This is a genomic window from Pseudomonas sp. IT-P4, assembly GCF_949767755.1.
GTDB lineage: Bacteria > Pseudomonadota > Gammaproteobacteria > Pseudomonadales > Pseudomonadaceae > Aquipseudomonas > Aquipseudomonas monachiensis.
Genome location: NZ_CATKPX010000016.1, coordinates 1 through 57,094 on the forward strand (window position 1 = coordinate 1; position 57,094 = coordinate 57,094).

The 57,094-nt window shown below is 60.4% G+C and carries 51 protein-coding genes and 1 pseudogene (1 of these 52 cut by a window edge); 13 read left to right on the plus strand and 39 right to left on the minus strand.

Annotated features, from left to right (window positions below; genetic code table 11):
- Positions 1-166 precede the first annotated feature (166 nt).
- Positions 167-1,429 carry a DUF6396 domain-containing protein gene (locus ACM6IT_RS02390; RefSeq protein ID WP_414917413.1) on the plus strand — a complete coding sequence of 421 codons (1,263 nt, stop codon included), beginning with the start codon at positions 167-169 and terminating at the stop codon, positions 1,427-1,429.
- Between the two features lie 101 nt (positions 1,430-1,530).
- A complete protein-coding gene (locus ACM6IT_RS02395) occupies positions 1,531-1,998 on the plus strand; it encodes a hypothetical protein (RefSeq protein ID WP_414913275.1) in 468 nt (155 codons plus the stop codon).
- Positions 1,999-2,177: 179 nt separating this feature from the next.
- Here the strand turns inward: ACM6IT_RS02395 and ACM6IT_RS02400 are convergent, their stop codons facing one another.
- On the minus strand, positions 2,178-3,761 hold the full coding sequence (locus tag ACM6IT_RS02400; RefSeq protein WP_056728283.1) for a peptide chain release factor 3: 1,584 nt from the start codon (positions 3,759-3,761) through the stop codon (positions 2,178-2,180).
- A 327-nt stretch (positions 3,762-4,088) separates the two neighbouring features.
- Here ACM6IT_RS02400 and ACM6IT_RS02405 point away from each other — a divergent pair, with 327 nt between their 5' ends.
- The 5 genes from ACM6IT_RS02405 (at position 4,089) to ACM6IT_RS02425 (ending at position 9,308) form a co-directional block, all read left to right on the plus strand.
- A complete protein-coding gene (locus ACM6IT_RS02405) occupies positions 4,089-4,805 on the plus strand; it encodes an ABC transporter permease (protein ID WP_056728281.1) in 717 nt (238 codons plus the stop codon).
- Positions 4,806-4,825: 20 nt separating this feature from the next.
- Entirely contained in the window at positions 4,826-5,719 is an 894-nt protein-coding gene (locus ACM6IT_RS02410) for a glycine betaine ABC transporter substrate-binding protein (RefSeq protein WP_056728278.1), read from the plus strand.
- Between the two features lie 12 nt (positions 5,720-5,731).
- Entirely contained in the window at positions 5,732-6,385 is a 654-nt protein-coding gene (locus ACM6IT_RS02415; RefSeq protein WP_056728273.1) for an ABC transporter permease, read from the plus strand.
- Positions 6,382-7,539 carry a betaine/proline/choline family ABC transporter ATP-binding protein gene (locus ACM6IT_RS02420; RefSeq protein WP_056728271.1) on the plus strand — a complete coding sequence of 386 codons (1,158 nt, stop codon included), beginning with the start codon at positions 6,382-6,384 and terminating at the stop codon, positions 7,537-7,539. Before ACM6IT_RS02415 ends, ACM6IT_RS02420 begins: the two co-directional genes overlap by 4 nt.
- A 605-nt stretch (positions 7,540-8,144) precedes the next feature.
- Positions 8,145-9,308, plus strand: coding sequence for a type III PLP-dependent enzyme (locus ACM6IT_RS02425; protein ID WP_056728269.1), 1,164 nt, complete (start codon positions 8,145-8,147; stop codon positions 9,306-9,308).
- A gap of 138 nt (positions 9,309-9,446) precedes the next feature.
- Here the strand turns inward: ACM6IT_RS02425 and ACM6IT_RS02430 are convergent, their stop codons facing one another.
- Both ACM6IT_RS02430 and ACM6IT_RS02435 read right to left on the minus strand, forming a co-directional pair.
- Positions 9,447-10,184: a tetratricopeptide repeat protein gene (locus ACM6IT_RS02430; RefSeq protein ID WP_414913298.1), complete on the minus strand. Its 738-nt coding sequence runs from the start codon at positions 10,182-10,184 to the stop codon at positions 9,447-9,449.
- 30 nt (positions 10,185-10,214) lie between these two features.
- Positions 10,215-10,895, minus strand: a complete 681-nt coding sequence (locus tag ACM6IT_RS02435; RefSeq protein ID WP_056728267.1) for a Fe2+-dependent dioxygenase — start codon at positions 10,893-10,895, stop codon at positions 10,215-10,217.
- 207 nt (positions 10,896-11,102) lie between these two features.
- On the opposite strand from ACM6IT_RS02435, the gene ACM6IT_RS02440 reads away from it, so the two are divergent.
- Both ACM6IT_RS02440 and ACM6IT_RS02445 read left to right on the plus strand, forming a co-directional pair.
- On the plus strand, positions 11,103-13,427 hold the full coding sequence (locus tag ACM6IT_RS02440) for a TonB-dependent receptor (protein WP_414913279.1): 2,325 nt from the start codon (positions 11,103-11,105) through the stop codon (positions 13,425-13,427).
- 169 nt (positions 13,428-13,596) lie between these two features.
- Positions 13,597-16,125: a PepSY domain-containing protein gene (locus ACM6IT_RS02445; protein ID WP_414917414.1), complete on the plus strand. Its 2,529-nt coding sequence runs from the start codon at positions 13,597-13,599 to the stop codon at positions 16,123-16,125.
- A gap of 59 nt (positions 16,126-16,184) precedes the next feature.
- Here the strand turns inward: ACM6IT_RS02445 and ACM6IT_RS02450 are convergent, their stop codons facing one another.
- The 4 genes from ACM6IT_RS02450 to ptsP all read right to left on the minus strand — a co-directional run bounded on the left by ACM6IT_RS02450 (position 16,185) and on the right by ptsP (position 23,367).
- The gene (locus ACM6IT_RS02450) at positions 16,185-17,726 is read right to left on the minus strand and encodes an alkaline phosphatase D family protein (protein WP_414917415.1); all 1,542 of its coding nucleotides are present in this window, start codon (positions 17,724-17,726) and stop codon (positions 16,185-16,187) included.
- Positions 17,727-17,813: 87 nt separating this feature from the next.
- The gene (locus tag ACM6IT_RS02455; RefSeq protein WP_056728262.1) at positions 17,814-19,553 is read right to left on the minus strand and encodes a PTS fructose-like transporter subunit IIB; all 1,740 of its coding nucleotides are present in this window, start codon (positions 19,551-19,553) and stop codon (positions 17,814-17,816) included.
- A gap of 11 nt (positions 19,554-19,564) precedes the next feature.
- Complete coding sequence (gene pfkB, locus ACM6IT_RS02460; RefSeq protein ID WP_056728261.1) at positions 19,565-20,506, minus strand: 1-phosphofructokinase; 942 nt, start codon at positions 20,504-20,506, stop codon at positions 19,565-19,567.
- Positions 20,506-23,367, minus strand: a complete 2,862-nt coding sequence (gene ptsP, locus ACM6IT_RS02465; RefSeq protein WP_414917416.1) for a phosphoenolpyruvate--protein phosphotransferase — start codon at positions 23,365-23,367, stop codon at positions 20,506-20,508. The genes pfkB and ptsP overlap by 1 nt, the downstream gene beginning before the upstream one ends.
- 290 nt (positions 23,368-23,657) lie before the next feature.
- Here ptsP and cra point away from each other — a divergent pair, with 290 nt between their 5' ends.
- A complete protein-coding gene (gene cra, locus ACM6IT_RS02470; protein WP_414917417.1) occupies positions 23,658-24,653 on the plus strand; it encodes a catabolite repressor/activator in 996 nt (331 codons plus the stop codon).
- 3 nt (positions 24,654-24,656) lie between these two features.
- Positions 24,657-25,436 (plus strand): TatD family hydrolase, encoded by a 780-nt coding sequence (locus ACM6IT_RS02475; protein WP_056728257.1) that lies wholly within the window; start codon positions 24,657-24,659, stop codon positions 25,434-25,436.
- A 32-nt stretch (positions 25,437-25,468) separates the two neighbouring features.
- On the opposite strand, the gene ACM6IT_RS02480 is transcribed toward ACM6IT_RS02475, so the two are convergent.
- The 4 genes and pseudogenes from ACM6IT_RS02480 to ACM6IT_RS02495 all read right to left on the minus strand — a co-directional run.
- Entirely contained in the window at positions 25,469-27,499 is a 2,031-nt protein-coding gene (locus ACM6IT_RS02480; RefSeq protein ID WP_414917418.1) for a methyl-accepting chemotaxis protein, read from the minus strand.
- A 279-nt stretch (positions 27,500-27,778) separates the two neighbouring features.
- The gene (gene ampE, locus ACM6IT_RS02485) at positions 27,779-28,615 is read right to left on the minus strand and encodes a regulatory signaling modulator protein AmpE (protein WP_414913284.1); all 837 of its coding nucleotides are present in this window, start codon (positions 28,613-28,615) and stop codon (positions 27,779-27,781) included.
- Positions 28,612-29,172 (minus strand): 1,6-anhydro-N-acetylmuramyl-L-alanine amidase AmpD, encoded by a 561-nt coding sequence (ampD, locus tag ACM6IT_RS02490; RefSeq protein ID WP_056728251.1) that lies wholly within the window; start codon positions 29,170-29,172, stop codon positions 28,612-28,614. Before ampD ends, ampE begins: the two co-directional genes overlap by 4 nt.
- A gap of 173 nt (positions 29,173-29,345) precedes the next feature.
- Positions 29,346-30,632, minus strand: a pseudogene (locus tag ACM6IT_RS02495) (DUF1631 family protein); the annotation flags it as partial.
- Between the two features lie 262 nt (positions 30,633-30,894).
- Here ACM6IT_RS02495 and nadC point away from each other — a divergent pair.
- Positions 30,895-31,743, plus strand: a complete 849-nt coding sequence (gene nadC, locus ACM6IT_RS02500) for a carboxylating nicotinate-nucleotide diphosphorylase (RefSeq protein ID WP_056728249.1) — start codon at positions 30,895-30,897, stop codon at positions 31,741-31,743.
- Positions 31,744-31,795: 52 nt separating this feature from the next.
- Here the strand turns inward: nadC and ACM6IT_RS02505 are convergent, their stop codons facing one another.
- Positions 31,796-32,101 carry a DUF6388 family protein gene (locus tag ACM6IT_RS02505; protein ID WP_056728247.1) on the minus strand — a complete coding sequence of 102 codons (306 nt, stop codon included), beginning with the start codon at positions 32,099-32,101 and terminating at the stop codon, positions 31,796-31,798.
- A 381-nt stretch (positions 32,102-32,482) separates the two neighbouring features.
- Between ACM6IT_RS02505 and ACM6IT_RS02510 the strand changes: the two genes are divergently transcribed.
- Positions 32,483-33,622 carry an acyltransferase family protein gene (locus ACM6IT_RS02510; RefSeq protein ID WP_414917419.1) on the plus strand — a complete coding sequence of 380 codons (1,140 nt, stop codon included), beginning with the start codon at positions 32,483-32,485 and terminating at the stop codon, positions 33,620-33,622.
- A 36-nt stretch (positions 33,623-33,658) separates the two neighbouring features.
- On the opposite strand, the gene ACM6IT_RS02515 is transcribed toward ACM6IT_RS02510, so the two are convergent.
- The 27 genes from ACM6IT_RS02515 to ACM6IT_RS02645 form a co-directional block, all read right to left on the minus strand.
- Complete coding sequence (locus ACM6IT_RS02515) at positions 33,659-35,704, minus strand: hypothetical protein (protein ID WP_414917420.1); 2,046 nt, start codon at positions 35,702-35,704, stop codon at positions 33,659-33,661.
- A gap of 23 nt (positions 35,705-35,727) precedes the next feature.
- The gene (gene terL, locus ACM6IT_RS02520; protein ID WP_414917421.1) at positions 35,728-37,362 is read right to left on the minus strand and encodes a phage terminase large subunit; all 1,635 of its coding nucleotides are present in this window, start codon (positions 37,360-37,362) and stop codon (positions 35,728-35,730) included.
- The gene (locus ACM6IT_RS02525; protein WP_414917422.1) at positions 37,352-37,690 is read right to left on the minus strand and encodes a hypothetical protein; all 339 of its coding nucleotides are present in this window, start codon (positions 37,688-37,690) and stop codon (positions 37,352-37,354) included. The genes terL and ACM6IT_RS02525 overlap by 11 nt, the downstream gene beginning before the upstream one ends.
- 1 nt (position 37,691) lies before the next feature.
- On the minus strand, positions 37,692-40,232 hold the full coding sequence (locus ACM6IT_RS02530; RefSeq protein WP_414917423.1) for a hypothetical protein: 2,541 nt from the start codon (positions 40,230-40,232) through the stop codon (positions 37,692-37,694).
- A 63-nt stretch (positions 40,233-40,295) separates the two neighbouring features.
- Complete coding sequence (locus ACM6IT_RS02535; protein WP_414917424.1) at positions 40,296-42,200, minus strand: hypothetical protein; 1,905 nt, start codon at positions 42,198-42,200, stop codon at positions 40,296-40,298.
- On the minus strand, positions 42,197-44,218 hold the full coding sequence (locus ACM6IT_RS02540) for a hypothetical protein (RefSeq protein ID WP_414917425.1): 2,022 nt from the start codon (positions 44,216-44,218) through the stop codon (positions 42,197-42,199). Before ACM6IT_RS02540 ends, ACM6IT_RS02535 begins: the two co-directional genes overlap by 4 nt.
- Positions 44,218-44,706: a hypothetical protein gene (locus ACM6IT_RS02545; RefSeq protein WP_414917426.1), complete on the minus strand. Its 489-nt coding sequence runs from the start codon at positions 44,704-44,706 to the stop codon at positions 44,218-44,220. The genes ACM6IT_RS02540 and ACM6IT_RS02545 overlap by 1 nt, the downstream gene beginning before the upstream one ends.
- 1 nt (position 44,707) lies before the next feature.
- Entirely contained in the window at positions 44,708-45,151 is a 444-nt protein-coding gene (locus ACM6IT_RS02550; protein ID WP_414917427.1) for a GNAT family N-acetyltransferase, read from the minus strand.
- A gap of 12 nt (positions 45,152-45,163) precedes the next feature.
- Positions 45,164-47,314: a hypothetical protein gene (locus tag ACM6IT_RS02555; protein WP_414917428.1), complete on the minus strand. Its 2,151-nt coding sequence runs from the start codon at positions 47,312-47,314 to the stop codon at positions 45,164-45,166.
- Entirely contained in the window at positions 47,314-47,901 is a 588-nt protein-coding gene (locus tag ACM6IT_RS02560; RefSeq protein ID WP_414917429.1) for a hypothetical protein, read from the minus strand. Before ACM6IT_RS02560 ends, ACM6IT_RS02555 begins: the two co-directional genes overlap by 1 nt.
- A gap of 73 nt (positions 47,902-47,974) precedes the next feature.
- Positions 47,975-48,499, minus strand: coding sequence for a hypothetical protein (locus tag ACM6IT_RS02565; protein WP_414917430.1), 525 nt, complete (start codon positions 48,497-48,499; stop codon positions 47,975-47,977).
- 45 nt (positions 48,500-48,544) lie between these two features.
- Complete coding sequence (locus ACM6IT_RS02570) at positions 48,545-49,408, minus strand: phage capsid protein (RefSeq protein ID WP_414917431.1); 864 nt, start codon at positions 49,406-49,408, stop codon at positions 48,545-48,547.
- Between the two features lie 199 nt (positions 49,409-49,607).
- Positions 49,608-50,471, minus strand: coding sequence for a hypothetical protein (locus tag ACM6IT_RS02575; RefSeq protein WP_414917432.1), 864 nt, complete (start codon positions 50,469-50,471; stop codon positions 49,608-49,610).
- Positions 50,455-50,688, minus strand: a complete 234-nt coding sequence (locus ACM6IT_RS02580) for a hypothetical protein (RefSeq protein ID WP_057976781.1) — start codon at positions 50,686-50,688, stop codon at positions 50,455-50,457. Before ACM6IT_RS02580 ends, ACM6IT_RS02575 begins: the two co-directional genes overlap by 17 nt.
- On the minus strand, positions 50,688-52,283 hold the full coding sequence (locus ACM6IT_RS02585; RefSeq protein ID WP_414917433.1) for a portal protein: 1,596 nt from the start codon (positions 52,281-52,283) through the stop codon (positions 50,688-50,690). Before ACM6IT_RS02585 ends, ACM6IT_RS02580 begins: the two co-directional genes overlap by 1 nt.
- The gene (locus tag ACM6IT_RS02590) at positions 52,280-52,483 is read right to left on the minus strand and encodes a hypothetical protein (protein WP_414917434.1); all 204 of its coding nucleotides are present in this window, start codon (positions 52,481-52,483) and stop codon (positions 52,280-52,282) included. The genes ACM6IT_RS02585 and ACM6IT_RS02590 overlap by 4 nt, the downstream gene beginning before the upstream one ends.
- A gap of 5 nt (positions 52,484-52,488) precedes the next feature.
- Positions 52,489-52,911, minus strand: a complete 423-nt coding sequence (locus tag ACM6IT_RS02595) for a hypothetical protein (protein WP_414917435.1) — start codon at positions 52,909-52,911, stop codon at positions 52,489-52,491.
- Positions 52,912-52,950: 39 nt separating this feature from the next.
- Complete coding sequence (locus tag ACM6IT_RS02600) at positions 52,951-53,181, minus strand: hypothetical protein (protein ID WP_414917436.1); 231 nt, start codon at positions 53,179-53,181, stop codon at positions 52,951-52,953.
- Between the two features lie 76 nt (positions 53,182-53,257).
- The gene (locus tag ACM6IT_RS02605; protein WP_414917437.1) at positions 53,258-53,707 is read right to left on the minus strand and encodes a lysis protein; all 450 of its coding nucleotides are present in this window, start codon (positions 53,705-53,707) and stop codon (positions 53,258-53,260) included.
- Entirely contained in the window at positions 53,704-54,126 is a 423-nt protein-coding gene (locus ACM6IT_RS02610) for a structural protein (protein WP_414917438.1), read from the minus strand. The genes ACM6IT_RS02605 and ACM6IT_RS02610 overlap by 4 nt, the downstream gene beginning before the upstream one ends.
- Positions 54,126-54,410, minus strand: a complete 285-nt coding sequence (locus tag ACM6IT_RS02615) for a phage holin family protein (protein ID WP_414917439.1) — start codon at positions 54,408-54,410, stop codon at positions 54,126-54,128. Before ACM6IT_RS02615 ends, ACM6IT_RS02610 begins: the two co-directional genes overlap by 1 nt.
- On the minus strand, positions 54,403-54,777 hold the full coding sequence (locus ACM6IT_RS02620; RefSeq protein ID WP_414917440.1) for a putative holin: 375 nt from the start codon (positions 54,775-54,777) through the stop codon (positions 54,403-54,405). The genes ACM6IT_RS02615 and ACM6IT_RS02620 overlap by 8 nt, the downstream gene beginning before the upstream one ends.
- A gap of 263 nt (positions 54,778-55,040) precedes the next feature.
- Positions 55,041-55,301, minus strand: coding sequence for a hypothetical protein (locus ACM6IT_RS02625; protein ID WP_414917441.1), 261 nt, complete (start codon positions 55,299-55,301; stop codon positions 55,041-55,043).
- Positions 55,302-55,303: 2 nt separating this feature from the next.
- Positions 55,304-55,579: a hypothetical protein gene (locus ACM6IT_RS02630; RefSeq protein WP_414917442.1), complete on the minus strand. Its 276-nt coding sequence runs from the start codon at positions 55,577-55,579 to the stop codon at positions 55,304-55,306.
- A gap of 109 nt (positions 55,580-55,688) precedes the next feature.
- A complete protein-coding gene (locus tag ACM6IT_RS02635; protein ID WP_414917443.1) occupies positions 55,689-56,132 on the minus strand; it encodes a RusA family crossover junction endodeoxyribonuclease in 444 nt (147 codons plus the stop codon).
- Positions 56,125-56,700, minus strand: coding sequence for a hypothetical protein (locus tag ACM6IT_RS02640; RefSeq protein WP_414917444.1), 576 nt, complete (start codon positions 56,698-56,700; stop codon positions 56,125-56,127). The genes ACM6IT_RS02635 and ACM6IT_RS02640 overlap by 8 nt, the downstream gene beginning before the upstream one ends.
- Positions 56,693-57,094, minus strand: partial view of a DUF1376 domain-containing protein gene (locus ACM6IT_RS02645; protein ID WP_414917445.1) — the 3' portion only. It continues 495 nt past the right edge of the window; 402 of the gene's 897 nt are visible here — the last part of the coding sequence; its start codon lies off the right edge, out of view — the gene reads right to left on this strand; its stop codon occupies positions 56,693-56,695. Before ACM6IT_RS02645 ends, ACM6IT_RS02640 begins: the two co-directional genes overlap by 8 nt.

Here is a 57,094-nt window from a genome sequence, read left to right on the forward strand (position 1 = left end):
AGATGCATACGGACAAAAGAGGGGCACAGGACGATCCGGAACAAGCGTTTATGGCTTGGCAGAAGATTATTAAGGAAAACAAAAGCCGTCAGACAGACGAGCTTGTTCCTTACGCCCCCCTCGTCGAGTTCTATTTCGGTGAATCCAAACTTTCGGACCTCGACTGATGCGCCGGATCTTGTCGCTGTCATGCCTGCTGCTGGTTGCGTGCGATACCAGCAACCCTACTTTTACTTCGACCAAGGAAACGCCCTTGAACCCTTTAACTGAAGCCAAGGCCAATATGGCCTTTACCTGTGTGCACGAGCAGATTCCCGCGCCCTCTGCCGAGACCGATGTGCTGTTCCAATACGCGCGCTGGTTGCAAAAGAACAACCAGCTCAAGCAAGACGAAGCCGTCGATGTGCAAATCGAGCGCCTGTATCGCATCGCCAGTGAGAACGGACATTACAAGGCCAATATCAACCTGCAGAACGGTGCGATGCGCGGTACTTTCAAACTCCGTGGCGAAGAGCATTTGCGCATGAGTGAGCAACTGATCAACGCGGGAGTGGCAACGGGATATTACTTTGTCGGCATTTTCCTGCAGAACGGTTCGGCGGGACTACTGAAAGATCACGAAATGGCGTTGCGTTACTACCGCAAAGCCGCCGATGAAGGTAATGCGCTAGCTCAAGCCTATGTCGCTGACAAGTTGGCGCCGATCAACATTGCCCCGGACGTTGCGCGGCAGTTGCGCCGTTGCGCAGCAGAACAGGGAGATGGTGAGGCTGCTGTCGATCTGGGTATTCATCTTAAAAACAAGGGGCAATACAAGGAGGCACTCGAAATATTCCAGATGGGCGTAGCCGCAGGTAATGAAAGCGCTGCTGCCTGGTTAAATGATGGATTTCGCGGCCCGGAACCAACCAATGAGCTTGATTACCTGGGCCAACAGGAAGACCTCGAACGCGCCGATCGCTACAAAAAAATCTGGAAAATCCTCTCGGGCTACTCCTACGCCAATCCCAAGGTCCCCGAGATCAACGAGATCCTCCCGCTGCCGCCCGCCCCGTTACCCGCCTGGGACGGCAAACTCCAATGGCTCGAAGCCCGCCGGGCCAACGTCCCGCCAGAAAAGCCCAGCGAAGCACTGATCAACCAACTGGCCAAGGCCAAACTCCTCGACCCCGCCTCCGGCCGACCGCTGCCGGACTCTTCCGATTTCATCCGGGAGCCTTACCCCAGGCTGACCTGCAACAGCGGCCAGGCCTGCCCGCAGAGTGGCTATTGGAAAGCCGAAGGCATCGTCGACAAGATCCAACGCTTCGAAAAAGGCGAAATTATGCCGACCCTGAATGTCCAGCGCCGCCATAGCCGCTTCCTGCTCGCCGACCGGGTCACCGTCGGCGAAGAAAACATTAGATGGAGTCTGTTCGGTGAGTCCTGAGATTTCCTGATCTGTTTTTGGCTGCGCGCTGGCCGCTTGTTGCGCCAGCAAGGCAGAAATCTAAAACACCGCCAATTCCGGCAACTGCAAGGAGCAGCACAATGACCAAACTTAAAGCAGGCAAAATAAACGTAGAGTTTGAGACAGTCCCACAAGGAGCTGAAACGGCTGCAGGCGAGGGCAATGTTCAGGTAGACCGCGAAGGTAACTTCGTTGGCGCCCAGGTTTCTGGCGATGTGGTGGAAAAGGTAGAGGGCGGCGTGAAAGTCACTCGCCCGGACGGGGCAATAGTGTTCCTGCATGACGCGGGAAATATCACGATCGAGAATATGATCCCCAAATCAATTGGGGTCGAGGATCTATTCGAGATTGAATCCTTCGCGATGCGAACCGTCGATCAGTTGCGTATTTATCGCGTGGAGTATGTTGGCGGGGGGTATGTCGAGGTGACGTATTCACAGGAGGGTCAGGTGATAGGCCTCATCGGTCACAATATCAAGCAATCCATCAGCAAGGACAATGAGATTCTGGTCCGCCAAGGTGATTCGGCCAGCGGTCAAGTGCATTGATTCTAGCCCGCGACAGGCTGCGTTCCGACGATGGTCATCAATGATGACGCGTGCTGCCTGAATAAACACGGCGGGTCTGAATTCTTCGCGAGCAGGCTCGCTCCTACAGGGGATTGCGTCAGGTAACAAAAAACCCCGCTGCTTTCACAAACGGGGTTTTGGGTATTTCAACTCAGCGCTTAGTGATGCTCACGCGTCGCACGGAATTTCACGTCCGGCCAGCGCTCTTCCATCAGGGCCAGGTTGACCCGCGTCGGTGCGAGGTAGGTCAGGTGACCACCGCCGTCCAGTGCCAGGTTTTCCACAGCCTTGTTGGAGAATTCCTCAAGCTTCTTCTTGTCGCTGCATTCGATCCAGCGTGCCGAGTAAACCGTGATCGGCTCGTAGGAGCACTCGACCTTGTATTCCTCTTTCAAACGACTGGCGACCACATCGAACTGCAGCACACCGACGGCGCCGAGGATGATGTCGTTGCTGCGTTCCGGGAAGAACACCTGGGTCGCGCCTTCTTCGGCCAGCTGTTGCAGGCCCTGGCGCAGTTGCTTGGATTTCAGCGGATCTTTCAAACGCACGCGGCGGAACAGTTCCGGGGCGAAGTGCGGGATACCGGTGAAACCCAGGGCTTCGCCTTCGCTGAAGGTGTCGCCGATCTGGATGGTGCCGTGGTTGTGCAGGCCGATGATGTCGCCGGCAAAGGCTTCTTCCAGTTGCTCACGCTCGGAGGAGAAGAAGGTCAGCGCGTCGCCGATCCGCACGTCCTTGCCGGTGCGCACATGGCGCATCTTCATGCCTTTTTCGTACTTGCCGGAGCAGATACGCATGAAGGCGATACGGTCGCGGTGCTTCGGGTCCATGTTCGCCTGGATCTTGAAGATGAAGCCCGAGAACTTCTCTTCCACCGGCTCCACGGTACGCTCGTTGGCCACGCGTGCCAGCGGGCGCGGCGCCCAATCGACGACGGCGTCGAGGACGTGGTCGACACCGAAGTTGCCAAGTGCCGTACCGAAGAACACCGGGGTCAGCTGACCGTCGAGGAACTCCTGCTGGTTGAACTCGTGGCAGGCGCCCTGCACCAGTTCCAGCTGCTCGATGAAACGCTCGTACTCGTCACCCAGGTGGGCGCGGGCTTCATCGGAGTCGAGCTTCTCGATGATCTTGGTTTCGGTGCGTTCGTGGCCGTGACCGGCGGTGTACACGATGATGTAGTCATCGGCGAGGTGATACACGCCCTTGAAGTCGCGGTAGCAACCAATCGGCCAGGTGATCGGCGCCGCCTTGATCTTCAGGACCGCTTCGATTTCGTCGAGCAGTTCGATCGGGTCGCGGATGTCACGGTCGAGTTTGTTGATGAAGCTGACAATCGGCGTGTCACGCAGACGGCAGACGTCCATCAGGGCGATGGTCCGTGGCTCTACACCTTTACCGCCATCGAGAACCATCAACGCCGAGTCCACCGCGGTCAGGGTGCGGTAGGTATCTTCGGAGAAGTCTTCGTGGCCCGGGGTGTCGAGCAGGTTGATCATGTGTTCGCGATACGGGAACTGCATGACCGACGTGGTAATGGAAATACCACGCTGCTTTTCCATTTCCATCCAGTCGGAGGTGGCATGGCGATCGGATTTACGAGATTTCACCGTACCGGCTACCGCAATCGCCTTGCCCATCAGCAAGAGCTTCTCGGTGATGGTGGTCTTACCGGCATCGGGGTGGGAAATAATGGCGAAAGTGCGGCGTTTCGCGACTTCGGCGGCCTGTTTGGTCATGGGAAATCGCCTGGCAGGTGATTCAAAAAAGGGCGCAGATTATAGCCCAAGTTGATCCAAGAACCGAACCGTTGAGCACATTAGGGGTGGCCAAATGCTCCCGCAGATGGGAACCTTTTAAAGCCCGGAGACGTCCACTCCCCCGTTACGACCACTCGTCGGGGGCCTGAAACACCTGCAAATCGGCCTGACGAGGCTGTGCTCATGGCTCGATGCATGCCGCTTTGCCGGCCTGTTCGAGCTGCTTATCGCGATCATTTTTTCGGCAGCCAGGAATGGCGTTGCCACACGAAAGAGTGTTTGCCGACTGAAAAAAGGAGTCCGCCTGTGGCTATCCACTATGGCAAAGGGCTGATAGGAGGCGCGCTGGTAATCGCCCTTCTGGCCCTGCTGATCCAATGGATCGGCATCAACACGATCGAACTTTACCGCGACGATTTGTTGTTTTATCTGCAAGCTCATCTGGTTCTCGTCCTCGCTTCCATGCTGGCCGCCCTTGTCGTGGGCATTCCTGCCGGCATCCTCCTCAGCCGCCCGTCCATGGTCGGCCGCGCCGAACGCTTCATGCAGTTCTTCAACATCGGCAACACCGTTCCGCCCCTCGCCGTCCTGGCCATCGCCCTGGGCATCCTCGGCATCGGCAGCGGTCCGGCCATCTTCGCCCTGTTCCTCGCCTCACTACTGCCCATCGTACGCAACACCTATGAAGGCCTGAAAAACGTTCAGGGGTCGCTCAAGGAAGCCGCCGTCGGCATCGGCATGACCCCGCGCCAGGTGCTGTGGAAAGTCGAATTGCCCAACGCGGTGCCGATCATCATCGGTGGTGTTCGCGTGGCGTTGGCGATCAACGTGGGGACCGCGCCGCTGGCGTTCCTGATCGGCGCCAACAGTCTCGGCAGCCTGATCTTCCCCGGGATTGCCCTGAACAATCAGCCGCAATTACTGCTCGGCGCGGCCTGCACCGCCTTGTTGGCCTTGTTGCTCGACGGCCTGGTGACACTCGCCAGCCGCCTCTGGCTCGAACGCGGCTTGCGCCCGTCTTAAGCCCCGGCAAAGGAATCGTCATGAAAACATCAAGCTTTTTACTAGGCTGCGTCCTGCTGTTCGCAGGATTTGCCCAAGCCGCCGATAAACCCTTGATCCGCATCGGCGCCCGGGTGTTCACCGAACAAACCCTGCTGGCGGAAATCACTTCGCAGTACCTGCGCACCAAGGGTTACGAAGTGCAAGTGACCGGCGGCCTGGGCAGCAATCTGGCCCGCAGCGCCCACGAAAGCGGCCAGCTGGACATGCTCTGGGAATACACCGGCGTGTCGCTGGTGGCCTACAACCATGTCACTGAAAAACTCGACAGCGAACAGTCCTACGCACGAGTAAAAGAACTCGACGCGAAAAAAGGCCTGGTCTGGCTCACCCCGTCGAAATTCAGCAACACCTACGCCCTCGCCCTGCCGAAGAACGTCGCCGACCAATACCCACGGATCAACACCATCAGTGAGCTGAACACGGTGCTGCGCAAGGAAGCCGGGACCAACAATCTGGTGGCGCTGGATACCGAGTTCGCCAACCGTTCGGACGGTCTGGATGGCATGGTCAAGCTCTACGACATGAACCTGACCCGCAAGAACATCCGGCAGATGGACGCCGGCCTGGTCTACACCGCGCTGCGTAACGGCCAGGTGTTTGCCGGCCTGGTCTACACCACCGACGGTCGCCTCAACGCCTTCAAGCTGAAACTGCTGGAAGACGACAAGCACTACTTCCCCGACTACACCGCCGCACCGGTGGTGCGTCAGGCCTACCTCGATGCGCATCCGCAATTAGCCGCTCAGCTCAAGCCGCTGGCTGAACTGTTCGACGACAACACCATGCGCGAACTCAACGCCCGGGTCGATGTCGAGCACCAAAGTCCTTCAGCCGTCGCCGCCGATTTCCTGCGCCAACACCCGATCAATTAAGGAGGAAAAGTCATGGAATTCCTGAACGCCTTTTCCCATCTCGACTGGCCATTGGTCTTACACCTGACGTGGCAACACATCACCCTGGTCGGCATTGCCGTGACCCTGGCGATTCTGGTCGGCGTGCCATTGGGCATTTTGATGACGCGCTTCCCGAGTCTCGCCGGCCCCTTGCAAGCCAGCGCCACGGTGCTGCTGACCGTGCCGTCGATTGCCCTGTTCGGCCTGCTGCTGCCGTTCTACTCAAAGTTCGGCCAGGGCCTGGGGCCGATGCCGGCGATTACCGCGGTGTTCCTGTACTCGCTGCTGCCGATCATGCGTAACACCTACCTGGCCCTGACCAGCGTCGAACCGGGCATCCGCGAAGCCGCCCGCGGCATCGGCATGACCTTCGGCCAGCGCCTGCGCATGGTCGAACTGCCCATCGCCGTGCCGGTGATCCTCGCCGGAGTGCGCACGGCCGTGGTGATGAACATCGGCGTCATGACCATCGCCGCCACCATTGGCGCCGGCGGCCTGGGCGTACTCATCCTCGCTTCCATCAGCCGCAGCGATATGTCGATGCTGATTGTCGGCGCTGTTCTGGTCAGTGTGCTGGCCATCTTCGCCGACCTGCTTTTGCAATGGCTGCAACGTTCGCTGACTCCAAAAGGACTCCTGAAATGATCGAACTTCAAAACCTCAGCAAGACCTTCCAAAGCAACGGCAAAGATGTGAAAGCCGTGGACTCGGTAAGCCTGACCGTCAATGAAGGCGAAATCTGCGTGTTTCTCGGGCCATCGGGTTGCGGTAAAAGCACCACGCTGAAAATGATCAACCGCCTGATCAATCCGACCTCGGGCAAGATCCTGATCAACGGCGAAGACACCACCGGCCTCGACGAAGTGACCCTGCGCCGCAACATCGGCTACGTGATCCAGCAGATCGGTCTGTTCCCGAACATGACCATCGAGGAGAACATTGTGGTGGTGCCGAAGCTGCTCGGCTGGGATAAACAGAAATGCCACGACCGCGCCCGCGAACTGATGAGCATGATCAAGCTCGAACCCAAGCAGTATCTGCATCGTTACCCACGGGAATTGTCCGGTGGGCAGCAACAGCGGATCGGCGTGATTCGCGCACTGGCCGCCGATGCGCCGCTGTTGCTGATGGACGAACCCTTCGGTGCGGTCGACCCGATCAACCGCGAGATGATCCAGAACGAATTTTTCGAAATGCAGCGGGCGCTGAACAAGACCGTGATCATGGTCAGCCACGACATCGACGAGGCTATCAAGCTCGGCGACAAGATTGCGATCTTCCGCGCCGGCAAGCTGCTGCAGATCGATCACCCGGACACTCTGCTCGCGCATCCGGCGGATGAGTTTGTCAGCAACTTCGTCGGACAGGACAGCACGCTCAAGCGTCTGCTGTTGGTGAAAGCCGAAGACGCGGCGGACAACGCCCCATCCGTCAGCCCGCAAACCCCGGTGGCTGAAGCGCTGGAGTTGATGGACGAGCATGACCGACGCTATGTGGTGGTCACTTGTGCCGAGAATAAAGCCCTGGGTTACGTACGACGTCGCGATCTGCACCGTCAGACCGGCACCTGCGCGCAGTACCAACGCGAGTTCAATGCCACGGCGGCGTACGACGAACATTTGCGCATCCTGCTGTCGCGCATGTACGAGTTCAATCGAGCGTGGTTGCCGGTGATGGATGCCGAGCGGGTGTTTTTGGGTGAGGTGACGCAGGAGTCGATTGCAGCTTACTTGAGCTCAGGTCGTTCGCGAGGAATGAAGACCAACATCGTGTCGCCTGCCGAGGCAGTGGTCGCCTGACAGCTCACATTACCCGGTAAAAATACAAACCCTGTGGGAGCGAGCCCGGACCAAGCTCGCTCCCACAGGTTCCATGCAATTTTCCAGTGATTCGCAGGCCGGAAAAAAATATCAACAGTAGCGTCTGCAAAATCAGTCCGGAAACACGCTCCGGAATGGTCAAATCCCCTCTCAACTCACCTTTTCGCAGCCAACGTCGCCGATGTTGACGCTATCGTATTCACTAGCGACTTAGCGCACAAAAGCGTCGAACGTGCAGGTATTCTTAACACTTCATAATTCCTCGGGAACATCCGACTGTCATCCGGGTCGGTTACAAAGAGTGATGCCCGCAACGCGCGTCAGAAGAGTGCAAAAACGCGACATTTTTTGTTGATCTCAAGCCCCTCACGCCCTAAAGTTCGCGCCGAACGTCCATGCTGGAAACGATCCATCCGGCTCAAGTACTGACGACGAGACAGCAAGGCCAAGGGAAAGCTGCACTTCCCATGGCCTTTTTGCTTTCGGCGACATGCCTTGGGAAGTAGGCGAACCAAAGTGGGGATACGGAGGACGTTCATTTGCACCCATTGATTAACAACGTTTGCCTTTAGGAGCTCCCAGGTATGTCGATCCAGGTCGAAGACTATTTCGCGCGTGAAACCTTTCAGAAAATGAAGGCGTTCGCCGACAAACAGGAAACCCCATTCGTGGTGATCGACACCGCGATGATCAGCCAGGCCTATGACGACCTGCGCGCCGGTTTCGAATTCGCCAAGGTCTACTACGCGGTCAAGGCCAACCCGGCCGTGGAAATCATCGACCTGCTCAAAGAGAAAGGTTCGAGCTTCGACATCGCCTCTATCTATGAGCTGGACAAAGTGCTGGGGCGCGGCGTCAGCGCCGACCAGATCAGCTACGGCAACACCATCAAGAAGTCCAAGGACATCCGCTACTTCTACGAGAAGGGCGTGCGCCTGTTCGCCACCGACTCCGAAGCCGACCTGCGCAACATCGCCAAGGCCGCTCCGGGCTCGAAAGTCTACGTACGCATCCTGACCGAAGGCTCGACCACCGCCGACTGGCCACTGTCGCGCAAATTCGGCTGCCAGACCGACATGGCCATGGACCTGCTGATCCTCGCTCGCGACCTGGGCCTGGTGCCTTACGGCATCTCGTTCCACGTTGGCTCGCAACAGCGCGACATCAGCGTCTGGGACGCCGCGATCGCCAAGGTCAAAGTGATCTTCGAGCGCCTGAAAGAAGAAGACGGCATCCATCTGAAGCTGATCAACATGGGCGGCGGCTTCCCGGCCAACTACATCACCCGCACCAACAGCCTGGAAACCTACGCCGAGGAAATCATCCGTTTCCTGAAGGAAGACTTCGGTGATGACTTGCCGGAAATCATCCTGGAACCAGGCCGTTCGCTGATCGCCAACGCCGGCATCCTGGTCAGTGAAGTGGTGCTGGTTGCGCGTAAATCCCGTACCGCCGTCGAGCGTTGGGTGTACACGGATGTGGGCAAATTCTCCGGCCTGATCGAAACCATGGACGAAGCCATCAAGTTCCCGATCTGGACCGAGAAGAAAGGCGAGATGGAAGAAGTGGTCATCGCCGGTCCTACCTGCGACAGCGCCGACATCATGTACGAAAACTACAAGTACGGCCTGCCGCTGAACCTGGCCATCGGTGATCGCCTGTACTGGCTGTCGACCGGTGCGTACACCACCAGCTACAGCGCTGTTGAATTCAACGGCTTCCCGCCGCTGAAGTCGTTCTACGTGTAAATACTGCGTAGAAAACAAAAGCCCATGACATGTCATGGGCTTTTTTGTGCCTGAAATTCGCCTCGGTAGGAGCTGCCGAAGGCTGCGATCTTTTGACCTTTAGAAGCAAGATCAAAAGATCGCAGCCTTCGGCAGCTCCTACATGGATTGAGTTCGCTGCAGATCGGCGCAGCGGCGAGCGTAATCGTCGGCCAGTGCCTGAATCCTCGGATCGGTCGCGCCCATCAGCGCCTGACTCGCCACCCGCAGAAAATTCAGATTCCCCCCGGCCAGCGCCTTGTGCAGCCAGAGCAACGCATCCTCGATATTCCCTTCGTCGGTCAAGACCGCTGCAAAGCTGAACTGCCCGCGAAAATCCCCACCCTCGGCCGAACGTCGATACCAGTTACGAGCCGCAGCCGGATCCGCGGGACAAACCCGCCCTTCTTCCAGATACCGTCCCAACAGATTCATCGATTTTGCATGGCCCAACTCAGCCGCACGGCGATAGAGACTCAGTGCTTGAAACTGGTCCTCAACCACCCCGCGACCGGTCGCCAGCAGATTGGCGTAGTTGTACATCGCCCAATCCAGCCCTGCACTGGCGGCAAGTCGGTAATGCCTGGCCGCTAGCGATGTATCGGCAGCACAGCCCCAACCATGCTCATGACAACGGCCGAGCATGTTGCGCGCCATCACATGCCCGCGTCGCGCGGCGATATCGAACCAACGCAGTGCCAGCGGCCGATCCTGAGCAATGCCCTGCCCGTCCAGCAAAATCTGCCCGAGCAACGCCTGCGCATCGAGGACGTCTTCGCGGGCCGCGATCAGAATCGCCTGGGCCGCCCGGGCCGGACTTTCGTCGAGCATCGCGCGCAGGCGCTCACCGTCGAGCATTTCCTCGCGGCGTAAACGGAAATCCGCCACTTACACCTCGACCCAGCGCCGCAACAGGTTGTGATAGGTACCGGTGAGGCGGATCAGCGATGGATGATCGGGCACATCGCGGGTCAGTTGCTGGATGGCCCCGTCCATCTCGAACAACAGGGCGCGCTGGCTGTCTTCACGCACCAGGCTTTGCGTCCAGAAAAACGAGGCGAGTCGCGTTCCGCGTGTCACCGCATTGACCTTGTGCAGGCTGGTGCCCGGGTAAAGCACCATGTCGCCGGCAGGCAGCTTCACCCGTTGAGTGCCAAAGGTGTCCTGGATCTCCAGCTCGCCGCCGTCGTAATCCTGCGGCTCGCTGAAGAACAGCGTGGCGGACAAATCCGTGCGCACCCGCTCGATGCCGCCCTTGGGCTGACGCACCGCGTTGTCGATATGGAAGTCGAAACTGCCACCGGCGGTGTAACAGTTCAGCAACGGTGGAAAGACTTTGTGCGGCAAGGCTGCTGACATGAACAGCGGATTTTTCCACAGCCGCTCCAGCATCGCCGCGCCGATCTCCTTGGCCAGCGGATGCCCTTCGGGCAGCTGCAAATTGTGCTTGGCCTTGGCCGACTGGTAGCCGGCGGTGATCTTGCCATCAGCCCAATCGGCCTGCTCCAGAGCCTCGCGAATGCGCTGCACCTCGTCTTTTTCAAACAGGCCGGGAATGTGCAGCAGCATGACAAAGGCACCTGAAACCAAAGGAATGCCAATGGTATTGATTCTTATTGCCTGTGTAAAACACATCTGACGAATGAGTCAGCAGAAACCGTAAGGTTAAATTGTAAAGATTGTAAATTCAGTGCGAATAGCAATATTTCGCAATTGTTACAAATACTTATTTACACTATATTCCGCGGCCTCAAATCCTTGGGGAGGGGAATTCAAATGTCGCGTCAACAACCACAAGTACCGGTCAGTTCACCACGTCTGCTCGCATCGGCCATCGGCATGGCGATAACTGCCGGGTCTGCGGGCCACATGGTTTTCGCGGCGGAAAAAACCGACGAAAAAGCCCCTGACAAAGTGATTTCGCTGGGCGCCACCGCCATCACCGGCGAAGCCCAGGACGAGACAACCTACAACGTAGAGAAAGCCTCCTCGCCCAAGTACACCGCGCCGCTGATCGACACGCCGCGCTCGGTAACCGTCATTCCGCAACAGGTTCTCAAAGACACCGGCGCCCTCAATATGCAGGACGCGCTACGCACCGTTCCTGGCATCACTTTCGGTGCCGGTGAAGGTGGCAACCCCCAGGGTGATCGTCCGTTCATCCGCGGCTTCGACGCCCAGGGCGACACTTACCTGGACGGCGTGCGCGACACCGGTTCCCAGAGCCGCGAAATCTTCGCCGTTGAATCGATCGAAGTCAGCAAGGGCCCGAACTCCGCCATCGGCGGCCGTGGCGCTGCGGGCGGCAGCATCAACCTGGTCAGCAAGAAAGCTCACCTGGGCGACTCGCTCGACGGTGGTTTCACCTGGGGTTCCGACCAGACCCAGCGCTACACCTTTGACGGCAACTACCAGTTCACCGATACCGCCGCCGGCCGTCTGAACCTGCTGAGCCACGAGAGCAACGTCGCCGGACGTGACAGCGTCAACTACGACCGTTGGGGTGTTGCACCGTCCCTGGCCTTCGGCCTGGGCACCGACACCCGCGTCAACCTCGACTACTACCACCTCGAAAGCAACGACCTGCCGGACTCGGGTATTCCGTACAGCATCCCGACCGGAGGCTCGGCCGCCCGTACCAAATCCAACCCGGACAAGCCGAATGACGGCGGCGACAGCAGCAATTTCTATGGCCTGACCGATCGCGACTTCCGCAAGACCCGCACCGACACGGCGACCTTCGCCATCGAGCACGACCTGAGCGACTCGCTGACCATCAAGAACACCCTGCGTCACGGCTCCAGCATGCAGGACTACATCCTGACCCAGCCGGACGACAGTAAAGGCAACGTCAACAACGGCAGTGTCTGGCGTCGGGCGAACACCCGCGTGAGCAACACCGAGACCACCACCAACCAGACCGACCTGTTTGGTGATGTCTACATCGCCGGATTCAAGAACAGCTTCTCCACCGGTGTCGAATACACCCATGAGGAAAGTGAAAAATCCTCGTACAACGTCAACACGGACACCACCCCGGGAACAGCAGCGGTAACCACCAACTGCTCGCCGGCAATGATCGGCGCGCCAAGCGGTTACAACTGTACCTCGCTGTCCAACCCGACCCCGAATGATCCGTGGAGCGGCGCCATCTCGCGCAACTATGCGGGCACCGAAACCAAGGCCAACACCTACGCACTGTATGTGTTCGATACACTGACGTTGTCCGAACAGTGGCTGGTGAACATGGGGCTGCGCTACGACCATTTCGACACCGACTACAAAACCTTCAACGGTTCCAGCGTGACCACGTCCAAAGGCGATGACACCAGCGAATTCGTTACCGGTCAGTTCGGCGTGGTGTACAAACCAGCCGAAAACGGCAGCATCTATGCGTCCTACGCGACATCTGCCACGCCACCGGGCAACACCCTGGGCGAAGGTTCGGAAGGCAACCCGCTGGGCGGCACGCCGGATCGCAACGGTAACCTGCTGAAAAGCGACATGGAGCCGGAAACCACCAAGAACTACGAGATCGGCACCAAGTGGGACCTGCTGAATGATCGTCTGTCCCTGACCGCCGACATCTTCCGCACCGAGAAAGAAAACGCTCGTGTGCAGACCAACACCACGACGTACGAAAACGTCGGCAAAACCCGCGTTCAAGGTGTCGAACTGTCGGCCACCGGCAAGCTCACCGACAAATGGCAGGTCTTCGCCGGTTATGCCTACATGGACAGTGAACAAGTCGATGGCGGCGACATGCCGGCAAACAAAGCCAACGATGGCAACGAACTGCCTAACACGCCGAAAAACAGCGCCAGCCTGTGGACGACCTATCAGGTCACGCCAAGGCTGACCATCGGTGGCGGTGCGTTCTATGTCGATGACGTGTTCGGCAGTGCCGCCAACACCACCATGGTCGATTCCTACGTTCGTTACGACGCGATGGCGGCCTACAAGCTGACCAAGAACGTCGACGTGCAACTGAACGTGCAGAACCTGACCGACGAAACCTACTACGACAAGGCGTTCTCGACTCACTTCGCCAACCAGGCGGCCGGTCGTACCGCTTTGCTGAGCACCAACTTCCACTTCTGATAGATGTAGAAACTGTGGGAGCGGGCTTGCTCCCACATGGACTGCGCTTGAAAGGCCAGGCCCCGTTCAACTGAACGGGGCTTTTGTGCGTAAAAAAGAATGCTTCTCGACAACCCCACGGCATAATGCGCGCCGTGATGAATCAACTTGAACGAACAAGGCGAGCGACGTGTTGAAGAAAACCCTGTTCCAGTTGCACTGGTTTTTCGGCATCAGCGCCGGGCTGGTCCTGGCCCTTATGGGCATCACCGGGGCGGCGGTGTCGTTTCAGGATGAAATCCTGAGCACACTCAACCCGTCTGTATTGCAGGTCGAAAAACAGGTCGCCGGTGTGCTGCCGCCTGTCGAACTGGTGGAGCACATCGAAGCCGCGTCGGGCAAAAAAGTCTCGATGCTCACGGTGGAAACCGACAGCGGCAACGCCGCCAAAGTGTGGTTCACCCCGCCGCCGGGTGAGCGCCGTGGCGAGATGCGCTACTTCGACCCGTACACCGCCGAGCTCCTTGGCGATGCCTCCGGCCAGGGCTTCTTCGGCCTGATGCTGCAACTGCACCGCTTCCTCGCCATGGGCGACACGGGTCGGCAGATCACCGGCGCGTGCACGCTGATCCTGGTGTTCTTCTGCCTGTCCGGCCTGTACCTGCGCTGGCCTCGCCAGTGGAAAAGCTGGCGCGCCTGGCTGACCCTGGACTGGAAGAAAAAGGGCCGCAGTTTCAACTGGGACCTGCACTCGGTGGCCGGTACCTGGTGCCTGGTGTTTTACCTCCTGGCGGCGCTGACCGGGTTGTCCTGGTCCTACGAGTGGTACAACAAGGGACTGACCCGCTTGCTCTCCGACTCACCGCAGAGCGAACGCGTTCGCGGCGGACGCGGGCCTGCGCCAAGCGGTCCGGCACCGACGGCCGATTACGCGGCGATGTGGAGCAGCATCTACAGCGCGGCCGGCCCGCAACTCAGTTCCTATAACGTGCGCATGCCGCCCGTGGCCGGTCAACCGGCGACCGTGTTCTTCCTGCTGAAAACTTCACCTCACGACCGCGCCCTGAACCAGATCACCCTCGACCCGGCCACCGGTGTGGTCAAACGGGTGGATCGCTACAGTGACAAGAGCCTCAAGGCGCAGTTGCTGACCAGCATCTATGCGCTGCACGTTGGCAGTTACTTCGGCATCGTCGGGCGCATCCTCCTGACCATCACCTCACTGACCATGCCACTGTTCTTCATCACCGGCTGGATGCTGTACCTGGATCGTCGGCGCAAAAAACGCAAGATCAAGGATGCACGCAAAGACCTGGTGCAAACCGCCAGCGACGCGCCCGCGTGGCTGATCGGCTTCGCCAGCCAAAGTGGTTTTGCCGAGCAACTTGCGTGGCAGACCGCCGGGCAATTGCAGGCTGCAGGCTTGCCGGTCAAAGTGCAGCCGTTGGCGGACGTCAGCGAGCAGGACTTGCATGAATCGAACAATGCCTTGTTCGTGGTCAGCACCTTCGGCGACGGCGAAGCACCGGACAGCGCCCGCGGTTTCGAGCGCAAGGTACTGGGCCGGGCACCGAGCCTGGGACGCCTGAATTATGCCGTCCTTGGGTTGGGCGACCGGCAGTATCAACACTTCTGCGGTTTCGCCAAACGCCTGCATGCCTGGTTGGGCGAACAGGGTGCAAAGACCCTGTTCGCCCCGGTGGAGGTCGATAGCGGTGACCCTTACGCCTTGCGCCACTGGCAACAGCAACTGGGCCTGTTGACCGGCCAGGCCCCCGTTGATACCTGGCAAGCGCCCAGCTACGACAACTGGACCCTGCTGCATCGTGAACTGCTCAACCCGGACAGCAGCGGTTCGCCGGTGTACTTGTTGGGCCTCAAGCCGCCTTCCACCAGCAGCTGGCTGGCGGGCGACCTGGTGGAAGTGATGCCGCGCAATTGCCCGTGGGCCATCGAGCACTTCCTCGACGGCATGGGGATCCACGGTGAAACCAAGGTGCGACTCAACGGCCTGGAAGAAACCCTCGAACAGGCCCTGGCCAGCCGCCAATTGCCGGAGAACCGCGCCCACCTGGTCGGCCTGCACGCCCAAGCGTTGGCAGAGGCCCTCGTGCCGCTGGCCATGCGCGAGTACTCCATTGCGTCGATCCCGGCCGATGGCGTGCTGGAGTTGATCGTGCGTCAGGAAGTGCATGCCGACGGCAACCTCGGTGTCGGTTCCGGCTGGCTGACCGAACACGCGCCGGTGGGCAGCGCCATCAGCCTGCGCGTACGGCGCAACAGTGGTTTCCATCTGCCGGCCCAACCGGTGCCGATGATCCTGCTGGGCAATGGCACGGGGCTGGCCGGGTTGCGCAGCCTGCTCAAGGCCCGGATTGCCGATGGTCAGCAACGTCAGTGGCTGCTGTTTGGCGAGCGCCATCGCGAGCACGACTACCTGTGCCGAAAGGAGCTGGAGGAGTGGCTGATCAATGGTGACCTGGCGCGTCTCGACCTGGCATTTTCCCGCGACCAGGCCGAAAAGATTTACGTACAGGATCGTCTGCGTGAATCGGCAGCCGAGCTCAAGACGTGGCTGGAGGATGGTGCGGTGATCTACATCTGCGGCAGCCTTCAAGGCATGGCTTCGGGCGTGGACCAGGTACTCAACGAAGTGCTGGGCGCCGACGAAGTGGAGCGCCTGATCGAACAGGGCCGCTACCGCCGCGACGTGTACTGACACCCCCCAAGCCACTGTGGGAGCAAGCCTGCTCGCTCCCACAGTGGCTTGGGTGTGCATCAAACCGGCTGCAACTTCTGCTCAAAAACCGACACCCCGTCCAGATCCCGCAACACCACGCTCAACTCCCCGCTCTGACCATCGATATTCACCTCGCCAAAAAACTGAAAGCCGGCAAACGGCGAGACGTTCTGCGCGGGCGGCACCTTTTCGAACACCACTTCGGGGCCGAAGGTCTTATCCAGCGGATTAGGCCCGAAGCTACCGGCATTCAACGGTCCGGCGACGAACTCCCAGAACGGTTCGAAATCCTGGAACGCTGCCCGATCCGGGTGGTAATGATGGGCCGCGCAGTAATGCACATCCGCAGTCAGAAACAGGAAATTGCGCACCTGCTGCGCCCGCAGGAAACCGAGCAATTCAGCGATTTCCAGTTCACGCCCCTGGGCCGGGCCTGGGTCACCGTTGGCCACCGCTTCCCAGCGCGCGACACCGGGGCTGACTTCGCCGTCGGGTACGCCCAGGCCAATAGGCATGTCGGCGGCGATGACTTTCCATTGCGCATTCGACGCCTGCATTTCGCGCTGGAGCCAGTCCAGTTGCTCACGCCCGAGGAAGGGTTTTTCAGCGCCCAGGTTGTCATCGTTGGCACCGCGATAACTGCGCATGTCGAGTACAAATACATCGAGCAGCGGGCCGTAACCGAGCTTGCGATAGATCCGCCCGCCACCATCGCCGCTCTGCAAGCGCATTGGCGCGTATTCGAGCCAGGCCTGGCGTGCGCGGCCCACCAGGCTGTGGATATCCTTGTCCTGGTAACGCGCATCCAGCTGCTTGCCCGGCGACCAGTTGTTCACCACTTCGTGGTCGTCCCACTGCCAGATCTGCGGGACCTCGGCGTTGAAGCGACGGATGTTTTCGTCCATCAGGTTGTAGCGATAATTGCCGCGATACTCATCGAGGGTCTCGGCGACTTTGCTCTTGGCTTCGGTGGTGATGTTGCGCCATACCCGGCCGTCTTCCGTGGTGAGCTGCGCCGGGATCGGGCCGTCGGCGTAAATGGTGTCGCCGCTGTGGATAAAAAAGTCCGGCAGGCGCAGGCGCATTGCTTCGTAGATGCGCATGCCGCCAATGTCCGGGTTGATGCCGAAGCCCTGGCCGACGGTGTCGCCGCTCCAGACGAAACGGATGTCACGGCGGGTTTGCGGCACGCTGCGCAAGTGACCGAACCAGGGTTCGCTGGCAACGCCGCTCTGGGCGTCCTCGAACTGCACGCGATAGAAAATCGCCTGATCGGCGGGCAGCCCGGTGAGTTCGACCCGGGCTGTGAAATCGGTGCGTGCATCGGCCAGGGGCGAGACGAATCGCCGAGGGTTGGGAAACAGGCTGCGGGTGTCCCACTCCACCACCATCCGCGCAGGGCGGTCGCAGCGGCTCCAGATGATCGCCCGGTCGCCCAGCAGGTCGCCGGACTGCACGCCGTCGGTGAGTTGCGGCCGATCCTTGACCGAAGCGATCACCGCCGGCGCCAGCCCCGGCAACAACAGCCCGGCGCCGACCGCTTGCATGACACGACGGCGCCCGAGGTTGAAATCGCTCATGGAGTTCTCCCTGAAAAAGGAAAAACTAAAGCATGGCCCTATGACCCTGGCATGACACAGATCCCGCCAACACCACAGTTAATGGTGTCAGGCCCTGGCCGGCTCCAGTGCCAACTCCACCGTCTCCGGCCGTTTCACCAGCGCATACACCACCGCCGTCAACAGGCTCCCCGCCACAATCGCCAACAAATAAAGCAGCGCATGGTTGATCGCATTCGGGATCGCCAACACGAACAACCCACCGTGGGGCGCCATCAGTTTGCAGCCGAAGTACATCGACAACGCACCGGTCAGCGCACCGCCGGCGATGCTCGCCGGAATCACCCGCAGCGGGTCTTTGGCCGCAAACGGAATCGCCCCTTCGGAGATGAAGCACAGCCCCAGCACCAGCGCCGCTTTACCGGCTTCGCGCTCGGTCTGGGCGAACTTGCGCCGGGCAATGAACGTGGCGATGCCCAGACCGATCGGCGGCACCATGCCGGCCGCCATGGTCGCCGCCATCGGCGCGTAGCTCTGCGACGCCAGCAAGCCCACCGAGAACGCATAGGCTGCCTTGTTGATCGGCCCGCCGAGGTCGACGCACATCATGCCGCCCAGCAGCACACCGAGCAGAATCGCATTGGTGGTGCCCATGCTGTCGAGGAAATGCGTAAGCCCGGCAAGCATCCCGGCCACCGGCTTGCCGACCACGTAGATCATCACCAGACCGGTGAACAGACTCGCCAGCAGCGGAATGATCAGGATCGGCTTGAGCGCCTCGAGACTTTGCGGTAACCGCGCATATCGGTTGATCGCCTTGGCCGCATAACCAGCCAGAAAACCGGCGATGATCCCGCCGATGAAACCGGCGCCCAGGGTGCTCGCCAGCATACCGCCGATCATCCCCGGCGCGAGGCCAGGACGGTCGGCAATGGAATAGGCGATATAACCCGCCAACAGAGGCACCATCAGCTTGAACGCAGTGTCGCCGCCGATCTGCATCAACGCCGCCGCCAGCGTGCCCTCTTCCTTGAATGCGGTGATGCCGAACACGAACGACAAGGCGATCATCAAGCCGCCGGCCACCACCATCGGCAACATGAACGACACGCCGGTCAGAAGGTGTTTATAGACGCCCGTCTTCTCTTGTTTGGCCGTTGTCTTGGCGGTGCTCGAAGCGCTTTCCTGCTGGCCTTCGGCCAGGGCTTTTTTCAAGGTCGCTTCAGCTTGCTTGAGAGCAATGCCGGTGCCGCAGCGATAGATTTTCTTACCGGCGAAACGCTCGGTGGCGACTTCGATATCGGCCGCCAGCAGCACCACATCGGCCTCGGCAATGGCTTGCGCGCTCAACGGATTGCGCGCACCGACCGACCCCTGGGTTTCCACCTGCAGGTCATAGCCCAGGCGCTTGGCCGCTTGCTGCAAGGCCTCGGCGGCCATGAACGTGTGAGCGACACCCGTCGGGCACGCGGTGACGGCCACCAGTCGCGGCGCGTTCTCGACGACCGCCACCGGTTCGACGACGGACACTTCAGCGGCGTAAACCTGAGCCTCCTGCGCTCCTCGCTGCAGCACGGCTTCCACATCCTGCAGGGCCTGGGCCGGAGTGCTCTGGAACAGCCGCTTACCGACAAACCGCGACATGTCCACGGGCGCGCTGGTCACCAGCAGTACCCACTCGGCCGCATCGAGGGTGGCCGCCGACAGTTGTTTTTCGGGATGCGCGGCATCGGTGACTTCGACGCTGGTGCTCCAGCCTTGGCGCTGGGCCGCGGCATCGAGCAGCCGGGCACACAGCACACTGGTGACCATGCCGTTCGGGCAGGCCGTAACGATGGCTAACTTCATGACAAACCCTCTTATTGTTCTGTCAGGGGACGCACGCGCACACCCTGTTCGAGCTGCGCCAGTTGCGCTGCGTCGCCAATGCCGAATCCGATCTGGGTCACTGCCATCGCGGCAATCGCCGTGGCGGTGCGTAAGGTCTGCTCAGGCGTATCGGCACTGAGCAAACCGTGGAGCATCCCAGCCAGCAACGAATCACCCGCGCCCACCGTGCTGGCGACGCTGACCTTGGGTGGCGTGGCATGCAGTGCCGAACCGACGCTGAACCAGTTCACACCCTCGGCACCATGGGAAATCACCACATGCTCGATGCCCTGAGCGTGCAAGCGCTCCGCCGCCAAGGCCTGGGCACTGACCGACACAACCTCGCAGTCCAGCACCTCGGCCAGCTCTTCGGTGTTGGGTTTGATCAGCCACGGCCCCGCTTTCAGCGCTGCACGCAGCGCCTCGCCGCTGGTGTCGAGGGCGACGTTCAGCCCCAGGTTTTTCAAGCGCAAGATCAACGCCTGCAACCATTGAGCACTGACGCCCAATGGCAAGCTTCCGGCGACAACCACCGCATCGTGGCCCGGGGCAATCTGCTCCAGTCGATCGATCAAGGCCTGCTGCGCCGCTTCGCTGACCTGCGGCCCCGGCCCGTTGATGTCGGTGATGCGCCCTTCGCTTTCCGCCAGTTTGATATTGCTGCGGGTCTCGCCCGGAACACGGATAAAGGCATCGACAAAACCGCGTTTGGCGAACAATGTTTCGAACGCTTGCAGGTTGTCTTCGCCAAGAAAGCCACTGACGGTCAGCTGATGCCCAAGGTCCGCCAGCACTTGCGCCACGTTCACGCCTTTGCCGGCGGCGTGGGTGTGCATCACATCGCTGCGGTTGACCTGGCCGGCTTCAAGGCGCGGCAACTGGACGGTCAGGTCCAGCGCCGGGTTGAGGGTCAGGGTAAGAATCCGGGCCATTACAGGGCCTCCACTAATGCGCGCACTTCATTGGCGCTGCCCACGGCCAGGGCCTGTCGGGCAAGGGTTTGAGTCTGAGTGAAGTCCAGTTCGCGAATCCGCGCCTTGACTTCGGCAATGCTGCGCGCCCCGACGCTGAGTTCATCCACCCCGAGGCCGACCAGCACCGGCACTGCCAGCGGGTCGGCCGCCAGCTCACCGCATACACCGACCCATTTGCCGTGGGCATGGGCCGCGCGCACGGTGATGTCGATCAGTTGCAGCACCGCCGGATGCAAGCCATCGGCCTGGGCCGACAGCGTCGGATGGCCACGGTCGATGGCCAGGGTGTATTGGGTCAGGTCGTTGGTACCGACGCTGAAAAAGTCGACCTCCCGGGCCAGCACCGGCGCCAGCAATGCCGCCGACGGCACTTCGATCATGATCCCCAATTGCAGGTCGGCGACCGGGATTTCCCGGCGCAGGCGTTCGGTCATGTCACGGGCCTGGCGCCACTCGTCGACGCTGCCCACCATCGGGAACATGATCCGCAGCGCACGGTTATCGGCAGCCCGCAGCAAGGCGCGCAGTTGCGCTTCCATGATCTGCGGGCGCTGCAGGGTCAGGCGAATGCCGCGCACGCCGAGGAAGGGGTTCTCTTCCTTCGCAATCGGCCAGTACGGCAGCGGTTTGTCGCCACCGACATCGAGGGTTCGCACCACCAGCGGTCGCCCGGCCAGACCGTCGAGGACGCGGCGGTACTCGATTTCCTGGGTCGCCTCGTCGGGCGCTTGCGGGTGGGCCATGAAAATCAGTTCGGTGCGCAACAGGCCGATGCCTTCGGCGCCCTGCTCCACCGCGCCGGTCACGCCAGCGCTTTCACCAATGTTGGCGAACACTTCGACGGCGTGGCCATCGGTGGTCAGCGCCGGTTGATGACGCCGTTCCGCAGCCGCCTTCAAGCGCTGCTCGCGGGTATCGCGTTCGACCGTGGCGCGCTGCAAGGTCGCCGGGTCAGCGTCCACATGCAGGCGACCACGCTGGCCATCGAGCAGCAACGGCGTGCCCGGCGCCAGCAGCAACACGCCGGGGCCAGCGCCGACCAGCGCCGGAATGCCCAGCGCCCGGGCGACAATCGCACTGTGCGCAGTAGCGCCACCCCGGGCGGTGAGGATCCCCGCCACGCGAGCGGGGTCCAGACGCGCGACGTCGGACGGGCCGACCTCGTCCATCACCAGAATGTACGGTTGGTCCGGTTCACTCGGGGTTTCGATGCCGCTTAGTTGCATCAACACCCGACGCCCGATATCGCGCAAGTCGGCCGCTCGCTCGGCGAGCAAGGCATCCTGCAATGCTTCCTGCTGCCGGGCCGCCGCTTCAATCACGGCCATCCACGCCGCCTCGGCGCTTTCGCCCTGCTTGAGGCGCGTATCGACCTCATCAGTCAATTCCGGATCGTCGAGCATCTCCTGGTGGGTGATGAAGATTTCGCGGATGGCTTTGCTCTTGCTGCGCTCGATCAGGCCCTGGATGTCACGGCGTACCTGTGCCAGGGCTTGCTGGAGACGCTCACGCTCGATGCCGGCGGATTCGCCACGCAACGGGTAATCGATGGTTTGCAGCACTTGAATATGCGCCGGGCCGATAGCGATCCCTGGAGCGGCGGCAATCGCCTGAACCACGCTGCCGGATATCGGGGCGAGGACCACTTCAGCCATATCGGCAACCACTTCGTGCACCTGGCTTACCGGCGGCAGCGGTTCGACTTCCTCACCGAGGCCTTCTTCGATGGCGGCCAACAAGGCCGGCAACGCATCCGCCGCGATGCCCGGTTCGGCGATGATTTCCAGGACCTGCCCCCGACGGGCGCCGAGGCTGAGCAACTTGCTCAAGCTCTTTACCGATACCGCGCTGTCGTGGCCATCGACGATGCGCACGCGGATGTCACCTTCAAAACTCTTTGCCAGTTGCGCGAGGATTTTCGCCGGCCGCGCATGCAGACCGTGGGCGTTGGCCAATGCAATTCGTGCGCTGGGCCAGTCGGCGGGCACTTCACCACCGAGCACTTCGAGGACTTTGCGACTGCTGGTGGCGCGGCCCAACTCATGGCCACGTCCTTCGATCAACAACGCGCACAGGCGTTCGAGCAGGGCTTGATGGGCCTCACCGAGGCTGGCCAGGCAGAACAGTCCATTGAGTGGCTGGCCGAGATAGCGCAGCGGTCTGTCCGGGGTGACAAAGGCCAGGCCCGGACGCTTCACCGTCTGCTCGCTGTGCAGCCACCACAGGCCATCGCCCAGGGGCAGCGCTTCGACCTGCTGCAACACGGCGGAGAAACCGTTGCTCACGCAGTCGGCCTGCCGCAACAAGCGTGCGCCGCGCCAGACCAGCTCTTCGAAATCTTCAGCCGCCACACCGAGGCCGATCATCTGCGCATCCAGCGCCAACTCCTGCGGCGCGCCTTGGAGCAACTTCAGCAAGGCTTCGGCGGAACCGGCGCGACGCAGGGCCTGGCCCAGATCAGTCTCGCCGAGGGCGCGGGTGAGCAATTGCAAAAGATGCAGATGCTCATCGGATTTGGCGGCGATACCGATCGCCAGGTAAACGATATGACCGTCGCCCCAGTCCACGCCATCGGGAAACTGCATCAGGCGCACACCGGTGGTGAACACCAGGTCGCGGGTTTCGGGCGTACCGTGGGGGATGGCAATACCTTGACCGAGAAAGGTCGAGCCCTGGGCTTCCCGTGCCTGCAAACCGGCGAGATACCCCTCGGCAACCAGGCCGTCGGCGACCAGATGCCGGGCCAGCAATTGCAGCGCTGCGGACTTATCCACAGCCGATTGGCCTATGGAAATCTGCTCTACAGTGAGCTCGAGCATGCTTTCTCCTTTTTGGCGCCTTGGGGCACCAGGTATTGTTTTGAATGAGTCAGCTTAGGCGCTTGGTCATCGCTTTTGGCGGTTTCACGGCAGAACCGGCCAAAGGCGCCTAAAACGTAGAAAATACGCCTGCTGAAACGTTTAATCTAGTTCGATTGGCACGTTACTCGATATTGGCCCATCCTTGAAGTCCAACTTGTCGGATGCGTTGCGACAATGGTCGCCTGCCTTAATCGGTTAGGATTGACGAAAATGTCGAGGCAATCTCGAAAAAACAAGGAAACAGCGGGTTGAAACTCAGTGATATCGCCCAGTTGGCCGGTGTGTCCGTCACCACCGCCAGCTATGTCATCAATGGCAAGGCCGAACAACAGCGCATCAGCAGCGCTACCGTCGAACGCGTGCGCGCGGTCGTCGAACAACATGGCTTCACGCCTAACCCACAGGCTGCCGGTTTGCGCAGCCGGCACACCCGCACATTGGGGTTCATTCTGCCGGATCTGGAAAACCCCAGTTACGCGCGAATCGCCAAATTGCTGGAGCAAGGTGCGCGGGCCCGGGGTTATCAGTTGCTGATCGCCAGTTCCGACGATGCACCGGACAGCGAACGGCAACTGCTGCAACTGTTCCGCGCCCGGCGCTGCGACGCACTGATCGTTGCCAGCTGCCTGCCGGCCGGCGACGACAGTTATCGCCAATTGCAGGCCAAGGGCATTCCGATCATCGCCATCGACCGGGTCATGGAACCCGAGCATTTCTGCTCGGTGATCAGTGACGACCGCGAGGCCAGCCTGCAACTGACCCGCAGCCTGCTCGATCCCTTGCCCAAACAGATCGCGCTGATCGGCGCCCGCCCGGAGCTCAGCATCAGTCAGGAACGCTCCGCCGGCTTCAAAGAGGCGCTCGCCGGGTTCAACGGTGAGGTGCTGATCGAAGAAGGTGAGTCCTTCAGCCGCGAGTGCGGTAAACAATTGATGGAAGAGTTGCTGCAGCGCCTGGGCCATTTGCCCGATGCTCTGGTGACCACATCCTACGTGCTGCTTCAGGGTGTGTTCGATGCGCTGCACGACTTCCCGCTGAAAAACCGCCCGCTGCGCCTCGGCACGTTCGGCGACACCCAGTTGCTGGACTTCCTGCCGCTGCCGGTCAACGCCATGGCCCAGCAACACCAGCTGATCGCCGACAAGGCCCTCGCGCTGGCCCTGGCAGCCGTCGAGCAGTCGGATTACCGGCCCGGCGTGCAAGCCATCGCGCGCACGTTCAAGCAGCGTATTCGCCAGGACTGAACCGTGGAGCTGATCGACACCCACACCCATCTGGACTTTCCAGACTTCGACGCCGACCGTCAGGCCCTGCTGGCCGAAAGCCGCGCCCTCGGAGTGCGGCGGATGGTGGTGCTGGGGGTTTATCAGGCCAATTGGCAGCGGGTCTGGGAGTTGGTGCAGAGTGACCCCGACCTGCACGCCGCGTTCGGATTGCACCCGGTGTACCTGGACGATCATCAACCGGAACACCTGAGCGAACTCGGCGACTGGCTGACTCGCCTGGCCGGCCATCGGCAACTGTGTGCGGTCGGCGAGATCGGCCTGGACTACTTCATCGAAACCCTGGACCGCGACGGCCAGCAGGCGTTGTTCGAGGCGCAATTGCAATTGGCGGCGGATTTCGACCTTCCGGCCTTGATCCATGTGCGGCGTAGCCATGCGGCGGTGATTGCCACGCTCAAACGGTTTCGCCTGAAACGGGCCGGCATCATCCACGCCTTTGCCGGCAGCAAGGAAGAAGCCCGGGAATACATCAAGCTTGGCTTCAAACTGGGCCTCGGCGGTGCCGCGACCTGGCCGCAGGCGCTGCGCATGCACCGCGTGCTCGCCGAGCTGCCACTGGATTCTGTGGTGCTGGAAACCGACTCGCCGGACATGGCCCCTGCCATGTTCCCCGGCCAGCGCAACAGCCCCGCACACCTGCCAGCGATCTGCGCGGCACTGGCCGACATCATGGCAATCAGCCCCGAGCAATTGGCCGCGGCCAGTACGGCCAATGCCTGCGAGCTGTTTAACTGGTCATGACTGCCAGCTCCCACAGCGTACCGAGGAGAATTTCAGACCCGGAATGCGCTGATCAACTGCTTCAACTCCACGACCTGGGCCGACAACGCCCGGCTGGCATCTTCGGTCTGATGTGCGCCTTCAGCGGTACGCTCTCCGGCGCGATTGATCTCGACGATGTTCTGGTCGATGTCGTGGGCCACGGCGGTTTGCTGCTCCACGGCCGCGGCAATCTGCTGGTTCTGGTCGACGATCATGCCGACCGCGCCCAGGATGTTTTCCAGCGCCCGTTGGACCTTCTCCGACTGCCCGACCGTGCCGCTGGCCATTTCATGGCTGGTGCCCATGGCCTTGACCGCCGCGCCGACACCGCCATGGAGCCTGGCGATCATCTGCTCGATTTCTTCGGTCGATTGCTGGGTTCGTTTGGCCAGGGTCCGGACTTCATCGGCTACCACGGCGAAACCACGCCCCTGCTCGCCGGCCCGTGCCGCCTCGATGGCGGCATTGAGCGCCAGCAGGTTGGTCTGCTCGGCGATACTCTTGATCACTTCGAGCACGCGGCTGATGGACTGGCTGTCGCTGGCCAGTTGGTTGATCACCAGTACCGATTGATCGATCTCGTTGGCCAGCGCGGCAATGCTGCCTTGTTGCGACTCCACCAGGCCGCGGCCACTGATGGTTTCATCGTTGACACTGTGGGCACTGCTCACCGCCGCGGCGGCACTGCGCGCGACCTCCTGGGATGTGGCCGACATCTGGTTCATGGCCGTGGCCACTTGTTCGATCTGCGTGCGCTGCCCGGCGACGGCCTGGTTGCTTTGCGCGGAAACGCTTTCCACTTGCCCGGCCTGACGCTCGACTTCACTGACGGTCTGCCCCACCCGCTCGATCAGGTCATGGATTTTTTTCACGGTGCCGTTGAACACCTCGCCCAACTCCCCCAGCTCATCACGGCTATGGGCGCTGAAGGTCACGGTCATATCGCCGGCCGCCACCTTGTCCATCACCGCGCCCAGGCGCTTGAGCGTGGTGCGGGTCGAGACGTAGAACGCGCCGTAGAGATAAAAGATCAACACAAACACGACTGACAGCGCCACGGCCTGCAAGACCATGTGCGTGCGGTTCTGCTCCAGGCGTTGCTGCAACTGCGGGCCCAGATACTTCAGGGTGGCTTCGTTGAGTTGGTAGGTCTGGTCCATCAGGGCGCTGACCTGATCGTAAAAACCCTGCCACGGCGCGTCGAGGGTATCGGCCATGACCACTTGTTCTTCGAACAGCTCGCTGGCTTTCTTCAAGGATGCCCGGCTGCTATCGGCCTGAGCGGCCAGGTTATCGCGTGCGGCTTTGCTGGAACCCAGGGCATCCTGCAACTTCAGGCCATACTCGGCCTGGAGCTTTTCAATCTGCGCCAGCAACTCATCGAAACGGGTACTCGAAGCCGAGTTGATGAACCCCTGCCCCAACGAGTAAGACCCCATTGCCCGACCTTCGCCCAGGAGCTGGGTGACTCGTGGCGTGACGAGGGTGACGAGCTCACTCAACTGGCGCATGTCGCTCTGGTTGTCGCGACTGAGGCCGGACTGACTGGTGATGAGCTGGCTGAAAATCTGCGCGCTGCCCACCAGCTTGCCGATCAGGGCACTTTTGCTTTGCAGGGAGTTTTCCGTTTGCTGGGCCTTGAACGCGGCGATCATTTCATCGCGTTTGCCATCAAACACCGCGACCTGCTCCGGGTCGCTGGTCATCGCCGCCAGCCCTTGCAGGCGAGTCAGAATACTCTGCTCAAGGGCGCTGATCTTCGATTCGACATTGCCGGCCTTGCCGGATTGGCCGAGGCTGACATTGATCTGCACCAGGTTGTTCAGGGTTTCCAGATCACGCCGCAACGCCAGGCTGCTGTCCAACAGGTCGAGACTTTGCAGTTCGATGCGCGTGCCCTGGAATTCGCGGTAGGAGTCACGCACCAGATAGAAGTTGGTCACCAGCATCGGCACCAGGAACAGTACGCTGATCAGGCTGAACTTCATGCCGAAGCTCAGGCGGTTCATCAGTGCGACAGCGGGATAGAGCAAGCTCTTCACTGGATGTCTCCCTTCAATTTCTTATTTTTTTTTTTGGCAGGCGCAGACAGACGGCAGATAGCCACTATTCGACGCTATCTCTGTATAACTTAAATCGGCAGGAGGTTTTGTAACTTAAGGTTAACGACAGGGCGAAACACTTCGGACAAGTGATCGCCCCCGTGGCGAGGGAACTTGCTCCCGTCCGGCTGCGCAGCAGTCGTTGTTGAATTGAATGGGGGGCGACTGCGTCGCCCAGCGGGAGCAAGCTCCCTCGCCACAATGGCTCTGACTGCTGGACTAATGCAGGACCGTCCACAACGCAAACCCGGCATACCAGAGCACCGCCGCACGTAGCAGCAGCGCCCAGATACGGTCCAGATTGTTGATACCTTCCACGCCAGCCACCGGCGCCGGAATTTCACCGGCCACCAGCCCGACTTTCACGATCAATTGCGCGGCGCTGATATTCCAGTTCAGCAGCTCATGCAGCATGACCCGACTGACCGCGACAAAATTGCCGACCAACGCCAGGCTCGCCGCCAGAAGGCGCACCGGCAACCAGTCGAAGGCGTGACGCAGTTGCCCGGCGCGCTCGACCACCGCCGGGGTTTTCCCGTGCTCTTCGGCCAGCGCCAGCAGGCGATAACTCAGCGCCGCGACCGGACCCAACAGGAAGTACCAGAAAATCACCGCGAAAAAGCTCTGGTAGGCCTCCCACAGCAAATGCCCTTCGACCTGTTCCAGTAGCTGTTCACCATTGTCTGCGCAGATATCCAGGTCGCGCTTGGCGACATGGGCCGCCGCTTGCAGGTCCTCCCGACGCCAGGCATCGCGGAACGGCCCGAGATCGCCCAGCAGATCACCGCGCCCCAGGCTGTAGATCACCACCAGCAAATGAATTGGCAACGCCAACAACCCATAGGCCACCGGCTCGATGACAACCAGCAGCAAAGCCAGCAACGCCACCGGCAACAAGACCAGTGCCGCCAGCACCAGCCATGGTCGGTTCGAAAGTCGCGGGCTGGCTTCAAGCTTGTTCAGCTCGTGTGTCCAGCCATTGTCACGCTGAACCCGATGGCGCAGGGCCGAGAACTTCTCGATCCACACCGCCAACAGCAACACCAGAAAACTCATCGTCCTTCCTCTTGTGCCAGGGCGGCACGATAGCGTGCCCAGTCGAACGCCGGCCCTGGATCGGTTTTGCGCCCCGGTGCAATGTCACTGTGCCCGCAGATGCGCTCTGTGGTGATTGCCGTGAACGCCTGTTGCAACTGGCGGGTCAGGGCTGTCAACGCGCTGTATTGCGCGTCGGTGAACGGCAGATCATCCGTGCCTTCGAGCTCGATGCCCACGGAAAAATCGTTACAGGTTTCCCGCCCCTCGAAGCACGAGACACCCGCATGCCACGCACGCTCAAGGCACGAAACAAACTGGGTGACAGTACCGTCTCGCTCGATCAGAAAGTGCGCCGACACCCGCAAATCCGCGATCCCTTCAAAATAGGGGTGTTCGGTGACATCCAGACGATTCTGGAAAAACTCCTGCACCTTGCCGGTGGCGAACTGCGCCGGCGGCAGGCTGATGTTATGGATCACCAGCAGGGAAATTTCGCCTGTGGGGCGCGCATTGAAGTTGGGTGAGGGGCAGACATGCGCACCCTGAATCCAACCGCTCGCGGGGTCCAACTGCATACCGATTCCTTCAATGTCGACAGTATTGGCACAGTATGCCGCGATAGTCCCCCGGGGCGCGATCACTTGCCGCGATTGAGACGCTTTAGGTTGCCGATCACCGACTCCAGTGCACGCTCGAACAGCAAGGTATCGTCAAGCATTCGCGCCACGCCGTTGCGCAGCTCCGGGGCCAGCTCGGTGCGGCTTCGCTCGTCCTGGGTAACCGCGAGAAAATCAGCCAGCAATTCGGAAAATATCGCCGGGTCATCGACAAAGTCATTCAACAGGCGCTGTACGACCTGGTCGATGCGCACGTACAGGCTGTCACGCTCATGATCGTCACAGGCTCCCCGCTCCATGGCCGCGTTGGCGATTTCGTTGAGCAGACGTCGCGCCGGATGACTGCTGCGGCTGAAGAAGCTCTTGTCGAGCAGCGCCACCTTGACCAGTGGAATCTGCAATCGGCCGACCAGTGCCTTGAGGGAGTCCGGCAGGTTGCGATCATCGAGCATGCATTCGAAAAGCAGGGCGACCAGGTTGATCACATCCTCATCGGCCTCCCCGAAAACCCGCGACCTGCCGCTTTTGACACTGACCCGGGTCAACAACAGTTCGAGTTGGTTGCGCAGATCGAAATCATCGACGGCCGCCGGTGCCGGCACGTATTGCTGCAAGTGCGAAAGCAGGCGCAACAGATCTCGCGTGGAAATCGGATCGGGGCCCTCGTCGGTCAGTCCGCCCGTGACGCTTTGGTCAGGTCGGTCCGTGGTGCGACGCACCGGGGCCGGTTTCAGGTCGGGCAACACACCGGTGGCGAGCAGCAACTGATTGGCTTCTGCGTAAAGCTGATCGACCTCGCTGAGGACATAGCGCTCGAACAAAGTGAGGATGATCAGCTTGACCTTGATCTCCAGCCCCAACTGGCGTGCGGCTTGCAAAAAGTACTCGCAGAACATCGCCGGGCCCAGGGGATTGTGCAGATCGCCCGGCTCCTTGCCCAACAAGGCACAGAGCCGGGCCGTCAGTTGGTCCAAGGCGAAACCGTCGCGGTCCAGCACCCGGTTGACCATCGCTTGCACCGCGACCGTGCGCTCGCTCTCATCATCGGGTTGCACCGTCGAGGTATTGGTATCCAGGGTCTGGGGCAAAGCCGCAAGCACGCTTTCGTATTGGGCGAGACGGATAAACGCGGCGAAAAACTGTTCGAGAAAAACCCGTTCGATGCTTTTGCGCTTGAGGCGCAAATCGCGCATCGCTTGAAAGAAGATGTTCTGTTCGACGTCACAGTGGGCGCGGTCGGCCATTTCGAAGAGGGTGTCGTCGGCGTTATCGAACAACGCCTGCAATCCGTGCCGCAGCTGTTGCGCGGCCTTGTCGCGAACCTGGAGAAGAATCGCCGGCAGGCGGGCGAGTGGCGAGTGAGCCACCTGGTCGGTAGTTGCCTTGTGCAAAGGCACTACATTCCCGTCGTTGTGCATTCGGTCTCCCAGGAACGGTTTTGCTTCGACTCGTCAAACTCATGACGTCAAATACAAGGCGGATTATCTTGAAAAGCTCCCCTTTGCGCCAGAAAACTCTGCATCAGCTCTCAAACAGGCGTTTGCTCGGCAACAATGAACAACGCGACAACGGCAGGGATTCGACCAAATGCAGGCGCCAGTGCCAACGTAACGCTCTGATGCCTTGGGTTGGTCCGTGCCATGGCCCTATAATCGAGCCACTTTGTTTGTGGAGTCCGTTATGCCGAATCTACGTCTCGCCGATCTGACCGCCGAAATCGAAGCCAACGTGCGCCGTGCGTTGCGTGAAGACATCGGCAGCGGCGACATCACCGCACAGTTGATCCCGGCCGAACGCTTGGCCAAAGCCACCATCATTACCCGCGATGCGGCCGTCATCAGCGGCACCGCCTGGGTGGATAACGTGTTTCGGCAACTGGACCCACGGGTGGCGGTGCACTGGCAGGTTGCCGACGGTGAACGGGTGACACCCAATCAGGTGCTGTTCCACCTCGAAGGCCCTGCACGTTCGCTGCTGACCGGCGAACGCAGCGCCCTCAACTTCTTGCAACTGCTCTCCGGCGTGGCGACCCGTGCGCAATACCTGGCGGACTTCGTGGCCGAGACTCAGGTCAAGCTGCTGGACACCCGCAAAACACTGCCGGGGCTGCGCCTGGCGCAAAAGTACGCCGTAACCTGCGGCGGTTGCCATAACCACCGCATCGGCCTGTATGACGCCTTCCTGATCAAGGAAAACCACATCGCCGCCAGCGGCGGCATCGCGCAGGCCATCGCCGCCGCGCACAAGATCGCCCCGGGCAAACCGGTCGAGATTGAAGTGGAAAGCCTGGATGAATTGAAAGAAGCACTGGCGGCCGGTGCCGACATCATCATGCTCGACGAACTGAGCCTGGACGACATGCGCGAAGCCGTGCGCCTGAACGCCGGCAAGGCCAAGCTGGAGGCCAGCGGCGGGATCAACGAAAATACGTTGCTGCCCATCGCCGAAACCGGGGTGGATTATATTTCGATTGGTGCGATGACCAAGGATGTGAAGGCGGTAGACCTGTCGATGCGACTGAGCCTCTGATCGCGCCGCGCCGCATGAAAAACGCCAGCCTCTTCAAGGCTGGCGTTTTTTGTCAGACCACCAGATTGTTCATCTCGCAGTACTCTTCCCACTCGACGCCCAACACCTCGGCCGCTTCTTTGTGCAGCTTCAGGCGTTCTGCTTCGTATTCTTCCGGCGTTGAGGTGTACTTGAGCGTCAGCTCCCACGGCTGCAGGCCCTGGGCTTCCGCCTCGTCCTCGAAAGCCCATTGAATCTGGTCTTTCTGATCATCGGGACTCAGGTCCTTGATCTCCTCCATCAGATCCGGCACATCCAGCACGTACTTTTTCAGTGCTTCTTCGTGTCGGGCTTCTTGGGTCAATTCTTTTATTGTCATGGCGTTCTCGTTGATCTGGGGAATGGAAGATGGATCTGGATCATCAAGGATCTCTCTGACGCAAAAAAACCGTATCAAGCATGGTTTTTCTGGCCTTCAGAACCATTCGGGATCATCTGAAAACAAGTGTTGCTGGTGCCCGAGACAGGAACCGCATTAATGCAGCCTAACCCAGCGTTTACTTAGTTCAATGCTCAGCAGCGCAAAACGATGTACTAACGGATGTACTTTTCTGTCGCTGGTGGCTCTTCCTGAGCTTTACCCCTCCCATCTACAAAATCGTATCTGAAATCACACGAGATTGTACTTTACGATAGAATCCGCGCCCATCGGCTACCAGCACCCCATGTGAACGGAAGCTATTAACCTCAAGGACAGATGATGAAAGCATCAATCCCTGCTCTGACATCGCTGCGATTCTTTGCGGCAGCAATGATCGTAATACAGCATTCGGCCAGCTACTTCCATATCTGGGAGGGCTTCACGCAGACGTTCACCCTGATTCAAGGGGTAACGTTCTTCTTCGTTCTGTCCGGATTCATCCTGACCTATGCCCACAGCAACCTGACCGGCGCGGCCAACTCAGCTCGGTTCATGTGGGCAAGAATCGCCAGGGTCTGGCCTGCGCACATTTTTACAATGGGGCTTCTATATGTGCTGTGGGTCTATCCATTCGCGACAGGCCTTGTGGTCACAGCAGAGCAAACAATCCTGAGCGCAACCCTCACCCAAGCGTGGAGCCCATGGCCGTCTGATTTCTTTGCATTCAATGGTGTGGCCTGGACTCTTTCCGTTGAAATGTTCTTCTACGCGATGTTCCCGCTCTTGATCCTGAACTTCTCAAAGACCTGGCACATCAAGTTGGCGCTGTCGTTTGCGCTGGCGATGGCTGCGGTGTTCATCGCAGTAACTACAAATGCACCGGCCTACGCTCCAGGGGATGTGGTCACAACCGCCTCTTGGGTTTATATCTGGCCACCTGCCCGACTGTTTGAATTCGTCCTGGGCATGGTTGCGGGCAAGGCGTTCCTTGTGTACGGGCAGCGCGTAAGAGATTCTGGTGTTCAGTCATATGGCTTGGCGGCCCTACTACTGATACTCGCCGGCTCTTACTTTATGCCTGCCCTGGGATGGGCGCTGAGTGGTCACGACCTGATTGGCCCTGCCTTGAAGGGTTGGATTACCGTTAGTTCGTCGTCGATTTTCTACGCGCTCGGGCTATTCCTGCTGGCATCAAGTACCGGGATGGTTACGTCGATCTTGAGCTGGCGCCCGCTCGTTCTGCTTGGGGAAATCAGCTTTTCCATCTACCTGATCCACCAGTTGATTATTCGATCACTGATGATCAACCCAACTTGGACCGCGGGCATCGACCCGGTTGTTGCCATGATCGGCTACTGGACTGTCACCATCGCCGCGTCTTATTTGCTGTGGATGTTGGTCGAGAAGCCATGTCAGCGCCTGATGCTGAGGCTGATCAAGCGCAGACCAGCAATCATTCCAGATCTACAGAAGGCATAATAAAAAGGCCGCATCGATTGATGCGGCCTTCTCGTTTTAGCCAACAAAATACTTGGCGTCGGGCGGTGCAACGGAGTGGGTAATAATCACGCTCTCGCCAGGCAGCATATACAGCGGTGCCATCGGGTATGGGATCACAGCACTGAACGCCCCCTGGAACATGGTCATGTTGCTGACAGTCCCACCGGCGGCATGAAACCTGACCGGGTTGCCGGTTTCGTTGGTGTACGTGAATGGGGACACTCCTACCGGCACCACAACAACTTTCTGTGGCGCGTCCTCACTTCTGCCGGTCTTTAAGTTCATGTTGTCTTTGAAGCGAGTGCGGGTACCGGCGTCGGTGATCACTGCTGCCCCCAAACCACGGCAATACTTGACCTGAGAAATCAGGTTGTCAGTTGCGCCATTAATAACCTGGATCGCGTCATGGTTGCCGCCAACAAGCTGGCAGTTTTTTGATGCCGCGTTGAATACAACAATTTTATTGGTATCAACACTCCGAAACTCGATGTATTGCCCAGAGCAATCGATATCCCGATTAGCGTTAACTTCCAGGTCAGTGCCATTGAACTTGTCGTTTAGAGCAGTCGCAGCAGCAAACACGCCGGTATCGGAACAGAACTCAGCATCCCCACTCGGGAAGTAGTTGCCCAGAGTTGATTGCAACCAGATGCCGAACTCGCAGCTTTGCACCGACGCGTAGAAGGTGTTGTATGCGGTCTGAGTGTTGGCGACACCGTTGTCGGTGAGCAGATAGCCAAACTTTGGTTTGCCGCCCAGATACCAACTGCCGGTTTCATCATTGGTCACGTTGATGTCGAAGGTATTGAGGACAGCGCCTCTGGTGTAAAGCGCGGAGCTGGTCACGCCACACCCATAAACCCGTCCGGTGATCTTGGAGCGGAGAATGTTCCGCACGTTGAAGCCGTTCAGCGTAGCCGGCCCCCCCCTGGCAATGATCTGCCCGCCGCCAACACCAAATGACACGTTGCTTACCTTGCCGGGAAGGGGGCCAGCATCAATGATGACTGTATCGCCGACACCATTGTTGGTGAAGAAGACGCGCCCCTTTGGCCGTACGACGATGCCCTCAATAGCCCAGTTCGGAAAGGTGACAGCGGCGATATCGCCCGACTCCAGATCGACAAACGTCCGCTTCGAAGATGCCTGCGCCGCCTTGGCAACGAGAGCCGCGAGCGCGGCGGTGTTGTCACCAGTGCCGTCAACCAGTCCACCGAACATCATATAACTCAGCTTGCGGCACTCCCGGACCCAGCAACCGAGGCCGTCCGGATCAGTTTCACCAGTCTTGGCAAGGAAGGCCGGCAGGTTCGCCGGCAGGTTGGTCCATGGCACCGTAGGGCTGATGATGGTCCCGCCGTCATGACTGGACTTCGGCATGGTCGGGTCATAACGAAAGGTGTCACCGCCGCCTGCCCCATCACCGTAATAGCTGTAGACCTTCACCCGGACGTTGCGATTGGGGTCAATCAACTGAAGCGCGCGGATACTGTCAGCGCTTCGGTACAGGAAGCTTTTCAGGTAGTCGTACAGCGTCATGCCGTCGTAGGCGATGCCCAACGTGGTATTGATCAGGCCGCTGACCGAATCAATGTAGATGCCAACCCAATTGCGCGTCACTGCGTCCTGCGGGGCCAGGGGGTCGGCAAGGTCTGAGAGCCTATTGCCCTTAGCCAGATATGCCCCTGCACCATCGACGTCGTTAGCGCCGAGCATTGGCGAGCGCATGCTGAAACGGAACAATTGCTTCAGCGCCTGCCAGATGCGGTCGAAGTCTCGGTTCACGGTGCTCGACAGGAAGTCACCGTTTTCCTGGTAATCAACCAAACGCTGAAACGGCACGTTCAGGACAAGGTACAGATCGCCCAAGGGTGGGACGGTGAACGTGATGGAACTGGTGGGGTTACCGATACCAGTCAGCGTAAAACCAGACGTAACCTCGACCCCATTCAGGAACACATCAAGGTCGCCGGCTTCGATCAAAAGAAAGGGGATGGTGTAGGTGGGTGATACGCCGTTGGCGGCGTAGCGCTTTTCTGGTGGTACGTTTTGAACTGTCATGCCTAGCCCCTTGATGTCGCGGGCTAGTAGTCCACCTGGACCTCATGCACGCCCGCATCTGGGCGCCAATCGTCCCGCCGGGCCTCTGTCGGTTTCCCGACTATTCGCCCAATGCGTACAGGGGTTGAGCTGATGGCGCCGGCGCCGGAGTCGATGTAGTCGTCGTCCTGGTTGCTTAGTGCGGGATTGAAGTCGCGCATCTGGTCCCACACCGGGCCGCGCAGCACGTCGACGTGCGCCCACAGGAAGTGCGCCGATAGTGGCGACTCGAAGGCATCGAGGATTCGTTTCTGTTTATTGACGGTCGAGTGCTCTTCCCCTACCCCGCACCCGGTGCCCTTTAGCGCCTGCTTGAGAATCGTAGGCACGAATCCCCCTGGGCCATTGGTTTCGACGATGACGCGTGGGATCTGGTACTTGATGACCAGTTCGCGCACCTGGTGCACCTGGCCACCAATGATCCGATCCTTGCTGTCGAACTCGGCGATTTCCCCGGTCAGGCCCTCGGCAACGTGCCAATAGAGCTGGCCGCGCGCGTCAGTCAGCAACAGCGAGAATGCCGAGGCGTCCGATTTGATCTTGCCCAGCGAGCAGTCCCAATAGGCAACGGCGCCGACGATCTGTGTTGATCCCAGGTACATGGCCGCTGCGTTGTTGGCGTACCGCATGGTTGGCTGTACGTCGTACGGAATGATACGGGCCGGGTCCAAGCGAACCTCCGTGACAGGCTTCGAGTGGAGCTGGTACTGCGAATCCCATTCGTTAATGGTGCGGGTTTTCTTGCGGCGCTTCTCCAGTTCTTGCAGGTCGAACCGTTCCGGCCAGGCACTGCCGGCGTAGCAATCGACCAACGTGCCGGGTGGTGTAAGGAAGGCAATTCCGGTTTTCGTTACTTGGTAATCCTTGCCGGCAATCAGCACGCGGGCATGCTTGCCGATGCCGGAGAACACCACGTCGGGCACAAAAGGCACGTCATAGGCAACCAGCTTGGCGTCGTCTATCCGGTGTTCCTGGGCGAACATGCGAATGGTCAGACAGTCCGCACCCATGCTTTCAAGTTCGTCATACAGGCTGTCGTGGGTGTGCGGCGTGCCGATATAAAGCTGGCTCCCGCCAGGCACCAGGATGTGCGTCTGTTCACCCAGGCGGTACCGAAGCTTCTCCCGCGCCTCGGGGGTCTGGATGTTCTTCGGTACCTCGACGTCATCGTTCTGGCACTCGTCTGCACGGGCCGAAGTAACGTTGGACAGGATCCCTCTGGCATACATCGAGGAATTTCGGAAGTCGGCGGCACCCTCAACCCACCATTGCTCAACCTGCCCCTTGTTCGGCGGAAGCATGTGGCGGGTCAGCGGATGACTGCGGATAACGTTCTGTGTGTCCCGGCTTGTCTTGTAGGCGGTGCCATCAGATTCAGACTGGTGAAGGATGCGGAATGTGGGGTCACGGTAGTACCGCCAAGCGTTGTAAATCGCGAGAAGCGTGGACTTGCCGAAGCCCCGAAAGCAGCGGAGCACGGCAAGTTCGCCCTTGGATTCCAGCCACAGGACTGCCCTGATATGAATATCAGGGACTGCCCACTTCCTGCGGTTGGCCCAGATAAGGAAGAAGACCAGGAACCCAACTTTTTCCGCTGGCTGCTCTGGCTCAGTGGACATTCCCGGCCTTCTGCATCCGTTCGATGATGGCTTGGGCTTCTCGCTCGGCGCTGGCCAACTCACCATCCAACTCGTCTATAGCGCTACCTGCGTCTGGCGCCGGCTTCTGCCGGTTCATAAGACCCGCGATGTTCACCACCTTGAGCAACAGGGTCATGGTGGCGGCCGCGTTCTTCTTGCACCAATACCGGTTGCCCCGCTCTTCCTGGGTCAGCTCGGCAGGCGTCTTGCCGTCACCGGGCCAGTTGTGCGGGTCAACTTCGTTGATGACAACTTCGCCCAGGCGTTCGCTGAGTGCTTGTAAACGGGTGATCTGATCGTCACGCATATCAGCGGGCTCCTATGGCTGCGCCAGGGTTCGGGGCGCGACCTGGCGAGGTTTCGCCCGGCTCCCACCAATACGATTGCTTGAACTCTTTCTTGGCTCGTTGCTTCATTCGGCGCAGGTACCCGGGCGAGAAGTACTCCTGCAGTTGGTTGAAGATCAGGTGATCGGTGGCGGCCTTCGTGTACCAGAGGTTCGCCGCGGGCAAGTGACTCTTGGCCAGCTTCACGAGCTTGGCGCCGGTCTGGTTGACCTCGCCGGCGGCGGCGTTGTCCTTGAGCTTGAACACCTGCTCGATGTCTCCCGCAATGGGACCACCAAGCGCCGCCAGCGGCGAGCTGCCGCCCTGTGAGTTGTCGGAGAACAGGAAGTCACCGTACAAGCCCATCGCCCCGCCTTTGAGCATGGAGGCGATACCGAAGCGCAAGCCAGGCACGCCGAGCGTTCCATCGTCGGTGATGTTCTTCGGGTCGCGACCGCTGGCCACCTCGTTGAGCTGAATGGCCATGCCACCCAATACGGTGGTGCTGGCGATCAGTGCGCCGAGGTACCCGGCCTTGCCCCAGCCCTCCTGCGCCATGCCGCGCCGAACATGCCGCATCACCATGCCGATGGAGAAGCTTTTGAACTGCCAGAATGAGCGCAACAGCTCGCCCTTGACGGTCCCGCGCTCAACGCCACCGTGCATCATGGCTTTCTCGCGGGCGCCGGGTTCGATGATTGCCATGTTGGTTTCATCCAGCACGGTGCCCAGCAACTTGGTGGCCGCCTGATCCTTGAGGCGTTGTGGGGTTGTGTTGAGCTGACGCGCCAGCGGCACCAGGTCAACGTTCGGGATGCGGTAGATGCTGTTCGCTGTCAGCACGGTGTCACCCACGCCGCGCCAGTCCTCAGGCTGAGCCAGGCGCCACACTGACCAGTCCGTCTCGGTGACGCCTTGGCCCAACAGGCGCTTGCTGTCTGCCGGATCCATGGCTGCAATGGTCTGGTGCCGGCGCGACATGTCGCCGATGGTGTCCATCATGGTGGCACCGAAAGCGCGCTGCGTGCCGGCGGTCAAAGCGTTGAGGCCAGATGCCTGCATCACCTTGCTGGCGGCGGTCTGCGAGAACTTCGAAACCCTGCCCGATATCTGCTCAGTGGTGCCCAGACCGTCCGCGCCCCAGCGGTTAAGACTGCCAATCAACTGATTCAGGCCCAGGCCTGCACGCTGTGCCAAACGACGATCACCGGCACTGGCCGGGTTGAGCATGCGCACTTCATTGGCAAACACCTTCATTACTGGCATGCCGTTCATGGACGCGGTAAGACCCAGCGTGCCCTGGTCAGTTACCGACGTGAGGACGGCAGAGCCTAGGCGGCTTGCCACGTTGAGCGCGCGATAAGTCTCGAAACCGTTGGCCAGCGCGGCAGACGCCGGCGGCTCGCGGGTACCGGCAACCTCTTCGTAGAGGTGTTCGATCTTGCGGCGCTGCTTGGCAGTCTTGTCGGCTTTCTTCGGATCGGCCTCGATCGTTACCTTCTCGCCTTCATCCAGGAAGTACCGCATCTGGTTGTTCGGGTTCGGGCCGAGGTTCTCAACCAGGGAGATATCCCGCGATGCACGATCGATATGCCCGATCAGCAGTTCCAGCAGGTTGCGTTCGCCGTAGGCCTTCTGGGCAGCGATGAACGACTCGGCGTCCTTGTAATGGATCTGGCGCGACTCGCTCCCACGGTTGGCGCGCATGCCGTTGCCGGCTACGTTGCCCGGCTCCAGCTTGTTCAAACCGCCAGTGGCCAGCGTGGTCCACGCATGACTGAGGAAGTCGGTCAGCTCGGCATCATTCATCGGCGAGCCGTCTTCCTTCATGTACTTGGCGCGATTGGCCCATTGCACATGGTCGCGCACCCACTTGGCCTGGTCCTTGGCCACCTTGACCTGCGAGTGATCGCGAGGCATCGACCAGTCATCCAGAAACCCGACGTCACCGCCGGCGCGGTTGAAGCGCTGGCGCAGTTGCTCGGTTGTGTCCTTGAACTGCTTGGCGGCAGTCTTGGCCGCTGGAACGCCGGAGTCTTCGCCGTGCAGCTCGCGCACCAGGGCAAGGTTTCCGGCTTCATCCTGGAACAGGCCCATGAATTTGCCTTTGGTCACATCGATGACATCCAGCATGCGGCTCATGGCATCGTCACGGATGGCGCGGGTTGCGGACTCAATCGACAGGATCCCACTCTTGCCGTCGCTGGAGAAAGCCAGCAACCGGTCGAGTCCTTCAAGGGGCTGGTCAGGGAAGCGCTTCATGTAACTGTCGATGCGGTCGTGGGCCATGATGGTCAGGGCCACGCGCTTTTTCTTGAGTTGTTGCTCGTCCACCAGCTCCTTGGCGGCCTTCGTGGCAGCTTCGTTCAGGCGGTCGGTGGCTGTCTTTGACTGCCAGGTGGTGTCGGTCTGGGCAAGCTGGCGCATGTTGCGGCGCAACCGGTCCTCGATACCCTGGATTTCTGGCTGGGTGAGGGATCGGCCAATGGCCTGGGTGACGGCTTTAATACACTCGGCGCGCATGGCCTGCCTCCTGTGGGAATGGAGGCAAGCCTATGGGGCTGGGGTAGACGGTTTCCCGACTATTTAGAAACCGCGTTGCAGGGCACAAGCAGCAGCAGCGGCAAAGCCCCTGGACTCATCCTGAGCCCTAACGATATCGGCATCAGCCTGCGCCAGCATTTCCCGAGCGGATACGGTGATCGGATTGCCGTCCGCATCCATGGCGCCGGTCGCAAGCCGCATGTCGTCCATGCGGCTCAATATCTCCTCGGCAACCTGGAACTCTGGATCTGATGCAGGCTTACCCTGCGCTGATTCAGTATCAGGGCTTTCTGATGCAGGTTTGGTGGGCTCTGATGCACCTTTGGCCGGTTTTGATGCAGGGGCAGCGCCTGACACTTCCGGTTTTTCCACATCCTTTGCGGTGCCGATATCCAACGGCTTGGCCTGCAGTGTCGGTTCGGTGCGCTCAATATCGTCAAGGATGCGGCGGATTTCCTGCTGCGCAACCTGAGCCATGGTCAGCTTTCTGTTGGCTTCGGCCACACCAACGGCGAGCGGCTTTTTATCGAAGCCCTGGACGATGGCGTCAGCACGCTGGTCAACACGACCCTGGAAGCGTTCAGGCACTTCGCCACGGGCCAAGGTGTTCAGGTCGGCGCGGGCTTGCTCGGCGGTTCGGTTGCCATCAAGGCGTTCGGTCAGCGCGGCTTGCCGGTCGGTCAGGTCAAGGCGTTCGGACTCAATGGCCTCACGGGCAGAAGCCTCGGCCTGCTTGCGGCTCTGACCCTGCAGTTGAAACTCTTTTGCTCGAGCACGGAACGTATCGTCCAGCCCTTCAAGGCTGCGGGCTACAGAGGCCAGCTCGGTTTTAACGTCCTTCACGTTGGGCAGAATGCCGGCGGCTTCCTGCTCCAGTTGCGTGCGTAGTGCCGGCTCAAGGTCCTGTCGGGCGGTGGCCAGCGCAACGTCGCGCGTCGGGGCAACTACCGAGGAATTCTCGGCGGTTCGTATGAACTCGGCAGAGTGGATGCTCTCTGGCAGCGCCACCGGTTCGCCGCGGCTGAGCCGAGCAATGGCGGTACGGATTGCATCCTGGTGCGCAACCGCCGACTTTGGATTGATCGGCGCACCTGGTGCGGTGTCGATATCGGCATGCTGGTAAGTACGCTCAGCCAACGACGCATCCACCTGCTCGGTGGTTGGGCGGCGCATCCCGGCGCGTCCGATGCCGAAGAAGGCGGCACCAAGGATCGCGTCCGTCGCAATGGCTGTGCCATCCATGGCGCGATACTGAGCAGCCTGCGCGTGATACCCGCCACTCTCCAACAGCTCAGCCGTGGCGCTGCGCCCGGCCATACCCAGCCCAACGTTCGCTCCCACAGCTATTGCGGCGTCACCAAGCACAGGCTTGACGAAGCGCGCCGCCGGCAAGACGGCGCCGACGCCTACGGTCGCGGCATCAATCAGGCCCTTGTAGGTGGCGGTGGTTTCGTCCAGACCTTCGGCCATGCCGACCTGTTTACTCGAGTAACCGGCCGGACCGCCAGCCGCAACGGCCGCCCCCACAGGTCCACCGAGCACCGTGCCCACCACTGTGCGAGGCAGGACAGCAGCGGCCTCGCCAAGGATCTGACCGACCACACCCACTTCGGTAGGGTCAGGGCGCAAGTCCATCACTTCTTGGGCTGTGCCCTGCCCCAGCGTTTCCTGGCTGGAACGCTCGGCGCTGGTTACGTCAGGGGCTCCACCGAACTTCGGCTCAGGCAGCAACGCGCTGGCGGCCAGGTCGAGGCCGCCTTGCCACAGCGAGCTGAAACCCGACTCGACGGCAGCACCGGCTTCAAGCCCGCCGCGCAACAGGTTCGGACCAAGGACGTCGAGCGCCCCCGTGAAGGCGCCGGGCACAGGCTTATCCACCGTGCGGCCAAGGCGTTCGTCCTGGCTCAGGGCTTCGCTTTCTTCGACCATCCCGTCTAGCCAGCTCATTTGACTTTCACCACCATGGGTTGGTTGGTCGCTGGATCGATCTGCACCCGGCCAGCATTCAACAGGTAATACGAACCTTCCTTGCCCGGTACCGGCGAAAGCGGCATGTCTTCAAGTTGGCCCACAGGGAACTTGCTGCGTTCGGCCATACCCTGCAACTCGATGTCGACCACCTTGTTGAACATCTTGTCGCTCATGCCATAAGGCTTGATGACCTTCGCCCCGCCGCGCTCGCTGATACCACCAGTGGCCAGGGTAACGGCCTGTTCGGCCAGATCACTGTCAATCTCAGGCTGTGCACCGTCATGCTTGACGCCTTTCGGCCCTGCCATCCCCGCATAAAGCGACTTATAGGCAAGGTAGGCCTGTTCACGCTGTGGCGTGCCGGGAGCCAACGAGTTGCCCACATGCTCATCGAACGCCTCGCGAAACATGGCGTCCTTCGGCATTGGCGTTGATTTGTCGTTCAGCACCTTGGCCCCGGCCAGTAGGGTCTGGGGCACGTTGGTACCGTCCTCGCCCTTGAGGTTCCGGAACTGCGCCATGCCCGCCAGTACGGTGATGGGCTGATCGGAGGCCAATGGCTTGATGGCAGCGGCATAGTCAGCGCCAGAGGGGGACGCCGCCGCGATAGCGCCCAGCAATTGCAGCTTGGTGCCGTCATCCGCCTGGGTCAGCATTGCCGACAGCATCTGCTGCTCCTCTGGCTTCCAGGGGCTACGCGCCACCTCAGGTCCGTATGCACTGCGCACTGAGTTGACCACGTCGAAACGGTGGGCAATCTGCGCACCCAGCGTGGCCTTACCCTCAGGAGTGGTGATGTCGGACACATCAAGCGGCTCGACATCGACGCCGGTTCGCATGGCATTGAAGGTCAGCGGGTTGTCGCGCATCAACTTGGTGTTGTTGTCGATGGCCGTCTGCAAGCGAGCAACGTTCGCCTGCTCGGTGACACTGGCGCCGGCCTTGGCCATCTGAAAGCGCTTATGGTCAACGTACTGCTGTTGCATCGCGATGGGTTGGCGCAACAGGTTCTGCACCTCGTTCATTTCACCGATGCGGGCCTTGTATTCGCCGGCCATGGACGTGCCAGACAAGGCTGTTTTCCACCGCTGCTGGTCTGCTGGTGTCGGCGGAACACCTGTGGCGGCCTGCCGGTCCATCTGGTCAAGCACCCGCTCGGCCTTCATTTCCCGCATTTCAGCCTGGCGCTGCTGGTGCTCCTTCACCTGGAAGATACGACCGCTCACGGTGTTGAGCAGTTGATTGCGCTTCTCCGGATCCAGCTTCTTGGCGTAGAAACCGTCCTCGGCGGTGAGGTCATGCTCGACTTGTTGCAAGCTGCCGAGGTTTTCACGGGACTCGATAACACGCTGGGTGGCGTGAGTGCTCCAGTTACCGTCCTTGAATTCCTGCTTCTTGCTGGCCCAGGCCTCACCGAACGCCAGTCGTCCCGCAACGTCGATGTCTTCGGCGTCCATGCGGGCGTTGATCTGGTCGACGTTGGCTCCGGGCAGCGCAGCGTCCTTGCCCAGCATATCCATGCGCGACACCAGATCGCTCTGGGCAGAAGCAATGCGCCCCTTGGCAGAAGCCTCGCGCACCCGATCAAGGCCGCCGAGCTGCATGCGTTTGAGGGAATTGCCGATTTCACCCTGCTGGGCTTCGTCGAGCCCTGGCGTTTCCAGTGCTGGCAGCTTCGACACCGCCGTGTTGTAAGCTTCCTCAGACTTGTCATAGCTGAGTTGGCCGGTGCGCATCTGCTCATCGAGGTCGGTCGCGATGGTCTTGATCTGCGATTCACGATCGATCAGGGCGTTGCTGGCCTTCACCCTGGAAAGCGCCTGGTCTTCCTTGTTCTGTTGGTCCAGCACGCCGAGCGCGGCGTTTTGGACGGTACCGGCGGCCTGCTGCGAGGCTCTGGCCTGTGCGCTGGTATCCAGTGGAATGACGCGGTTCTGGGCTACTTCCTGTTGCACGCGCGGTGCGCCAAAGCTGCCGAGCGGTATTTGCGCCATCAGTTGGTCCCCCCTTTTGCCGAAGCCTTCCAGGCCATGCCGGCCTGAGCGCCAGCAGACAGCACAGTGCTAATTGATTGTGAGTTGGCTGCACCCCGGGCCTGTTGCCCGGCCAGCTTGTAATTGGCTGCATCGTTGTTGAGCCTGGCGCCCTGGTTACGGCCGTTGAAGATGGTCAGCGCCGCGTCTTCTTCGGCATTGCCGACGATCTCCTCGTTGATGTTGATCGCCGTACCTGCCCCGACTTCTACACCTGACGCGGCCAATGCGGCATTGGCCTCGCCGGCTTGGTTGCGTGCCAAGCGACGAATGCGATCAGCCTGGACCACCGCGGCACTCGCGGCAGTATCGGCGTCAGCCTTGGCCTGATCAGACTGCGCGTCAGCGTTGAGCTTCGCCTGCTTGCCAGACTGTTGGGTCGAGTAAACCGAGTACGCCGTCGCGGCGGCGAGCGCAGCGTAGGCGGCCGTTGCTGCTGTAATTGCCATGTCAGAGCTCCATCATCATCAAGGGACCGAAGTGATTGAGGCCGCACGCCTGGTAAAGCTTCACGGTTCCCTCAACGTGAATGCCGGTGCCAATGCCCATGTGCAGCTGCTTGGCCCCCTTGATCCGCCCCCACTCTTTGAGTGTGTTGACCAGGCGCATGGCCGTTATCCCGCTGCGGCGCGACGGGTCAATAAAGATTGAATAGTCGAAGACGATCAGGTCGTTGCTGAACCACTGATCTGTGATGCCGGCGGCGACTCCACCAACCACTTCACCGCCGACCTCGGCAACAAAAACAACACCGAGCCCGTCAATCAGTTCACGCATAAAGTTGCCGGTCTTCTCTGCGTCAAAAGCCATCGTCGAATAGTTGCTCGTCGCGTGCAGCAGGATGGCCAGCTCGACGAGGCGCGGGACATCAGAGTGAATTGCTGGCCTGATCATGGCGGTACTTCCTCAATCGTTGAACGTGGCTTTCTTGATGACGCTGAGCAGATGGAACGGCAGCGGCTGGTCTTGCTCGATCACCAGCGAGGCTTGGCCACGCTCCCACCCAAGGTTCTCCAGGCGGTGTATACCTGTGAACAGTTCCGGGGGCTGGTCCAGCACCTGGGTACCGAGATTTCGAAAGGCAATGGTTTGTCCGTTGATCTTGCAGCCGATCGTTTCGAGGAACCGCAACGTCACCTCACCGATGCGCATGCTGTTCCCCTGGACGCTGCCGGTGCTGCCCTGAACTTCTGGGGTCAGGGTCTTGATCTTGGTCTTGAAATTGAGGCCGATCTGTACGTACTTCGCATTGCGAGGGAGCGTGATTTGTCCGCCGGCAACCACCTGCTGTTGCATCACAACGCCGTCGGCGACGATATCCACCGTCTTGCCTTCCAGGTGGGCCAGGCCACCCCATACGCTCTGGCCGTCCTCGTTGATGGCGAACACGCCACAGTCAACCCGAATGCCTTGATTGAACCGCTCGATGTAGCGCACGTTCTGGCCATTCACCGTTCTGCGCACGACAACCCACACTTGGTCACCATCCGGGGTCGGGATCGAGGCTGCCGATTCAAAGGCACCGTCTGTGATCTGGCGCGCCCAGCCGATAACGTCCTGGTCACGGTCAACAGTCATCGTTGCCATAACGCCGTCAGCACGGACAAGGAACAGGATCGACTCCGGTTCCTGCTGGTACGCCATGTCAACGATGCCGGACTTGGTGGCGTGTTCCGACAGCACCGACATATCAGGCGAGCCATACGTGTCGGAGTCGTACTTGTAAGCCATGGCGCGCAGCTTGCGGTTGGCCCGCTGGACGAAATACAGCTCATTGCCGATGCGTACCGGGCGCACGCGGTTGCAGCCATAAACCGATGGGTTCTTGGCCCGAATACTGGTCGGTGTGATTGCCTTCTCCACCCCGCCACTCACGGTGAACTCCCCGCCATAGGTCAAAGGGATCAAGGCATTGATCTGCCCCATGTGCAGGATGGGATTGATCTGGTCAGAAGACAGGTTGTACGACAGCGCGTCGTCGTCCTTGGTGCCTAACTCAAAGTTCAGGTACTCACCCGTACGCGATTCCCAGATGGTTTGCGGGTAGTTCACTGAACCGGCCATCGCGAGCCGTTGCTCGTAAAGCGTGCCCGCTCCTGGGTAGCCGTCAATGTCATTCCAGACTGATGCCTCAAGCGACCATGCGTTGGCCGGCGACGCAGTGGCAGAGGTTGGCGCCGACCTGATCACCCCAGAGACCACTGTCGGGCTGGTGTATGCGCTTATTTCCAGAAGCCCACCATTGATCTTGACGAACTTCCCGGTGTCGTCAACGCGCCACCCGGCGAGCGCCAGCGTCATGGTTACGGTGCTGCCGACCGGTGTGAATGCACTGAGCGTGTTGGAGGTCTGCGGCGACCCCTTGAGCGACCAAGACGGACGCACGGCCGCGGTGAAGGCGTTCAGAATGTCGACGGTGGCCACGTTGGCGCTGGTTACACCAGTGATCTTGGCTACGCCACCACCAGACCAGATTTCGCGGCCCACGTCGGCAGCGAGAAACGCAGACGCAACGGCAGTGGCCGTACGGCCGGTGCCCACTGTTGGGGTGCTGAAAGTGATCGCAGACGCAAAGTCGATGCCCTTCTCGTCGAAGGGCTTAGTCACAAACGGGGCTGGCGCAAGGCTCCACTCGGTATCCGTCAGCCGGCGCAACCGGTAAGTGGGCACCCGGGCGTTGAAGATGAACATGGTGTCGGCGCCCTGGACGTAGTCGGTCCGCTCCAGCACGTCGTGACTGTACGGGCTCACCAGCTCAACACCGGTGTACGTGCCGTTCGGGTAGAAAATCCGCACATAGAAATCACCGAACTCGCACATGTAGGCCTGTTCGGTGTTGAAGACATATGGGATCAACCGGGTTTTCTTATCGGGGAATTTGGCGGCAGCCACGTGCAGGGTGCCGTCACGACGCACTGTCCCACCGTGGATAACGGGCCAGGCGTTCTCGATGATCTCGGCACCGTTCTGGTACCGGGCAATGTCCACCCGGCCCAGCATCCTCGGCGAAACCTCACCGGCGGTGAAGTTGGTTTGGATCAGGGTAAGGCGGGCCATTACCAGCCACCCCCAAACCGAGCGCGCAACAGTCGCTCATCACCAAGGGTTTGCGGCGGATCCTCTTGGCCATCGACAGCGCGAGCCTTGCGCAAGGCCATTTCAAGCTTTTGCTCGACTGACTGCTGCAGGGCTGACGATTGTGTAATTGGATAAGCCAGTGCCGCCGCCATTGCCAGCGTTACCAAGCTGACCAGTGAGGCATCCCAGGTGCTTTCGACTTCATTGCGAAACACATAGCGCAGTTCCAGCACGGTGGTGTTGGCCTGAATGGCTCGCCCTTCGACCAGGTAGTCGATCTGCACATCGCTGCTACCAACCTCCAGCACTCGCAGAAAATCCGCCGGCAGCTCAAAGGACTGCTGATAGCCGAAAGCTGGTGCGACAGCATCAGGGGCCAACACAACCCGCTTGATCGCACAGTTCCATGGATGCTGGCGCAGCATGTCGTCACGAATAGTCGGGTACAGGTTGGCGCACAGCTTTGCCCTATCCAGGTTCATCTGGTCGGCGAAGTCGTTGATGGTCTGTGAGCCGAGCATCAACAGCGCATTGGAGCAAATCGAAACCCCAGTTGCCGTGGCCATGGTCAAAACCTCCAGATAAAAAGACCGGGGCGCACGGCCCCGGTTGAGTTGTCTGCCATCCGTGGCGCCACGATTAGTTGCCGTCGACGTATTGCAGCCTCAAGCCAACGGTTCCCGCACCAGTTGCAGCAGCGGTCAGGGTGATAGCGATGTCGTACTGCTTGCCCGGGTCAGCAGCAAGGCCCAGGGCCTGCCACAGCGGTTTCTCGACGTCGGCCAGACCGAAGCCGGCGCCGGCGTCTGCCGGGTCCGCTTCATGGGTCACGTCCACGTTGACCAGGGCAGCGGTCAGCGCTTGCGCCGATGCGAAGAAGTCGACGTCTACGACGGCGCCGGCGTTCACCGACGAGATGTCGTAGATGCCGATGTCGCCCACGGCGGTGGTGATGGCATCGCAGGACAGCAGCAGCCTGGACACGCGGTCACCGGACTTGATACGCATCAGGCGATAGATCGAGGCGATGGAGTCGGTTGCAGTGGCTTCAACGAAGCCAACACGCTCGCGAAGACGGCCGCCATCTATCTTTTGGGACGTCAGGGTTTGAGGGAACGCATCACCATTGGTGACGGCGGTGGACTTGGTGGTGACTACGGCCATGATTGAGCTCCTGAACTATGGGGAAGAAGGCGAAGCGAACGACCCTTACGGATCGTTGGCCGCGATCTCAACGATTTTTTCTTCTTCAACCCGCACAGCGCCGATCGACATCTTGGCGTAGATACGAACGTTGAAACCCTTGCCGGCGTCTTCACCAACCTTGGTCATGATTTCCGCCCCTTTGCCCAGCACAACGCCCGATTTGGCGTAGGCGTAGCACGAACGAGTGGCACCAGATTTCGGCAGGCGCTCAGACGGAATCCAGTTGAAGCCCATCCACTTGCCCTTGAGCGTGCCGCTCTGGAGCATCTGCGCAGCCAGGAAGTCGGCAGAGGTCAGGGTGGTGTCAGCCAGGATGTCGTTGAGGGCCTGGGCGTGATAGACCATGTACAGCTCTTCGCCAGCTTCCTCGTCCGCTTCATTGAGGCGGAACATCTTTTTGGCCTGGATGATTTTGGTCTTGGTCAGGCCGGTACCGCCCACCGCGATCTTCTGCGAAGCCGGCAGGATGATGCCGCCGGTGGTAGCGCGGGAGCTGCCGCCCAACGAACTGATGATCACGTCATCCTTGGCGCGGTTCAGCGAGGCAACCATTGCCTTGACGTACTCCGACGTTGGATCGACCAACATACGGATCTTGTCCTGGTCATCGACCATGTCGCCGTCTTCCCAGTCGTAGAGGTCCACGAACCGGGTGCTGTGCGGTTGATCGTTGATCGGGGTGTCGCCATGACGCTGGGTGCGACGGGTCGCAGTGCGCTGGCCCAGGCGGTTGACCGACTTCGACATGCCGACGATGTTCGGCTCGATGGTTACGGTCGGTTCCAGGCGGGAGGTGGACTGTTGTGCGAGGTGCATGAAGTTGTCAGCGAACTGCTGGACAAACGCCTCGGTGATTTGCTGGGACATACGATGCACTCCAATGCAGATAAGGGGGTTGCCTGCCGGGTGTCCGATTGCTCGGGCCGGGGTTCCTGGCGTGCATCGGCTGTGCTGCGCCTCGGGGCTATCCGGGTATCTGCGTGCCATCGCAGGCCGGCCCATTGCTGGGATGCCTGCGATGTTTGTGCATGGAGGGTGTCGGTTTCCCGACTATTTGCTGCGGGGATCAGCCAAGGCGGGATTGAGGCTTGTTGTACTTGCGGTCGTACATCGCATCGAGCTCAGCCTTGATGCCTGCTCGCTTTGGATCGTGCTGCGGCATGGCCGCGAGTTGAGCGCGCAGCTCGGAAGCCCTGACGTTGAAGTCCGCCTCGTTGATCTGTCCACCGTTGATGGCGCTGTCTTCCTTGAGCTCCTTGCCGATGTTGGCAGTGAAGGCGATGAAGTCCGGGTCGTTGCCGTACTTGGCCATCAGGGAATCGAAGTTGCCCGGCTTACCTGGCTCGCTGGCGAACGCTTCGGCAGCACGATAGGACGCGGTCACGTTGGTTTTCATGGCCGCCTCATCGGTCCACACGGCCTTGAGCGCGGCGGTGCAGTCCTGGGCAGTGAGCTGAGCGCCGCCTTCAATCAGACCTGGAGCCGCCTTCATGTACTCGCCGATGACGTACTGCACCTGGTCATTGCTCAGGCCCTTGGCGTGGGCCCCCTTCAGGAACGACTGGGTGCTTTCGTCCTTCTTGAACTCATCCCAGTTGAAGCCCTCGACGCCTTCCAGCTTGACCGTGTATTCATCGACGGTCTTGGGCGGTGCATCACCAGAACCCAGGCGGGTTTCGAGATGCTTGTAGGCCTCGGCAACCTTCCGCGACGATGCTTCCAGATCAAGGCTGCCGTCCTCTTTGTTGGTGCGGTACTTCTCGGGGATGAAGTCAGTGGTGGCCGCATTGCCCAGCACGGACGCAGGGGCTGGTGCTGGCGCGGGAGCCGGTGCAGGGGCTGGAGCGCCACCACCCGGCTGCCCTTCTGGCGCTGCCTCGGCCATCAACATCAGGCCCATGAACCGGGCGAAACTATTCTTCAAACGCATTGGTATCTACTCCGTTTGCTCTGTTGATTTGGGAAACGATGAACTCCAGCACGCGGCGCTGGCCGTCTCGCTGGTAGGTTTCGAGAACCGCATCAATCCCGCCCTTGACCACGGCGGGACGTGCGAACTGATTGGTCAGCGCGTCGAGGATCAACCGGCCTTCGTGGTGGTCCTCGAACACGCGCTTGTACATCGCTGCATCGACTTCGATAGCCATTACGCTGCGGCCCCTTGTTGTTTGATGGCGGCCTCACTGGCCTGCTGCTGGATCATTTGCTGCTGGGCCTGTTCCTGGGCCTGCTGATTGGCTGCGGCACGGTCCTCGCGGATCTTGTCGCGGTCGGCCTTACTGCGCATGACGGAGGACGGAACGCCGAGCGCCTCACCCTTGAAGCGCTGCGCCTCGTCCATGTCGATGTTGTCCATGACGGTTGGATCAGTCTGAGCAACGACCAGGGCGCCGGCCACGAACTGGTCAATGGCCGAGACTTCTTCCAGCTTCTGCGAGCGGGCCAGCGGCGACAGGTAACGCACGGTGAAGTTGCGGCCGGCCAGAGACTCTGGCGCCGTGCCGAGCACGCCAGCGCGGTAGGCAATACCAAAACACCGCTCGATCAAGGGTTGCAGGTACTCGGTTTGCAGGCGGCCATAGACCGGGCCTAGCAACTGACGGATCAGGTTCACGCGGACGTGCACTTCAGTGGCAGTCATCGCCGGGCCGTCCTGCGCCTGGAGCTGATCGGCCATCAGGATCTTGCGGATGGAGGCCTGCAAGCGGGCGATCTTGGTCTCGGCGTACTGGAAGTTCGAGCCGCTCTGCAACGGCTTCATGCTGTCGACGCTGTTGGCCACGATGATCTTGCGCGGGCCGACCTTGACGGTGCGTGGGTTCAACACGCCGTCATCCTCCGCAATCCACATGCCTGCGATGGCCAGGTCACCGGCTGCAAGGTCCATCCTGCAGAGTTCGTTGAGGGTGCGAGCGTCCGGCAGTGCATCGAACACCGGGCCAACCGCGTACACGCTGTCGGGGATCATCATCCAGCGCGGCACAACCACCGGCATTTCGTGGTAGCCCGACTCACTGACCAGGTGCTTGGCATCCACCTCGACCTTGCACGACGCAATCGCCATGTTCTTCGCCAGCTTGGCGCCGACCATGTACGTGGTGCGCGGATAGATCGCGTGCACGAACTTGACCAACTCCTGCGGCTTGTCCTTGGCCAGCTTGCGCGTGCCCTCGCTGACGTTCTCTTCACCGAACTCATTGACCGCCTGTTCAGCGGTCAGCTTGTACTCGCGGTACACGGTGTCGATCTTGCCGCCTGCCTTGGATGCCGAGGCGTACACGCTCGCGATGGGCCACAGGTCGAAGGTGAAACCGCCCTTCTCCCTGTCCTGGTCGATGTACAGGGCAAACCAACCAGCGCACACAACGTCAATCAGCCCCTCGAAGGCGGCTGCGTCGAAGTTGGATGCGTGGATGTTCTGCCAGAGGATGTCGGCTGAGTCGTCCAGCCACCGGCGTTCCTCGTCGGTTTCCTGCCCAACATCCATGCCGAACCACAGGGAGTTGGCGGGAGTCAGGCCCGACATGATGCCGCTCGACAGGATTCGGGCCGCGTCCGTGGTGGTCCCGTCGATCATCCTGGCCTTGCGCATCTGCGCTTCCATGGCCGTGATCTGCTCAGTGCAAAAGCCACTGCCCCGGATTGGGTAGCTGTGGTCAAAGCAATCGCGCCAGACCGACTCATGCGGCGAGCGGAGAGACTTCAAGGTGCTCAGCGTTTTGGCGATCTGGGATGCGTTCATGCTCCGAGTGTCCTTTTCCCTTGCTCAAGCACACTGCCGGCGGCACCAGCGGAAGACAGCAAGCTGCTCTCGGCCTTGCGCTTCTTGCGTGTGGCGGTTTCTTCGTTGGCCTTCTGTGCGGCCAGGTCGGCGGCCTTCTGCGCTTCGACCTGTGGGTCTGGCGCGGCGACAACTTTGGGTTTCTTCGGCTTGCTTCCCATGTGCCTTACTCCTTGACCGGTGGTTCAGGGCACAGCCAGCCGTCTGGTGTCATCACCGGCTGCTTGAGCGTGGCTGCGTCGATGGCTTGGCTGGCCTTCGGCCGCGCGGCCTGAACCTGTGGCTTGGCTGCGGCGTCGTCCTTCGGTGCCTGCACGAACGGCTCACCGCCGGCATTCATGCGCTCGACCTCGGCAATGATCGTCACCTTGTCGCCAACGAAGTCGCCAACACGGGCGGCCTCGGCGTCATTGGTCACAACGTGCCAACGGCCACCGGCGCTGTGCTTGGCGACATAGAGAACGGGTGCGGCGTCGTCCTTCGGAGGATCGCCAGCGCCTGTAGTGCCGGCGGCGGCTGAGTCGAGCGGCGTGATGGTGGCGAGCGGCTCGCCCGGGGTCTTCGCGATAAGGTCTTCTGGTGCGGGCATGGTCGTGCCTCCTGTGCTGCTGCGGGTGGGTACCAGGAATCAGGCGAACGGGTCAGCAGGCTTGGCGATGGAGCGCACAAACCACATGAAGCCCTGTTGCAAGTTGGTCTTGGCCAGCGCCAGCAGTCGCGGGTCAACGCCTTCGATCTGCCCGATCTGCTTGAACAGTTCGCCGGCGTCAGCCTCCAAGGCCTTGATCGAGTTCATACCGTCAATCTCGGCCTGACTCAGGTCGCGGTAGCCGGTGATTTTCTTGTGCTGGTTATCCATGGTTGTGGCCCTCTGCTGATGGGGAATCAACGAATTGAGGGCCAAGCATCTTGGAGGTGGGCTGTCGGGTTCCCGACTATTTGCGAGGGATGCAGACGGTATTCACGTAGTCCACCAGGCCGTTCAAGGCGATGATGGCTTCGTCACCGTCATTGGTGATGGCGACAATTCGTTGAGCAGCCGCGGGGTCAATGTCGGCTCGCGCTTCTGCATCATCCAGGCTGGTGGGGCTGGTGGTGGCTCGCACTGCGGGACAGGTGGCCTTGATGGACAGCCGGCGAGCGCCAGCAGCGACATCAGCACGAAGCTGGTTGTTAGTGGCTTGCGCATTGGCCAGCTCCTGGGTGTGTTGGGTGTCGAGGTCGGCCAGCAGGCGCTGGGTGTTACGGCGGGAGTTGGCGACGTTGGTCAGCGTGGTGACCTGCTCTGCGGCGCTGGCCAAGCTGGTGCTGACGTGATCGATGCGCCACAGAGCCAGCAACAGCCCGATGGCCAGTGCGGCGCAAAGGCCGGCGAGGATCCTCATTCCAGCGCCCTGCGCACGCCTTCAACCAGCACGGAGTCGGGATACGCAAAGCCCGCGTTTTCGTGATGGATGATCGCCTTGACGAAGCCCTGCATCACGCTGGCTGCGTGCAGATCGATCTCAGCCCCTGGCTTGGTACCGGTGTTGGCCTCAACGGCACGCACATAAGCACCTGTATCGTTCTCAGTGCTGGGTGCCCATCGACTGATGATCGCCTTGACGGTCTTTAGCCCGTGCTTGTCCTGGTACGTGAGCAGCAGCTTGCCCAGGGCACGGATCCCGTTCTCTGGTGTGTCGAAGCGGGCGAACCGTTTCTCCAGTGCTGGGTTCGGCGGGAGTTGGCCGCGCCACTTGTTGGCTGGCACGTAGTCGATGTTGCCCGGGTTGTTATTGCGGACGCCGCGAGTAGGAGTAGCCATCAGTCCATCCTCAGGATGCGCGCCACGTTGCCGCCTGCCCGGTACACAAGCACCACCAGGACGAGCAGAACGATCAGCAGGAAGGGGGAAACGGCGGGGGTTGGCTTCGAGAACAACACAGCCAGCAGGATCGACAGCCACTCACAGCCCGTTGCAGCGGCGAGTGCGTAGGCCAGCCATGAAACGCCAGCCCGGTAGCGGGCACCCTCACGGCGGTAGATGGCGATACGAATGCAGATGGCGCCACACAGGGCGCCCGCCATCAAAGTCCATGGATCAACCATTGCGACCTCCGAATCTGTCAGCGATGAACCGCAACCAGCCCGGAACCTTGCCGCCCTCGAACCACTCAAGGAGGCTGATGCAGACGGCCACGCAGAACAGCGCGCCGAAGAAAGCGACTAGGCCAGATGTCCTGGCCCACTCACGACCGACAACCTCGCTGGCCACGTAGTAGCCCAGCACCCATGACGCGATGAAATACCCAAACCGGGCGAGTGCGGTCAGATCCTTTGCGAACACCACGAAGAACATGCCGCCAGCGAACGCGCCCACCACTGCGTTCACGTCCACGCCAGGCCAGAAGCTCACAGCGGTGACGCCGATAATCCCTGCGCCAGCCACCACCGCACTGCTGCTCGGCTCTGCCATTTGATACCTCGGAAAGAAAAACCCCGCACAGTGGCGGGGTCGGGTTATTCGACGAGGCAAGAATCGGTGGGACTGGGTGTCGGGTTCCCGACTATTTCGGCTTGCCTCGCACCAGGTCGTTGGCAAGTTCTGTCTTGGCTGCATCCTCACGCTTCTTCCTGGCGCAGCTGGAGCACAGCCTTTTTGCCATGTCCACGTTCCGACCAAGAGGGTACGAGTTATTGCACTCGGGGCAGTTCACTTGCACACACATCGCTCTTACCTCAAACCTTGGAGTGATAAGCCCACCAGTCGCCAACCGCGACCATGGGCAACCTTGCGCGGTCGTTTCCGGTGATCTGGCACCAGAACGACACAAGGCGCTCGCCCTCCGTGTAGCGAGGTTCAGCGCCCTGTTTCCAACCCAACAACGTTGTGCGTGCAACACCGATGGCGTCCGCAACCGACTGCGGGGAATAGCCGGTGCGCGACAGCACGGTTATCACCGTGAACCAATCAACCCGCTGTTCGACCACGGCCAGCATGATCAGGCCCCAAACGTGCGCGCACGCGAGGCAGAGAGCGATTGCGCGTCCTCCGCCCCCTCAATTCCCCATCGAATCGCCTTAGTCATTTCAGCGATAACAGCGGAAAACTCCATAACCGGATCAGTGCATTCGTCGAAGTGAAACGGGTGGATAGCTCTGCGGTACCCGAGCAGCGCCTCAGGCTCACCAGGTGCTGAGAGATCCACATCGACGCCGATCATCACCCAGCCGTTGTTCAGCTCGCGGCAGGCCCATTGCAGGATTGGTTTTGGCATAACTCCCCCGAGTTTCATTGGCAGACGGTTGGCAGGCCGAGCATGTAGAGCTTGAAGGCCGCCGCCCCGACAGCGACCAGAGCGATGAATCCCAGCGCGATCGCTGTGCTCATGAGGGTTTCCCTTCCAGTGGTACGACACGAACGAGAACGCCCGGGGTCTCGCCATAGCGCTTGCTCTTGCTGACGTTGACCACCTGAACGTCATCGATCCAGACCACACCGTTCATGCCGTCGAAAATTGCTTTTTCCACGTTGTCGATGTCGGGTTTTTTCGTTGGCAGAACATCGCCCGCCAGAGCTTCGGCGCGTTTCTTCTTCGACCAGGACGCGGCTACGCCGACCACAATTTTCATTTCGACCAGAACCGGCCCGGCGATCAGCTCACGGCCCTGCATGGCCTGCTGTGCCGACATAGCGACCAAACTTTCGTAGTTAATCGTCTGGTCCGTTGGGTGCATGCGTGCGAATCCATGCATGGTGCTAAGGCGCATTCGACCTTTGCCAATTGCCTTTCCTGGCACCATGAACGAAACGGGCTTGAGCTCAGACATGGTCATCTCTCCGGATGTTGAGCTTGGCCAGCAGCATGGCGCGGCAGGCCTTTGGGTCTTTTGGGATTTCGAGGGTGTCGACGATGCGGTCGACTTCCTTGCGGTAGTGTTCGAGCTGGACCTGCTCGCGCGGACGCATTCCGTCGTGACCAATGCCATGGGCAATGCGGCCTTCGAGAGGCTGGCCGGTCTGGGCGCGGCGCATGACGATGGCGTAATTGCGTTCGAAGCGTTGGCGCAGTGCCTTGTCGCCTGGCTCTGCGGTGTGTAGGTCGAATGTGCTGGTAGCTTCTGCTGCGATGCGAACGGCCTTGTGGCTGTACGTGCCTGCACGCGCTTCATCCCAAGCCTGGGCTTCAGATGGCAAGCCCTTGACCTGCTGGCACAGCGCAAGAAAAACGTTCGCCGGCGGTGGCCAGTCGAATTCAGCGCTGCGCTCGATCAGAGCGGTCAGGCCGTTGGCGAGCTGTGTTCCGGATACGCCGGCCAGGACCTTGGCCCAGGTGTGGTCGGGGTTAGCAATAACGCCAAAGCTCGAAGTCCAGCGATGCCCGTAGAACTCAGCCATCTTGACCCACAACTGATCCAGTAGCCGCTGCGACAGCATCTCGCTCGGCGATTGCGGCTCTGACACGGTCTGGAGCAGAGAGGGGGCCCGGGCGTGCAGATCCTTGGTGGCGACCTTGGGGACCACGGCCTTGATGGTTTTGGGGATTTCGTGGTAGTTCGGCGTTTTGGAGTCCATCGGTAGTTCTCCCGCTGGCTTGCTGGATTCGTTGGTCACGCTTGAGGTGTTGGGCGAGTGCGTGCTCCCACTTGGCGTGGGTGCGGTGTTCGTCAGGGGATGCAATCCAGAAGGATTTGAATTCTAGGAACTGGTCTTGCTCGAAGACCTGGCCGCCCATGGCGTTCATGGTCAGAACCGCGGCGAATGATTTTTCGTCCGGTTGCCAGTCCGCTGT

Excerpts from the sequence above, each read along its gene's own strand:
- ACM6IT_RS02395 (WP_414913275.1), top strand. The coding sequence starts at position 1,531 with ATGACCAAACTTAAAGCAGGCAAAATAAACGTAGAGTTTGAGACAGTC.
- ACM6IT_RS02620 (WP_414917440.1), bottom strand. The coding sequence starts at position 54,777 with ATGGCAGAGCCGAGCAGCAGTGCGGTGGTGGCTGGCGCAGGGATTATC.
- pfkB (WP_056728261.1), bottom strand. The coding sequence starts at position 20,506 with ATGGCCCGGATTCTTACCCTGACCCTCAACCCGGCGCTGGACCTGACC.
- ACM6IT_RS02560 (WP_414917429.1), bottom strand. The coding sequence starts at position 47,901 with ATGGCCACGGCAACTGGGGTTTCGATTTGCTCCAATGCGCTGTTGATG.
- ACM6IT_RS02635 (WP_414917443.1), bottom strand. The coding sequence starts at position 56,132 with ATGTCTGAGCTCAAGCCCGTTTCGTTCATGGTGCCAGGAAAGGCAATT.
- ACM6IT_RS02595 (WP_414917435.1), bottom strand. The coding sequence starts at position 52,911 with ATGCCCGCACCAGAAGACCTTATCGCGAAGACCCCGGGCGAGCCGCTC.
- ACM6IT_RS02400 (WP_056728283.1), bottom strand. The coding sequence starts at position 3,761 with ATGACCAAACAGGCCGCCGAAGTCGCGAAACGCCGCACTTTCGCCATT.
- ACM6IT_RS02415 (WP_056728273.1), top strand. The coding sequence starts at position 5,732 with ATGGAATTCCTGAACGCCTTTTCCCATCTCGACTGGCCATTGGTCTTA.
- ptsP (WP_414917416.1), bottom strand. The coding sequence starts at position 23,367 with ATGCTCGAGCTCACTGTAGAGCAGATTTCCATAGGCCAATCGGCTGTG.
- ACM6IT_RS02615 (WP_414917439.1), bottom strand. The coding sequence starts at position 54,410 with ATGGTTGATCCATGGACTTTGATGGCGGGCGCCCTGTGTGGCGCCATC.
- ACM6IT_RS02550 (WP_414917427.1), bottom strand. The coding sequence starts at position 45,151 with ATGATCAGGCCAGCAATTCACTCTGATGTCCCGCGCCTCGTCGAGCTG.
- ACM6IT_RS02420 (WP_056728271.1), top strand. The coding sequence starts at position 6,382 with ATGATCGAACTTCAAAACCTCAGCAAGACCTTCCAAAGCAACGGCAAA.
- ampE (WP_414913284.1), bottom strand. The coding sequence starts at position 28,615 with ATGAGTTTTCTGGTGTTGCTGTTGGCGGTGTGGATCGAGAAGTTCTCG.
- ampD (WP_056728251.1), bottom strand. The coding sequence starts at position 29,172 with ATGCAGTTGGACCCCGCGAGCGGTTGGATTCAGGGTGCGCATGTCTGC.
- ACM6IT_RS02440 (WP_414913279.1), top strand. The coding sequence starts at position 11,103 with ATGTCGCGTCAACAACCACAAGTACCGGTCAGTTCACCACGTCTGCTC.
- ACM6IT_RS02555 (WP_414917428.1), bottom strand. The coding sequence starts at position 47,314 with ATGGCCCGCCTTACCCTGATCCAAACCAACTTCACCGCCGGTGAGGTT.
- ACM6IT_RS02575 (WP_414917432.1), bottom strand. The coding sequence starts at position 50,471 with ATGCGTTTGAAGAATAGTTTCGCCCGGTTCATGGGCCTGATGTTGATG.
- ACM6IT_RS02625 (WP_414917441.1), bottom strand. The coding sequence starts at position 55,301 with ATGCTGGCCGTGGTCGAACAGCGGGTTGATTGGTTCACGGTGATAACC.
- ACM6IT_RS02430 (WP_414913298.1), bottom strand. The coding sequence starts at position 10,184 with ATGCTCGACGGTGAGCGCCTGCGCGCGATGCTCGACGAAAGTCCGGCC.
- ACM6IT_RS02590 (WP_414917434.1), bottom strand. The coding sequence starts at position 52,483 with ATGGGAAGCAAGCCGAAGAAACCCAAAGTTGTCGCCGCGCCAGACCCA.
- ACM6IT_RS02570 (WP_414917431.1), bottom strand. The coding sequence starts at position 49,408 with ATGTCCCAGCAAATCACCGAGGCGTTTGTCCAGCAGTTCGCTGACAAC.
- ACM6IT_RS02630 (WP_414917442.1), bottom strand. The coding sequence starts at position 55,579 with ATGCCAAAACCAATCCTGCAATGGGCCTGCCGCGAGCTGAACAACGGC.
- ACM6IT_RS02640 (WP_414917444.1), bottom strand. The coding sequence starts at position 56,700 with ATGGCTGAGTTCTACGGGCATCGCTGGACTTCGAGCTTTGGCGTTATT.
- ACM6IT_RS02390 (WP_414917413.1), top strand. The coding sequence starts at position 167 with ATGCGCCGGATCTTGTCGCTGTCATGCCTGCTGCTGGTTGCGTGCGAT.
- ACM6IT_RS02535 (WP_414917424.1), bottom strand. The coding sequence starts at position 42,200 with ATGAGCTGGCTAGACGGGATGGTCGAAGAAAGCGAAGCCCTGAGCCAG.
- ACM6IT_RS02455 (WP_056728262.1), bottom strand. The coding sequence starts at position 19,553 with ATGAAGTTAGCCATCGTTACGGCCTGCCCGAACGGCATGGTCACCAGT.
- ACM6IT_RS02565 (WP_414917430.1), bottom strand. The coding sequence starts at position 48,499 with ATGGCCGTAGTCACCACCAAGTCCACCGCCGTCACCAATGGTGATGCG.
- ACM6IT_RS02505 (WP_056728247.1), bottom strand. The coding sequence starts at position 32,101 with ATGACAATAAAAGAATTGACCCAAGAAGCCCGACACGAAGAAGCACTG.
- ACM6IT_RS02515 (WP_414917420.1), bottom strand. The coding sequence starts at position 35,704 with ATGACAGTTCAAAACGTACCACCAGAAAAGCGCTACGCCGCCAACGGC.
- ACM6IT_RS02410 (WP_056728278.1), top strand. The coding sequence starts at position 4,826 with ATGAAAACATCAAGCTTTTTACTAGGCTGCGTCCTGCTGTTCGCAGGA.
- ACM6IT_RS02510 (WP_414917419.1), top strand. The coding sequence starts at position 32,483 with ATGAAAGCATCAATCCCTGCTCTGACATCGCTGCGATTCTTTGCGGCA.
- ACM6IT_RS02545 (WP_414917426.1), bottom strand. The coding sequence starts at position 44,706 with ATGGCAATTACAGCAGCAACGGCCGCCTACGCTGCGCTCGCCGCCGCG.
- ACM6IT_RS02580 (WP_057976781.1), bottom strand. The coding sequence starts at position 50,688 with ATGGCTATCGAAGTCGATGCAGCGATGTACAAGCGCGTGTTCGAGGAC.
- ACM6IT_RS02585 (WP_414917433.1), bottom strand. The coding sequence starts at position 52,283 with ATGAACGCATCCCAGATCGCCAAAACGCTGAGCACCTTGAAGTCTCTC.
- ACM6IT_RS02540 (WP_414917425.1), bottom strand. The coding sequence starts at position 44,218 with ATGGCGCAAATACCGCTCGGCAGCTTTGGCGCACCGCGCGTGCAACAG.
- ACM6IT_RS02610 (WP_414917438.1), bottom strand. The coding sequence starts at position 54,126 with ATGGCTACTCCTACTCGCGGCGTCCGCAATAACAACCCGGGCAACATC.
- terL (WP_414917421.1), bottom strand. The coding sequence starts at position 37,362 with ATGTCCACTGAGCCAGAGCAGCCAGCGGAAAAAGTTGGGTTCCTGGTC.
- ACM6IT_RS02435 (WP_056728267.1), bottom strand. The coding sequence starts at position 10,895 with ATGCTGCTGCACATTCCCGGCCTGTTTGAAAAAGACGAGGTGCAGCGC.
- nadC (WP_056728249.1), top strand. The coding sequence starts at position 30,895 with ATGCCGAATCTACGTCTCGCCGATCTGACCGCCGAAATCGAAGCCAAC.
- ACM6IT_RS02525 (WP_414917422.1), bottom strand. The coding sequence starts at position 37,690 with ATGCGTGACGATCAGATCACCCGTTTACAAGCACTCAGCGAACGCCTG.
- ACM6IT_RS02530 (WP_414917423.1), bottom strand. The coding sequence starts at position 40,232 with ATGCGCGCCGAGTGTATTAAAGCCGTCACCCAGGCCATTGGCCGATCC.
- ACM6IT_RS02605 (WP_414917437.1), bottom strand. The coding sequence starts at position 53,707 with ATGAGGATCCTCGCCGGCCTTTGCGCCGCACTGGCCATCGGGCTGTTG.
- ACM6IT_RS02450 (WP_414917415.1), bottom strand. The coding sequence starts at position 17,726 with ATGAGCGATTTCAACCTCGGGCGCCGTCGTGTCATGCAAGCGGTCGGC.
- ACM6IT_RS02425 (WP_056728269.1), top strand. The coding sequence starts at position 8,145 with ATGTCGATCCAGGTCGAAGACTATTTCGCGCGTGAAACCTTTCAGAAA.
- ACM6IT_RS02600 (WP_414917436.1), bottom strand. The coding sequence starts at position 53,181 with ATGGATAACCAGCACAAGAAAATCACCGGCTACCGCGACCTGAGTCAG.